This is a genomic window from Micromonospora sp. NPDC048040 (assembly GCF_055587185.1).
On record NZ_JBVJGT010000010.1, the window covers coordinates 113540 to 167352 of the forward strand.

A 53813-nucleotide genomic window follows, 5' to 3' on the forward strand; every position below is an offset into this window, starting at 1 on the left:
CCAGCTCCCCGACGAGTTCGTCGAGCGACCGGCTGGCGGAGGCGGCCTCCTCGGTCCGGCCGGCGGCGGCCCGTGCCCCGGCGAAGTACCGGACGGTGAGCGGCGGTCCGGCCTCAGCCGGCGGTCCAGCGTGGGCTGGCGGTCCGGCGTGGGCCGGCCGCGTCGGTTCCGTCATGCTCAACCCCCGATCGCGGACATCGGCCGGGCCGGCTGGAGGAAGGCCGGGTCGTCGATGTCGTGCCCGGCCCGCTTGCCCCACATCGCCGTGCGCCAGCGCCGGGCCAGCTCGTCGTCGTCCGCCCCGGCCCGCAGCGCGCCGCGCAGGTCGGCCTCCTCGGTGGCGAAGAGGCAGGTGCGGACCTGCCCGTCGGCGGTGAGCCGGGTGCGGTCGCAGTCGCCGCAGAACGGCCGGGTGACGCTGGCGATCACGCCGACCCGCGCGGGGCCGCCGTCGACCAGCCAGGTCTCGGCCGGCGCCGCGCCGCGTTCCGTGGGGTCGGGGGCCAGGGCGAACTCCCGGCGCAGCGAGGTGAGGATCTCGTCGGCGGTGACCATGGTGGCGCGGTCCCAGCCGTGCTGGGCGTCCAGCGGCATCTGCTCGATGAACCGCAGCTCGTAGCCGTGGGCCAGGGCGAAGCGGAGCAGCGCGGGCGCCTCGTCGTCGTTGACGCCGCGCATCAGCACCGTGTTGATCTTGACCGGGGCGAGCCCGGCGGCGGTGGCTCCGGCGAGCCCGGCCAGCACGTCGGGGAGGCGCGGGCGCCGGGTGAGCCGGGCGAACCGTTCCGGGTCCAGGGTGTCCAGCGACACGTTCACCCGGTCCAGCCCGGCGGCGCGCAGCGCGGGGGCGCGCCGGTCCAGGCCGATGCCGTTGGTGGTCAGGGAGATCCGGGGACGCGGCTCCAGCGCCGCCACGGCGGCCACGATGCCGAGCAGGCCGGGCCGGATCAGCGGCTCCCCGCCGGTGAACCGCACCTCGGTCACGCCGAGCTGCCGCACCGCGACCCCGACCAGCCGGACGATCTCGTCGTCGTCGAGCAGTTGCGGGCCCGCCAGCCAGGGCAGCCCGTCGGCCGGCATGCAGTAGGTGCAGCGCAGGTTGCACTTGTCGGTCAGGGACACGCGCAGGTCCCGGGCGACACGGCCGTACCGGTCGACGAGGACGCCGTCGGTCGGCGGGGCGGCGTTCACCCGTCGACGGTAGCGCGCACCAGCCCGGCCAGCGCCGACCGGGCGGTGCGGACGACCGCATCGCGGTACGCCCCGCCGAACAGGGCGGTGTGCACCAGCATCAGGTGGAGCTGGTGCAGCGGCACCCGCTCCCGCCACCCGTCGGCCGGCGGCCACGCCTCCGCGTACGCGGCGAGGATCCGGTCCAGGTGGGGCGCGCCGCCGAAGAGCGCCAACTGCGCCAGGTCCGTCTCCCGGTGCCCGCCGTGCGCCGCCGGGTCCACCAGCCAGGCCCGGTCGTCGGCCCCCCAGAGCACGTTGCCCGGCCAGAGGTCGCCGTGGACGCGGGCCGGCGGCTCGTCCCCGCCGAACTCGCCGACCCGGTCGACGACCTCCTCGACCAGCCCGGCGTCCGCGCCGGTCAGCGCGCCGCCGTCCACCGAGCGGCGCAGGTAGGGGACCAGCCGGCGCTCGGCGAACCAGCGCGACCACGGGCCCTCGTCCGGCGTGTTGTCCTGCGGGAGGGCTCCGATGAACCCGGCCCACTCGGCCCCGAAGGCCGGCGCGCCGGCCCGGTGCAGCCCCGCCAGCTCCCGGCCGAACCGTTCGGCCGCCTCGGGCGTCGGCTCGCCGGGCTCGACCCAGTCGAGTGCCAGCAGCTCCGGCAGCGCCACGACCACCTCCGGCACCGCGACCGCGCCCGCCTCGCGCAGCCAGCGCAGGCCGGCCGCCTCGGCGGCGAAGAAGCCCTCCGGCAGTGACCGGCCGGACCCCTCCGGCCAGGTCTTGGCGAAGACGGAGTGGCCGTCGTCCAGGGTCAGCCGGGAGGCGGCGCAGATGCTGCCGCCGGAGACGGGCGTCTCCCGGATCCGCTGGTGGGTCAGGAAGGTCGGCAGGTGCTCCGGGTGCGCCCGCAGGTACGCCAGATCCATGACGGCAACGTAGCCGCTTCACCCCCACCGCGCGTCGTCCGTGCCGCAGGTTCCCCGGTGAGCTGCGGCGATACTCTCCGTGTCTGTGGATAACCCGTGTGTCGTCCACAGGGTCAGCCGGCCGGCGCGCCCGCGCCGCAGGCTGCGGGCATGACCTCGACCGACCGCCCCCGGCTCGCCGTCCGTTCCCCCGCCGACCTCATCGCCGCCGTGCCGTACCTACTCGGCTTCCACCCGGCCGACAGCGTGGTCGTGGTCGCCATGCGGGGCCGCCGGATCACCTTCGCCGCCCGCGCCGACCTGCCCGACCTGGCAGACCCGCACGAGCCCGCCCGGCACCTCGCCGACGTCATCGCCCGGCAGGGCGTCGAGACCGCCACGGTCCTGGGTTACGGCCCGGCCGCCCGGGTCACGCCGGCCGTCGACGCCGTGCGCGCCGCGCTGGCCGTGGCCGGGCTGCCCGTGCTCGACGCCCTCCGCGTCACCGAGGGCCGCTACTGGTCGTACGTCTGCGCGGAGCCGGAGTGCTGCCCGCCGGAGGGCACCCGCTTCGACGCCGGGGCCAGCGAGGTCAGCGCGGCGGCCGTCTTCGCCGGCCAGGTCGCCCTGCCCGACCGGGCCGCCCTCGTCGCGCAGGTCGCGCCGGTCGACGGCCCGGGCCGGGTGGCGATGCGCCGGGCCGCCGTCCGCGCCCAGCGGCGTCTGGCGGCCCTGCTCGACAAGACGCCCCCGGCGGAGCTGCGCGACGGGCGGGCGGTCCGGGCCGCCGGGGTGGCGGCGGTACGCGGCGCGTTGCGCCGGCACCGGCGGGGGCAGCGGCTCGGCGACGACGAGGTGGCCTGGCTGAGCCTGCTGCTGACCCACGTCACCGTCCGGGACCACGCGTGGGAGCGCACGGACGGGCGGGACGAGGACATCGCGCTCTGGACCGACGTGCTGCGCCGGGCCGAGCCGGAGCTGATCGCCGCGCCGGCGGCGCTGCTGGCGTTCGCGGCCTGGCGGGCGGGGCAGGGGGCACTGGCGGCGGTGGCCCTGGAGCGGGCTCTGGCCGAGCACCCCGACCACTCGCTGGCGCTGCTCCTCGACGACCTGCTCCGCCGGGGCGTGCCGCCGTCCGCGTTGGACGGCTGGCCGGCGGTCGCAGTGCCCGGAGTGCTACGCCGAAGGCGCACCCGTCGGGGCCCCCGCTGATCCGCCGGTGCCGCGCCGACGCATGCCGGCCCGGGTCATCCCCCGGCGGGGAAGCCGCCGGTCCAGCCAGGAGAGCAGGACCTGCTCGTACTGCGGGCTGACTCCGGCCACGTCGTCAGCCTCGTCCACGGTGGGCGCGTGGTCGCAGCCGGTCAGCCGGGCGACGGTCAGCTCGGCGGCGCGGGCGGCCCGACGCCACACCGCCAGACTCTCCTCGATCGGCGTCCAGGCGTCGGTCTCGCCGTAGCAGAGCAGCACCGGGCAGGACAGCGCCGCGAAGACCGGCTCCGGGTCGAAGTCCATGTCGGCCCAGGCACCCGGCTCCGGCACTTCACGCGGCAGGAACGCCAGCGAGAACCAGGGCCGCTCGACGGCGGCGTCCAGCTCCGTCTGGGCGACCTCCCGGGACAGCCCGCCGCGCAGGTACGCCTCGGCGACCCCACGCAGCCGGTCCAGCTCGGCGAGTTCCGTGTCGCCGTACCCGTGGCGGCGAAGTTGCTCGGCCGTGCCGTAGCGCATCTGCCGGGCCGGGCTGACCCCGCTGCACCCGACGAGCACGAGGAAGTCGACCCGGTGCCGGCTGGCGGTCAACGCGGCTGCCCAGGCCCCCTGGCTGAATCCCCACAGCCCGACGGGGACGCCGCCGACCTGCCGGCGCAGCACGTCGAGGGCTGCCGCCGCGTCGTCGGCCTGGGCGGTCAGCGGCACGTCGTGACCGTCGACCCGGGGGCGCCGGTCGTAGCGCAGCACCGCGATGCCAGCCGGCGGCAGCAGCCGGCCCAGGTGCTCGTAGAGGAAGTACGACCGCGTGTCGGCGTGGGAGCCGTGCAGCACGGCGAGGGCTCCCCGGGCCGGCCCGGCCGGAAGGTCCAGGACGGCGGGAAGGTGCTGCTCGCCGACGCCCAGCTCCATGCCGGGCAGTCAACCACGGACCGGCCGCGTCCGTCTCGCCCGTCGTGCCGCTGTTCCGGGCGGGGTGGACGGCGGCGGCGGGCCCCGGAGCGGCAGCATGCCGGCAGGACGTCGTGCGGCCCGCCGGCACACCGTTTCGTCCCGGCGACGACGGTCTCGGTTCCCGCCGTGCGGAGACGTTGCGTGCCGGGGGCGGTCAGGCCCGTTCGGCGACCCGAGCGACGAATGCGCGCCACGCCGCTGGCCCGAAGGTAAGAGCCGGGCCGGCAGGGTCCTTGGAGTCGCGTACGGCGACGACGCCAGGAAGGTTGTCGGCGACCTCGACGCACGCGCCACCATTCGAACTGCTGCGGGTGCTCTTGCGCCACTGCGCGCCGGTCAGGTCATCCATGATCGCGCTCTCAGGAGGTCGACGGTTTGGTCTCGCGGCAGCGCGACCGATCTCACGGTATCCCAGACGGCCCAGAGCGGAGCAACGTCATTCGTGATGCGACCGGATGCTTGATCGTCCAGGTAGCCGACCTCGCCGTCAGGCGTGCTGGCAATGATGAACGGTCCGGCCTGGCCCGGGTGCAGCCCAGCGCGAAGGGGGAGCACATGGACCATGACGTTTGGGCGCCGGGCAAGTTCGATCAGGTGGTCTAGCTGCGGTTGCATGACCTCGGGTTCTCCTCGCCGGAGCGCAGCCTCGTCGATGACGAAGACCAGGAGGGGAGGACGCGGGCGATCGAGCACGGCGGCCTGCCGGCGTAGCCGGGCGTCGACGTACGCTTCCGCGTCGGCGTTCAGGGGGCCGCTGGTGAGAACGGCACGGGCATAGTCCTCGGTTTGCAGCAGGCCCGGGAGAACGGCCGACTCGAACCATCGCAGCCCTGACGCTTCGCGCTCAATCTCTGTCCACGGCCTGAACCAGGCCGGTTCGCGGCGCTTCAGTGCGTCCGGCCACAGCTCCTCTATGTCCTTGTTCAGGATTTCGGCGACCCGGGCACGGTGACGGGTCTGCGGAATTCGTCCCTGGCTCACCCACCGCGCCGCCGTCTTCGGATCGACGCCGACTTGAGCGGCAAGGCTCTCCGCAGTCTCACCGGCCTTCGCCATCGCTACCTGTACCGCCCGGTTCATCCCCATCCCTCACGCGAACGTCCCGAATGATTCCGGTACAGACTGCTACGCGGTGTCACTGTCTGGCAACCCTGGGCAAGGTGCCTTGTAGACGGCGCGAGCCGGTGGAGGCATCCGAAGCCCGCCGGTCGTGCCGGCGAGGGGGCCGCCGCCGGGCGAGCATCCGTGGCGGCCCCCTCCTCCAGCCGACGGACGAAGGGAAAGACGGTGAGCCCGCGAGAGATCACCTCCGGCGACGTCCTGTGCCTGACCCGATCCGCGAGCCCGCAGTTCGTCCGCCCGGTCACCGTGCGTGTGATCCGTGTCCTGACCGACTGGCACACGTACCACGGATGGTGCTGGATCGAGGTCTACGAGCTGAACGCGCGCGGCGATGCCGTGGACCGGCGCTCGCTGTACGTGCGGTGCGAGGGGGTGCGTTGGCGTACGACGCCGCCGGCCGCTGCCCCGGCCCGCCGCCCGATCTCCCGCGTGCAGGTGACGGCGTGAGTCGGCGGCGCCCCGAGCACCTGCCCACCCGGCCCACCTGGCGCTGCGCGGCCTGTGGGATCGCCTGGCCGTGTTCCGCCGCGAAGTTGCGGCTGCTCGCCGAGTACCGGACGGACCGGGCGGCCCTGCTGGTTCACCTGGCGACCCTTCAGGCGGAGGCGGGCGAACAGCTCGCGGCGTCGGAGCGCGCCCCGGCACCGGGCGACCTGACCGAGCGCTTCACCGGGTGGGCGCGGGCCCGTGGTTAGCCGGTATGCGGGTGGTCTCATGGACGGGGCAGCTCGACAGCGTTCCACCACCCACCCCGACACGGGCATCCGTCGAAGGATGTAGCGGACGTTCGTCCCGCGGGGCGACTCGACCGGCCCCGGGCCGCCCGAGAATCGATCACATGCCGCTACCCCTCGACCGTCCGGTATGAGCGTCGGACTGCTGCTCTCGCTCGCCGGCCTGGCCCTGGTCGACAGCACCAGCATCGGCACGCTCTTCATCCCGGTGTGGCTGCTGCTCGCCTCCGGCAAGGTCAGCGTGCGGCGGATCCTGACCTACCTCGGCACGATCGCCACCTTCTACTTCGCGGTCGGGCTGCTGCTGGTCTGGGGCGGCAGCCGGCTGGCCGACGCGCTCGGTGGCGCGCTGGACAACCGGCCCGTGCTCTGGGCGCAGCTCGCCCTCGGGATCGGCCTGTTCGCGCTCAGCTTCCGCTACGACGGCAAGCGGCCCCGGCGCAGCGGCGGGGTGCTGCGCTGGCGGGACCGGGCCACGGCCGGCGACGCCTCGCCGCGCTGGCTGGTCGGCCTGGCGCTGCTCGCGGCGCTCGCCGAGGTGGCGACGATGCTGCCGTACCTCGGCGCGGTCGGCCTGCTGACCACCTCGGGGCTCGGCGCGGGGGCCGTGGTGGGGCTGCTCGCCGCCTACTGCCTGGTGATGGTGCTGCCGGCGGTGCTGCTGCTGGCGTCCCGGGTGGCCTGGCCGAGGCTGGTCGAGCCGCTGCTGGCCCGCCTCAACGCCTGGATCGTGCGGACCTCCGGCAGCGTGCTGGGCTGGGTCCTCGGCATCGCCGGCTTCCTGCTGGCCCGGGACGCCGCCGCCCGGTTGGAGCTGCTCGGCACGTGGATCAGGCGGTGACCCGGCGGGGGTGGGCGTAGACGTTCATGGTCCGGTCGCGCAGGAAGCCCACCAGGGTCAGCCCCGCCTCCTCGGCCAGGTCCGCCGCCAGGCTGCTCGGCGCGGAGACCGCCGCGAGCAGCGGCACGCCGGCCATCCACGCCTTCTGGGTCAGCTCGAAGCTCGCCCGCCCGGAGACCAGCAGCACGTGCCCGGCCAGCGGCAGCCGCCGTTCGCGGACCGCCCAACCGATCACCTTGTCGACCGCGTTGTGCCGGCCGACGTCCTCGCGCAGCACGACCAGCTCGCCGTCCGCCGTGAACAGCGCCGCCGCGTGCAGCCCGCCGGTGCGGTCGAACCCGCGCTGCGCCGCCCGCAGCCGGTCCGGCAGCTCGGCCAGGACCGCCGCCGGCACGGTCAGCGGGTCGTCACCCACCGCGAAGACGGATCGGGTACGCACGGCGTCGATGCTCGCCTTGCCGCACACCCCGCAGGAGCTGGTGGTGTAGAAGTTCCGGGCCGGGTCGGTGGCGGGCTCGGGCACGCCCGGCGCGAGCACCACGTCCACCACGTTGTACGTGTTGGGCGTCTCCGCGCCGGCGCAGAGCTGCGCGGTGTGCACGTCGTCGGCGGCACGGATCAGCCCCTCGGTGAGCAGGAAGCCGATCGCCAGGTCCAGATCCTCGCCGGGCGTACGCATCGTCACCGCGAGCGGCCGTCGCCGGCCGGGGCCCGCCGCACCGACCCGGATCTCCAGCGGCTCCTCCACGGCGAGGGCGTCCTGCCGGCGTACCGAGGTGCGGCCGGTGTCCGCCGCGTCGAGGTCGACGCGGAGCACGCCGCGTCGGTCAGTCGCCCGTCCCATCCCGCCATCCTGCACCCCGTGCCCGCGTCGCCGCGCGGCTACCGTGGCGGGGTGGACGCGTACGCGGCGGTGGTGCTGGCCGGCGGGGCTGCCCGCCGGATGGGCGGCGTGGACAAGCCCGCCCGGGTGGTCGGCGGCCGGTCCATGCGGGACAGGGTGCTGGCCGCCGTCGCCGACGCCGCCCCGTGCATCGTGGTCGGCCCGCCCGGGCCGGTGCCCGCCGGGGTGCGGGTGACCCGGGAGGAGCCGCCGGGCGGGGGCCCCGTCGCCGCCGCGGCAGCCGGGCTGGCCCTGCTCGACCCCGGTACGCCAGTGGTCGCCCTGCTCGCCGCCGACCTGCCCCTGCTCACCCGTGCCGCCGTCGGGGGGCTGCTCGACCGGCTCGACGCCGATCACGACGGCGCCTGCTACGTCGACCAGGACGGGCGGCGGCAGACGCTCTGCGGGGTGTGGCGGGTGGCCCCGCTGCGCGCCGCCCTGGACCGCCTCGCCGCCGAGCGGGCCGCCCCTGAGCCGGCCTCCGCCCCTGAGCCGGCCACCGCCACCGAGCCGGCCACCGCCCCCGAGCCGGCCACCCGTGGCGGGCGGGGCGGTGCCGCGCCGCTGGTCGGGGCGCCGATCCGGGCCCTGCTGGCCGGGCTGCGGGTCCGCGAGGTGCCGTGGACCGGTGCCGGCCCGCCGCCCTGGTTCGACTGCGACACTGACGAGGACGTACGCCGGGCGGAGGAGTGGGCGCGATGACGGTGATGGACGACTGGGTGACCGCGGCCTGTGCCGAGCTGGGTCTCGACCCCGCCCAGGTGCCGGTGCCGGCCGTGCTCGACCTGGCCAAGGACGTGGCGCACCAGGTGCTGCGGCCGGGCGCGCCCGTCACCGCGTACCTCCTCGGGCTGGCGGTCGGCCGGGGCGCGGACCCGGCGGGCGCCGCGGCCCGGCTCAGCGCGCTGGCCGCCTCGTGGCCGGTCGAGCTGGGCGCCGAACGCGCCGGCGAGGGCCCCGCCTGAGGTCGTTGTCCGATCGCTGTCGGGCTGATTCGTCCCCCAGGATCCGTGGGTAGGGTGACCTGGACGGACGGAGGCGATCATGACGGCAGACCACCCCTCGGTGCCGAACGGTGACGCGCCCGGCACCCTGCCGGCACACCACGAGCCGATCCTGCTCGACGAGCCCACCACGGCCGACCTGCGGGCGAAGGTGACCCAGGCGTGGCGGGAGTTCGCGCGGGCGTTGGCCGAGCGGCTGGCGGCGCTGCCGACGGGCACGCACGTCGAGCTGACGCTCGACCCCACCGCCTCCGGCACCGGCGACGCGGTCTACTCCGTCAGCGTCGACGTCGGCGAGGAGGGCCGGCTGGCGGCCCGCGCGGTCGGCAACGCCACCCTGCCGCAGGGCTACCGGCTGGACCGGGCCGCGGTGGCGGACATGATCGCCCTCGGCTGGTCGCCGCCCGGCGTGGTGGCGGGCTCCGGCGAGCACTTCGGGCTGGACGGCAGCACCACCGACGCCACCCGGCTGGCGGCCCTGATCACCCGGACGCTGCGCGACGTCTACGGCGCCCCGCACCCCGCCTTCCTCGTCTACCTGATCCACGACGCCGAGGGGGAGCCGCTGCCGGTGGAGCCGCTGGGCACCGCGCGCAGCGAGTTCGGCCCGGACCGCGACGTGGAGGCCGACCTGGACGAGGCGCTCGCCGCGGCGACCGCCGCCCAGGCCCCGGAGGGCGACGTGGCCGCGCTCGCCGAGCGGGTCCGCACGGTCGTCTCGACCATGCTCAAGTCGGACTCGGACCGGTTGCAGGTCGACTCCGACGGCGACATCAACATCCGCGCCGGCTCGGCGATGGTCTTCGTCCGGGTCCGCGACAACCCGCCGCTGGTGGACGTCTTCTCCCCGGTGCTCACCGAGGTCGAGCCCACCGAGCGGCTCTACGTGAAGCTCTCCGAGCTGACCAACCGGATGCCCATCGGTCGGCTCTACTGCGCCGACGACACGGTGTGGGCGTCCATCCCGGTCTTCGGCCGCAACTTCCAGGCCACCCACCTGATGCTCGCCGTGCAGGTGATGACGGGGCTCGCGGACGAGCTGGACGACCGGCTGCACGGCGAGTTCGGCGGCAAGCGCTTCTTCGGCGAGGGCGACAAGGCGGTCAGGCGCGACCAGGGTGAGCACCGCACCGGCATGTACCTCTGACCGGAGCATCTCTCGGCTGAGACGGGTGGGGCCCGGAAACCCCGAGAAACCGGGCCCCACCCGCCGGGGAGGGAGAATCAGGTCACAGGGAGCCAGTCGAGGCTCCGGGCGGTGGTCGGATCGGTGGCCCGCAGGCCCCTGTCGGAGACGGTCCAGAGCACGTCACCCACCAGCAACGACCGGGTCACCGCGCCCGCCCCGCCGGGGTGGGACACCGTGCCGACCTCGCCGATGTCGCTCCCGGAGACCCGCAGCAGGCGTACGTCGTCGCCGACCGGGAGGGCGACCAGGCCGGTCTCCGGGCGGTGCAGGAAGGCGTGCGAGTCGTACTCCAGCGCGGAGTACTGCCCGGGCACGTGCCACTGGTCGAGCCGGGCCGGCCGGGCCGGGTCGCGGACGTCGAACAGGGAGACCTGGAGCCCCTGCGTCCGCCCCCGTCGGTCGGCCTCCTGGCCCACGCCGAGCAGCCGCCCGTCCGGCAGCGGGTGCAGGTACGCCGAGTACCCGGTGATCTTCAACTCGCCGGTGACCCGGGGCGCGGCCGGGTCGGTCAGGTCGACCGCGTAGAGCGGGTCGGTCCGCCGGAACGTGACCACGTACGCGGAGCCGCCGAGGAAGCGCACGGACCAGATCCGCTCGCCCGGGCCGAGGCCGGTGACCGCGCCGACCCGGGTCAGCGCGTCGCCGTCCCGGCGCAGCACGTGCACGCCGGACTCGGAGGTCGGGCGAGCGCCCCAGGGATGGCCGGTGGTGGTGGCGACCCGCAGGTGCCCCTGCCACTCCGAGAGGGCGTACTGGTTGACGAGCGACCCCGGCACGGTGCCGGCGGCGAGGTAGCGGGGACGCCCCGGCGCGCCGGTGTCGAACTGGTAGATCTCGGTGACCTGTGCGCCCGCCGGCCGGTCCCGGCGCGGCCCGCCGGGCCGACCTGTGACCGGGCGTTCGCCCGCGAGGTAGAGGTTCGGGCCGGTGCCATAGACCGTGGTCGCGTCGGCGGCGACGGTGACCGGGTCGCCGTCGCCGAGCCGGTCGGCGGCCAGGTCGAAGCTCAGCACCGTCAACATCGACGTGCCGGACCAGGTCGGCGGGCGGCTCAGCCGGTCGCAGCCGACCCGGCCGGTGTGCCGCTGCGTGCCGGCCGTCCACTCGTACGCCGGCAGCCACGCCTCCACCCCGGCCCGGTCGATGACCGCCCGGTTCGCCGCCGTCCGCGTCGCGTCGGTGCCGCGCTTCGCGTGCGGGAACTCCAGCCGGGGCCGGGTGCGGACGACGACCCGCGCGGTGGACCCGGTCTGCCGGGCGTCGACCAGGCTCCCGTCCATGCGGTAGGTGCCGAGCACCCGCGGCGGGCCCGCGAGGTCGACCAGGATCAGCCGCGGTACGCCGGCGATCCGCGACCCGGCGAACTCCCTGGCCCCGCCGGCGCCCACCTGGGCCAGCACCAGTGCCCGGTCGCCGTGCAGCAGCAGGCTCTGCTGCCCCCATCCCAGCTCCGGCAGCGCCCCGGTGAGGTCGACCCGCCCGGTCTCCCGCCGGGCGGCCGGGTCCACTACCCGCAGCAGCCCCCGGCTGACCGTGACGATCCGCCGGCCGTCGGTCTTGACCAGGTCGGGCTCGTCCGCGCCGGCCTCGTGGTTGTTGGTGGTGGAGTGCTCGGGGGCGGCTGCCGTCTTCGCCCGCGCGGTGTCCGGGATGGCGCTGAGCACGGTCCCCGTGCGCCAGCCGCCGCCGAAGCCCCACGGGCCGACGGACGCGCGGGCGGCGGCCCGCAGCCCGGCCAGCGCGTCGGCGCAGGAGTCGAAGGAGACCAGCACCGGCGCGGCCGGCAGGCGCTGCGGCGGCGGGTCGCCGGGCAGCGGCGGCGGAATCGCGCTCCCGCCGAGCAGAGTGAGGGCGGCCAGCGTGCCGGCCGCCAGGATGTGTGCTCCCCGTCTCATGGCCGGTTCGACGCGGCCGCGCGGCGCGTGGTTCCGACCCGCCCGGACCTTCCGCGCCGTTTTCCGCCGCGCCCCGGGCCCGGTCGGCGCGCTCAGCCGCCGGAGGGCCCGACGCCGGGCGACTCGACCAGTCGGGAGAGCACGATCGTGCTGCGGGTGGAGGTCACGAAGGGCTCGGCCCGCAGCCGCTCCAGCGCCGCCTCTAGGTGCGCGATGTCGGCGGCCCGCAGGTGGACGAGCGCGTCGGCCTCGCCCGAGACCGTGTACGCGCCGACCACCTCCGGGTGCCGGCGGGTGGCGACCCCGATCTGGGCCGGGGTGGTCCGGCCCGCGCAGAACAGCTCGACGAAGGCCTCGGTGGTCCAGCCGACGGCGGCCGGGTCGACGACCGCCGTGAAGCCCCGGATCACCCCGGCGGCCCGCAGCCGGTCCACCCGTCTCTTGACCGCCGGGGCGGAGAGTGACACCCGTTGTCCGATGTCCGCGTACGAGGCGCGGGCGTCGGCGACGAGCAACGCAATGATCCGCTGGTCTACGGCGTCTATCTGCAACGTTCCGCCTCTGGGAAGCAATGGTTGTGGCTGTTACCAAAGTTCAACGGTACCTACCCTTGGTCACCGTGAACCAGCAGCGAGTCCCGCGAAAGCGGACATATCTCATGTGCTCGCCCGAGCACTTCACGGTCGAGTACGCGATCAACCCGTGGATGGACGTCAGCACCCCGGTCGACCCGGAGCTGGCGGTCAAGCAGTGGGACCGGCTGCGGGAGACCCTGGTCGGCCTCGGCCACGAGGTGCACCTGCTCACGCCCGAGCGGGGCCTGCCCGACATGGTCTTCGCCGCCAACGGCGCGTTCGTGGTCGACGGCATCGTCTACGGCGCGCAGTTCAAGCACGAGCAGCGGGCCGCCGAGGCCGCCGCGCACCGGGCGTTCTACGAGTCGCAGGGCTGGCGGTTCATCGCGCCGAGCGAGACGAACGAGGGCGAGGGCGACTTCGCGTACCTGCCCGAGGCGCACGGCGGGCTGGTCCTCGCCGGGCACGGCTTCCGTACCGAGCTGCCGGCCCACGCCGAGGCGCAGGAGGCGCTCGGCCGCCCGGTGGTGTCGCTGCGCCTGGTCGACCCGCGCTTCTACCACCTCGACGTGGCACTGGCGTCGATCGACGACGAGAACATCGTCTACTACCCGGGCGCCTTCTCGGCGGCCAGCCAGAAGGTGCTCGCCCAGCTCTTCCCCGACGCGGTGGTCGCGGACGACGAGGACGCGCTGGCCTTCGGCCTGAACCTGGTCAGCGACGGGCTCAACGTGGTGCTCAACAGCGCGGCGACCCGGCTGGCCGGGAAGCTGAAGGCGGCCGGCTACCACCCGGTCCCCGTCGAACTGGCCGAGCTGAAGAAGGGCGGCGGCAGCGTGAAGTGCTGCATCGCCGAGCTGCGCCACTGAGCCGAGCCGCGCGAGCTGGGCGAGGCGTACGACAAGGGGCCGGCCTCACGGGCGGGGAGGCCGGCCCCTTTCGCGCGTCCTACGGGCCGTCAGCCGAGCGTGGCCAGCTCCGTGACCAGCACGTTCGACAGCACCTGGCCGTCGAGCTGCACCTCGCGCAGGTACCACTTCTGCTGCGGCGTGCGCGGCTGGTTGAACTGCCACACCCCGCGCGGGCTGTCGATCTGGCCGATCTTGCCGAGCGCCAGGTTGACCTGCTGCGGGTTGGGCGTCGCGCCGGCGATCCGGATGGCCTGGTCGAGCACCTGTGCCGCGTCGTACGAGGCCATGGCGTAGGTGGTGGGCGAGGTGCCGTGCTTCTTGCGGTACGCGGAGGCGAACCGCCGGTTGGCGTTGTTGTTCAGGTCGGCCGAGTAGTTGAGGGCGGTCTGGATGCCCGTCGCGTCCTCGGCCTTGACGGCCTCCAGCACGGTGCCCTCGGTGAGGAAGCCCGGGGCGTAGATCTTGCCGGTGAATCCCTCGATGCGGAGCTGCTTGATGAACTCGACCGCCGCCGGCCCGGCGTAGAAGCAGAACACGGCGTCGGGCTTGCGGCTCAGCGCCGTGCGGATGTCGGCCCGGTACGCGGACTTCGACGGGTTGGTGAAGACGCCCGTCCAGGTCACCGGGTCCTTGATGCGCGGGTCGGACTCGCCGAACTCCTGCTTGAAGCCCCGCACCACGTCCTGGCTGCCGGCGTTCTCGGGTGCGATGATCGCGAGCCGCGCCGAGGATCCCAACTGCTCCCGCAGGTAGCGCCCCAGCGCCCGACCCGCCTCGTCCAGCACGTACGACGTCCGCCAGATGTAGACGACGCTCTGCAGGCTGGTCGGCGAGGCGTTGGAGCCGATCAGCGGCACCCGGGCCTGCTCGACGGTGTCCCGGATGCCGAACATGACGTTCGAGTCGACCACGCCGGTGAGGGCGAGCACGCCCTGCTTCAGCAGCCCCTCGACGGCGGCCTTGCCGGTCTTCACGCTGTCGCCCTCGTCGGCGGTGAGCAGGGTGACCGGGTGCCCGCCCAGGCCGTTTCCGTTGAGGTCGAGGAAGAGCTGGAAGCCGTTGGTGATCTCGTCGCCGATCGCCTTGAGGCCTCCACTGGTGGGCGCGATGAGGCCGATCTTGATCGGGCTTCCGTCGCCGGCCGCTTCGCCCTCGGCGGCATCGGTGCCACAGCCGGCGGCGAGACCCGCCGTGCCGAGCGCGGCCAGCAGTTGGAGTGCCCGCCTGCGGTTCATCTGCGACACCGGGTTCCTTCCAGGGAGCGTTGCAGGGCGGATCGCGCCCCTTCGGCGTTCTACCGGGTCAGCGACGCTGCGTCAATCCTTAGCGATCTTCCAGTAGAGATCGAAGAGCAGCCGTGACCTCCGGCCATGCCGTCGACTCCGGATCGATGAGCCCGAAATGTTCGCATTCTGGCAGCTCAACGAGGTGGATGCCGCCACCTGCCGCCCGGTCGGCCGCGACGAACTCGCGGCTCATCGCCACCGGCACCTGCTCGTCCAGCGCGCCGTGCATGACTACTGTCCGTGTCGGAATGGGCACCAGTGACCGTGGATCGGCGGCGGCGTACCGGTCGGGGAGGTCGGCCGGGCCGCCGCCCAGCAGCGCGGCCACCGCCCCGGAGTCCAGATCCAGCCGGTACGCCTCGGCGAGGTCCGACACCGGGGCCAGGGCCAGTACGCCCCCGACGGCGGCCGGGGCGGTCGCCGCCACGTACAACGCCAGGTGCCCGCCGGCGGAGTGCCCCACCAGGACCGGCGGCCCGGCGGCGACCCGCCCGGGCAGCGCCTCGGCCGCCAGCCGGGGCAGCTCCGTCACGCCGGTCAGCACGTCGGTCAGCGTCCCGGGCCAGCCGCCGCCCGGCTGCCCCGTCCTGCGGTACTCCACCTGGGCCACCGGGTGGCCGAGCGCGGCCAGCGCGGCGGCCAGCGGGTCGGTGTGCCGCCGGTCGTACTCGGCCCACCAGAAGCCGCCGTGCACCACCACGACCAGCGGCCGGGCCGGACCGGACCCGGCGGGTCGGCGCAGGTCGGCGACATGGTCCGGGTGGTCGCCGTAGGAGACGGTGGCGTCCGGGGCCGGGGCGGGGCGGCTGAGCACGGCGCGCGGGTCGGCGGGCATGGCGCGACCGTAGCGCGGATCACCCGCCGATCCGGCGTCGGGGATCGGTCCCCGGGCGCGGTGTGCCGAGGGGCTGGGTAAAGATGGATCCCATGACCGAAACGCACTCCGCTGGACAGAACGACGAGCCGGGCCAGGACGGCACCGGTCACTCCGGAACGGTGGTGGTGGTCGGCCCGGACGGGCGGCCGGTCGGCACCGTGCAGACCGACGAGGCCGCCGGCGAGGACCCCACCCGACTGGTCGAGCAGCCGGCCAAGGTGATGCGGATCGGCAGCATGATCAAGCAGCTGCTGGAGGAGGTCAAGGCCGCCCCGCTCGACGACGCCAGCCGGCACCGGATGCGGGAGATCCACGAGCGGTCGATCGTCGAGCTCAAGGAGGGGCTCGCCCCCGAGCTGCGGGACGAGCTGGAGCGGATCTCCCTGCCCTTCACCGAGGAGAAGGCGCCCAGCGAGAGCGAGCTGCGCATCGCGCACGCCCAGCTCGTCGGCTGGCTGGAGGGCCTCTTCCACGGCATCCAGGCGGCCCTGGTCGCCCAGCAGATGGCCGCCCGGGTCCAGCTCGAACAGATGCGTTCGGGCCGGCAGGCGCTGCCCAGCGGCCCCGGCGGCGTGATGCCGGGCATGCCGGGCATGGGCCAGCCGCAGGGCGGCGAGGGGCACGGCACCGGCCAGTACCTCTGAGCGTGACGGCCGGCCGGGCCCCCCGGCCGGCCGTCAGCCCACCCCGAAGACCTTCTCCAGGTACGCCGCCACGCCGTCCGCCGAGTTCGCCGAGGTCACCTCGTCGGCGACCGCCAGGACGGCGCGGTGCGCGTTCGCCACCGCCACCCCCCGCCCGGCCCAGGTCAGCATCGGCACGTCGTTGGGCATGTCGCCGAAGGCGAGCACGTCCCGGGCGTCGATCCCGAGCCGGGCGCAGTACCACGCCAGCCCGGCCGCCTTGGTCACACCCGCGGCGGAGATCTCCACCAGCCCCGAGTACGACGAGTGGGTCGCCTCGGCCAGCCCCTCCAGCGCCCCGGCGACCAGCGCGACGAAGGCGTCCGGGTCCTGGTCGGCGGCCCGGGCCAGCAGCTTCACCGCCGGCGCCGACAGCAGCTCCTCCGGGGTCTCGACCGCCCGGATCGCCTCGTGGTCGGCGTCCCAGCGCAGCGGGTAGTGCGCCTCGTGCCGCATCTGCCGGCTGTCGACGATCTCCACCGCGAAGCTGATGTCGGGCACCTCGGCGCGCAGCCGCCGGGCCACCTCGGCGAGCAGTTCCGGCGCGAGCGGGTCGGCCCGGAGCACCTCGTCGGCGGCCGGGTCGTAGACCACCGCGCCGTTGGCGCAGATCGCCGGCAGCGGCTCGGCGAGCTGGTCGTACACGAGCTTCAGCCAGCGGATCGGACGGCCGGTGACCAGCACGACCGGCGTGCCCCGCGCGGCGATCCGCGCCAGCACGTCGGCGGTGTGCGGGCTGAGCGTGCGGTCGTCCCGTAGCAGGGTGCCGTCGATGTCGGTGGCGATCAGCCGAGGTGCTTCTCCCATCAGCGGGACAGTAGCCGATCGAGGTACACCGCCACCCCGTCGTCGTCGTTCCGCAGCGTCACCTCGTCGGCGGCGGCGCGGACCGTCGGGTGGGCGTTGGAGACCGCCACCCGGGCCCAGCCGGCCCACGCGAACATCGGCAGGTCGTTGGGCATGTCGCCGAAGACCAGCACCTCGGCCGGGTCGACGCCGAGCCGCTGCGCCACGACGGCCAGCCCGGTGGACTTGTCCACCCCCGGCGGGCAGATCTCCACGAAGCCCAGCCCCGCCTGGGTGAGCGTGGCGACCTCCGGCGGGACGACCTCCCGGGCGACGGCGAGCAACTCGTCGACGTGGTGGTCGGCGGTCCGGACGAACGCCTTGATCACGTCGCAGGAGAGGCACTCGGCGCGGCTGCGCGCCTCGAACGCGTCCTGGTAGGGCCAGCTCGGGTGGTAGTCGCCCCAGAGCGGCGCGTCGTGCTCGTCCGACGCCTCGACCATCACCGTCAGCGGCCCGACCGCCACCTCCAGGTCGGCGAGCAGCGTGGCCAGCACCTCGGCGGGGAGGCGCTCGTCGCGCAGCACCACCGGCCCGGCCGGGTCGCTCTGGTCGACCACGCGACCGCCGCCCGCCATCACCAGGAAGTCGGCGGCGCGGATGTCGTTGCGGGTGAGCTCGGCCAGTCGGGGACCGCGGCCGGTCGCGCCGACCACCGGGATCCCGGCGGCGCGCACCCGGTCCAGCACCCCGTGGGTGTACGCGGAGACGGTCTCGTCGCTGCGGACGAGCGTCCCGTCGAGATCGGTGGCGATCAGCTTGGGCAGGCCCGGGCGGGTCATCGTTCCTCCTTTGCCCGCCGCCGCCGCAACCAGCCGTTTCGGTCGTCGGTGCCTCGACCCTGAGTGACGGCGGGCAGCAACCGTACCTCGCGCGGCAGGTACCGACCATTGCCTTTGGGCGAAGTCGGTGCCAACGGACGACGGCCCGTCGGTGTCCCCGTCCCGGTCCGGGCGGGGCGGCCGTACGGTGGGCGGATGGGAGAGCGGGACTGGCCGGTGGCGGAGATCATCGGCACGGAGCGGCTGCTGCTGGAGCCCCTCCGTGTCGACCACGCCGAGGAACTCGCCCCGCTCCTCGACGACCCGGCCCTGCACGAGTACACGGGCGGCGGCCCGGCGGCCCCCGAGCAGCTACGGGAGCGCTACCGCCGGCAGGCGGTCGGGCGGTCCCCGGACGGCGGGGAGGGCTGGCTCAACTGGGTCGTGCGGCACCGGGACACCGGCGACGCGGTCGGGACCGTGCAGGCCACCGTGCGGCTCGACGGCGACCGGCCGGTCGCCGAGCTGGCCTGGGTGGTCGTGGCACCGCAGCAGGGCCGCGGCTACGCCGGCGAGGCCGCGGCCGGCATGGTCGGCTGGCTGGCGGAGCAGGGCATCGCGGCGCTCGTCGCGCACGTGCACCCCGACCACCGGGCCTCCGCCCGGGTGGCCGAGCGGCTCGGCCTGCGCGCCACCGACGAACTGGTCGACGGCGAGGTGCGCTGGGCCGCCCCCTGAGCGGGCCGGGTGCCGGAGCGGGCCGGGTGCGGCCGCGGGCCGGGTGGGACCGGCACGGCCCGTCCGACCGGTTCCGTGGCGGCCGGCGACGGGAGCGGGTCGGGCCCGGCGAGGGCGCGGCGGACGGCCGGGTCAGTCCCGGGGCTCGGGGCGGGCGAAGGGGATGGCCGGCCCGACCGTGAGGTCGGCCGGTGGGGGCAGCGCGTCGTCCTCCAGGTCGCGGGCCCTGAGACTCCGGCGGCGCCGGTCGACCGGCTCCCCCTCGTCGGCGCCCGCTGCCTCGTCGGCGGCCTCCTCGCCCGGCGTGGCCGCCCCGACCGGGGCCAGCTTCAGCGCCGCCGCGAAGAGCGCGCACGCGACGAACGCCGCCACCAGGCCCCGGCCGTACTCGACCCGGAACCCGTCGTCCGTCGAGTAGAAGAAGACGCGCTGGCCCGCCTCGTCCAGCGAGGCGGCGGTCGCGGCCAGCAGCGCCAGCAGCGCCACGGCCAGGGTCAGGCCGGCGAGCCGGACGTTGCGCCGCAGCGCAGTGGTGCCGCGCAGCGCGAGCGCCACCGCGCAGACCAGCGCCAGCATCCCGACCAGGTAGCCGACCCCGAAACCGCCGATGTCGGACACCCCGCCCGGCACCCGCACCGGCGTGTTGCCCTGCGGGCCGGCGTTGGGGATCGTCATCACCTGCCACTCGCCGAGCAGCGAGGCGACGGCGGCCACCGCGCCCAGCGCCGCCAGCAGCGGCGGCAGCCGGCGGTCCCGGCCCAGGCCGGAGAGCGTACGCCCGAGCCGGCCCGGCGGGGCCGCCTCCGCCCCGCCCCACTCCACGACGGCGGTGCCGTCGGACCGGTGGTCCTGGCGGGGAATGGGGAGATCCTGGGACATCGGCCACCCTTCCGCGTTCGCGGGCCTGAGCCGAATCATGACACAGTACGCACCCGAGGACGCGGAGCGTGAACGGTCGCCGGTGGGTGCCCTTTCCGATAGCGTCGGGGGCATGCCTATCCGTACCGCTTCCGCACGTTGGCAGGGCAACCTCACCGAGGGGTCCGGCACGGTCCGCACCGGCAAGGGCGGGCTGGAGGGGAACTACTCCTTCAAGTCGCGTTTCGAGGAGGGTGAGGGCACCAACCCGGAGGAGCTGGTCGGCGCCGCGCACGCCGGCTGCTTCTCCATGGCGTTCTCCAAGGCCCTCGCCGAGGCCGGCTCGCCGCCCTCCTCGGTGGAGACCACCGCCAAGGTCCACCTGGACAAGACCGACGCCGGGTTCACCGTCACCCGGATCGAGCTCGACACGGTCGGCGACGTGCCGGGCATCGACGAGGCGCAGTTCACCAAGCTCGCCGAGACCGCCAAGGAGAACTGCCCGATCTCCCGGCTGCTCTCCCCGGGCGCGCAGATCACCCTGACCGCCCGCCTCGCCTCCTGAGCGCCTCCGCCGTCGGCGTACGCCTCCACGGGGAGCCACCCTTCCGGTGGAGGCGCGCCGATCTTGGCCGGGCCGCGCGGGCCACGCCGTCGGGCAGAATGGGCGCGTGCCGGTGGAGATGAGCCGCGAGCGCTTCGAGGAGCTGGTCGGCGACGCGCTCGACGAGGTGCCCGAGGAACTGCTCGCCCTGATGAGCAACGTCGTGATCCTGGTGGAGGACGACCCGCCCCCCGGCGAGGACCTGCTCGGCCTCTACGAGGGCCACGCCCTCACCGAGCGGGGCTGGGACTACTCCGGCGTGCTGCCGGACCGCATCCTCATCTACCGCAACCCGATCCTGCGCCTCTGCGACGACGACGAGGACGTGGTGGACGAGGTCGCGGTGACGGTGGTGCACGAGATCGCCCACCACTTCGGCATCGACGACGAGCGCCTGCACGAGCTGGGCTGGGGCTAGCGGGCGCGCGACCGGTGCCGCCACCGGCGGGCGGGCCGGGGGCCGCGCCGACCGGCGGGTGGGCCGGGCCGGTCGGCCGGTGGTCGACGGTTGCGGCGTACGCCTACCGTCGGTCCAGGCATCGCGAAATCAGGAGGCACTTCCATGCGCAGCGAGCTCTTCTCCGCGGAGAACCTGGAGAAGGAGTCCGCGCAGCCCGGCATGCGGCTGCAGAACTCCAAGATGTTGAAGATCGAACTCAACGGCGAGGCGATGGCCCGCGTCGGGTCGATGGTCGCCTACCAGGGGCAGGTGCAGTTCCAGGCGCTCGGCTCCGGGGGGCTCGGCAAGTTCCTCAAGCAGAAGCTGACCGGCGAGGGCGTCCCGCTGATGAAGGTCACCGGCCGGGGTGACGTCTTCCTCGCCGACTTCGCCAAGGACGTGCACGTCATCGACCTGGAGCCGGGCGACGCGCTCTCCATCAACGGCTCCAGCGTGCTGGCGTTCGACTCCACGCTCCAGTACGACATCCGGATGGTCGGCGGGGCCGGCATGGCCTCCTCGTCGGGCCTGTTCAACTGCGTCTTCACCGGCCACGGCCGGATCGCCATCACCACCAAGGGCACGCCGGTCGTGCTCAACGTCGACGCTCCCACCTACGTCGACCCGCAGGCGGCGGTCTGCTGGTCGGCCAACCTCCAGACCGGCTACCACCGGGCGGAGCAGCTCGGCCTCGGCACGCTGCTCGGCCGGCGCACCGGCGAGGCGTTCACGATGAGCTTCGCCGGCCAGGGCTTCGTCGTCGTGCAGCCCTCCGAGGAACCGCCGATCATGGGCAGCGGCGCCCAGGAGCAGCAGGGCGGCCTGCTCGGCGGCCTGCTGAGCTGACCCGCGCACCGCCCCCGCCCGCGTCCCGCCCGGCCCCGCCGGGTCCGCCGTGATCGGGGGCGGTGTCGTCAGGTGAGGTCGCCGGCGCGCAGGCGGGCCAGCCAGGCGGCGGCGTCGGCGTAGTCGGCGTCCGAGAGGCCGGGCGGCGCGGGGACCGGCCGGTCGCCCGCCGCCGCGGTCCAGCGGTGCCGGGGGTACGAGCCCAGGAAACGTACGTCGGCGCAGACCCGGCGCAGCCCCTGCAACGCCTCGCCGAGCCGGACGTCCGCCACGTGCCCGCTGCAGTCGAGGAAGAAGACGTACCGGCCGAGCGCCTCGCCGGTCGGGCGGGACTCGATCCGGGTCATGTTGATGCCCCGGACCGCCAGCTCCATCAGCACCGCCAGCAGCGCGCCCACCCGGTCGTGGGCGATGTAGACCGCCAGTGAGGTCACGTCGTCGCCGGTGGGCGGCGGGGGCGGGCCGGGGCGGGACACCAGCGCGAAGCGGGTCACCGCGTCCGGATGGTCGGCGATCTTGTCGGCGAGCACGTCGAGCCGGTGCCGGGTGGCCCCGATCGGGGCGCAGATCGCCGCGTCGTACTCGCCGGCGGCGGCGCCGGCCGCGGCCGCGCCGTTGGAGAGCACGTCGACCACGACCGCGTCCGGCAGGTGGGCGCGCAGCCAGCCCCGGCACTGGGTGGACGCCTGCGGATGGGCGGCGACGCTGCGGACGTCCGCGAGCGCCGTGCCGGGCCGGGCGGCGACCACGAACTCGACCGGCAGGATCACCTCACGGGTGATCACCAGAGGTTCCCCCTCGGCCAGCTCGTCCAGGGTCACCCCGACCGCGCCGCCGATCGAGTTCTCCAGCGGCACCAGGGCGGCGTCCGCCTCCCCGGCCCGTACGCCGTCCAGCGCCTCCGGCACGCTGCGAGCCGGTGCGCGGCTGCCCCGTTCGGCGGCGGGGATGGTGTTCAGCGCCTGCTCGGCGAAGGTGCCCTCGGGTCCGAGGTAGACGAAGCGCGTCGGCGGTGTTCCCGGCATGGCGACAGCCTACGCACCCGGCACGCCGCCCGACCCGCCGTCGCAGACCAGGGTTCGGATGCCGGGCGGCCCGGCGGCCCGGACCTCGACCGTGCAGACGTCGGTCCCGGCGGTGACCAGCCGCGGAGCGCTCGCCCGGCCCTCGGTGACCACCTGGAGGTTTTCGTGCCCGGTCACGTCGAGCACCGTGTAGTGCCACCCGCCGGCGCAGAGCGGGCCGGTCCGCACCCGCACCCGGGCGCCGCCCGGGAGCACCCCGCTCCGGCCGCGCACCAGGTCGACGACCCGCTTCCCGGAGGGGCCGTCGGTGCACGGCACCGCGACCAGGCCGGAGTCGGCGGTCGGGGTGGCCGCCCCGGGCAGGCCGGTGGCGGGGGGCGTGGTCGGTGCGAAGGTGGGGGTGCCGGCCGGGCTCGATGCGGCGCGGGTCGGGGCGGCGGTGGGGGCGGTGTTCCGCAGCTCGGGCGGCGTGCCGCAGCCGGCCAGCGGCACCGCGGCCAGCAGCACGGCGGCCAGGAGCCGGCCGCGCCGGGCGGGGTGGCCGGTCGGGTGGTCGGGGGCGGCGGGGCGCGAGGGGGTGGGCGGCACGGGCCGATCCTCGGGACATCGGGGAGCGTCGCTGCGGCCGGGAGGCCGAGCCCATCCTAGGAGGAACCGGCGGCCGGGTGAAGGTCAGGCGAGGACCCGGTGGCCGGCCCGCTCCAGCGCGGCGGTCGCCTCGCCGAGGCGTACCGAGGGAACCAGCAGGTAGTCGGTGTCGTACGTCGAGAAGGCGACCACGCTGACCCGGGCGGCGGCGAGCGGGTCCACCAGCGCGGCGAGGGTGCCGCTCACGGCCAGGTCGAGCGGCCCGGTGACCCGCAGGCAGCGCCAGGCCGTCTCCGTGGCGGCCTGCTCCGGCACCCGGTCGGCGGGGCAGATCAGCGAGATCCCGTCGGCGGTCCAGCTCACCGTGACGACGTCGCCGCCGCTCAGCCCGCCCGTCAGCTCGGGCGGCAGGGCGGAGCCGGCGGCCATCCGGCACACGGCGTACTCCCCCGGCAGCAGAGCGATATCGAGCATGAGGGCACCTTACGGCCTCGGAGAGCGCCCGCCCCAGATTCGCCGCGTGCGGCGAACACCACATCCCGCCGCAGGTCAGACCTCGGAGAAGAACGTGAGGGAACCGGCGACCAAACCGTCGGTGAGCACCGGGGTGGAGATCGCGTCCACGGTCGAGTCCGGCCGGTCGGCCGACGCGGCCTGGACCCGGAGCAGCCCTCGGGCCAGGCGCCCGGAGGACAGGGCCAGCAGCGGCGGGATCTTGTCGATCTCGGGCTCGGTCAGCTCGCCCCGGTTGGCGGTGAAGTCGAGCAGCCGGAGCCCGCCGTCGAGCAGCGGCAGCCCGATCACGTCCTCCGGGGTGCCCAGGCAGAGCAGCTCGCAGCCCGAGGCGGAGACGGCGATCACCCTCGTCTCGGCGTCGATCAGCAGGCACGGCTCGTCGGCGTGGGAGACGGTCGACGACCACTGCCCGAAGTTGTCGGACCCCAGCTCTGTCGATGTCCCCGCCGCCGGCACGAACACTTCAGAGAGCGAGAGTTCGACGTGGGCCACCGCGCCTCCTATGTCACCGACGGTCTGTCCACGCTAGCCGGTCGCTGCGGATGTCGCCGACCGCGCTGCGGTCGCCGGGGCGCCGGTGGTGACGGGGCGCCCCGGGTGGCCGGCGACGGCGCGACCGACGGGTGCCGACCGGCACCCGGGCCGCGTGGCGTCGCCGGTGACGTTACCGCCGGCCGGCCGGCTTGTCAGCGGCCGTTCGGCCGTCCTCGTACCACCGGTAGTCGGCGGCCGGCCGGTAGGCGCCGTTCATCCAGGTGCCCGGGTGCTGGGCGACCCGGGACAGCTTCTCGGCGGTGGCCGGGCTGATCCGGCTGCCCCCGGCGACGAGCAGGCGGTCCAGCTCGCGGTGGGTGGCCATGAGGCAGTCCTTCGGCAGGCCGTAGACGCTGATGACGCCGGAGCCGACGAATGTCAGCACCGGCGTCACCGGGATCGGCAGACCCACCGCGTCGGAGAGCGCCTTGCTGGCGCGCTTGGCGTCGCGGCGGGCCTCCGCCACGTAGGGAGGTCGCTTGCCGTTGATCTGCACCACGTCGCCGGCGACGAGCACCCGGGCCCGGCCGTGGTCGGCGATGGTGACCGCGAAGAGCCCGCTCGGCCCGATGGCGAGGAAGCCGGCGCGTTCGTCGCGCTCGTGGTCGAGCAGCAGGTCGGCGGCGTCCGTGCGGGGCCACTCGATGACGTGCCAGGCGGGCCCGAGGTGGTCGAGCTGGCCGAGCGCCCGCGCGCCGGCCGCCTCCAGCCGGCGGGCGCCCCGCTCCGCCCGCCGGCGGCGGGCCCACTCCAACGGGGACGGTCGGACCGGCGTGAGCACGCCCGGCGACTCCACGCGGGGATGTGGCACCGCCGCGGGCGGCAGTGCCCGGGCGGGCGGTACGGCTCGACGAGCGGGAAAGACAGTCATCGCGACCTCCGGCAAAAGGTCCCTCGAAGTTATGACCTCACTACCCTACGTTGCCAGTCCCCCGTGTCGGCAAGTTGGAACGCCGGAGTGAGTGCGGATGAATGCCATATTCATCCACCACTGTTTTATCGGATGCCGCCAAACCCTGCCCTACGCTGCGATGGTGACCCACTACGTGGACAGCGAAGTCGGCCGGCTCGGCACCGTGCTGCTGCACCGGCCCGGCCCGGAACTCGCCCGGCTCACCCCACGCAACAACGACTCGCTGCTCTTCGACGGCATCCCCTGGGTGGGGCGCGCCCAGGAGGAACACGACGCCTTCGCCGCCGCCCTGCGCGAGCGCGGGGTCGAGGTGCTCTACCTCGCCACCCTGCTGGCCGAGACGCTCGCCGTGGCCGACGCGCGGGCCGAGCTGACCGAGGAGGTGCTGCGCTCGCCCCGGCTCGGCGACTCGCTGCGCGCCCGGGTCGCCGACCACCTCGCGTACCTCGACCCGGCCGCGCTCGCCGACGTGCTCATCGCCGGGCTGGCCCACGAGGAACTGCGGGTCAGCCCGGAACGGCCGGGCGGCCTGGTCTACACCCTGATGGACCGGCACGACTTCGTCATCGACCCGCTGCCCAACCTGCTCTTCACCCGGGACTCCTCGCTCTGGATCGGCGACCGGGTCGGGGTGACCAGCCTGGCGATGCCGGCCCGGCGGCGGGAGACCACGCTGACCGATGCGATCTACCGGCACCACCCGCGCTTCGCCGGCACCGAGTTCGTTTACCACCCGGAACTGGAGCACCTGGAGGGCGGCGACGTGCTGCTGCTCGCGCCCGGGGTGCTGGCCGTCGGCGTGGGCGAGCGGACCACCCCGGCCGGCGCGGAACGCCTCGCCCGGCAGGTCTTCGCCGCCGGGCTGGCGCACACCATCCTCGTCGTGCCGATCGCCCAGGAGCGGGCGACCATGCACCTGGACACCGTCTGCACGATGGTGGACGTCGACGCCGTGCTGATGTATCCGAACATCGCCCACACCCTGTCGGCGTACACGGTGATCGCCGGGGCGGACGGGGAGGACCCGCGGGTGGACGGTCCGGCGCCGTTCCTGCGGGCCGCCGCCGACGCGATGGACCTGGCCCAGCTCCGGGTGATCGACACCGGCCTGGACCCGGTCACCGCGGAACGCGAGCAGTGGGACGACGGCAACAACACCCTCGCCCTCGCGCCCCGGCTCTGCGTGGGCTACGAGCGCAACACCGAGACCAACGCGCAACTGGAGCGGGCCGGCATCGAGGTCATCCCGATAGCCGGCTCCGAACTCGGCTCCGGCCGGGGCGGGCCGCGCTGCATGTCCTGCCCCCTGGTCCGCGAGCCGCTCGGCGGTGAAGGAAGGGCCCTTCCGCACGTTTCCGGTAGCGGAAGGCACCCTTCCTGACCCTCGGGCGTCGGCGGGCGGCCGCCGCCGTGCCGACGCCTAGGACGAGCCGGGCGGCCGGACGCCCCGCCGACGCCGGAAAGCGGGGCGGGGCGGGGCTCAGCGCAGGGTGAGCTGGCGGCCGAGCAGGCCGTGCCGGGCGCGCCGGCCGGCGGCGTCCAGCGGGGCGGAATCGGCGAGCGCCTCGGCGTACCGCTTGGCGAACTCGGTGACCGGCTGCTCCCAGTCGGCAGCCGGGACGTCCTCGGGCAGGTCCCAGACCGGCACCAGCCGACCGTGTGCCCGGAACATGCCGGCGAACCGGGTGTTCTCGCCGAGCGTCAGCGTGCCGGCCACGCTCAGCCGGGCCAGCGCGTCCAGCGCGGCGTCCTCGTCGTCGGGCAGCACCCAGCGCACGTGCGCCTTCTCCGGCACCTGGCACCAGTACGCGGCCGGGGCGGCGGCGAGCCGGACGGTCGGGTAGATCGCGGCGTTCGCGCGTTCCAGGGACGCCTGCACGGTCGGGTCGTCGCCGGCCCCCGGGTCGAGCCAGAACTCGAACCCGTCGTGCATCGTGATCTCCAGCGGACCGTCGACCAGGACGTCCTGCAGGCGGGGGCCCGGTCCGGGCAGCGGCGGCACGGCCACCGGGCTGCCCGGCTCGGCCCGCAGCGCGCAGAGCAGCGCCTCGGCCAGGTCCCGGGAGACGTCGCCGGACTGCTGGTGGCGCTGGAGCCCGACGAGGACCCGGCCGTCCGGTTTCGTCACGGCCGGGGCGGCCATCGGCAGCACGGTGGCGAGGACGACCTCGCGGTCACCGAACTCCTCGACCAGGGCGGGGGCGAGCCGCAGCGGCGCGGAGGCGGCCGGCACCAGCTCGCGCAGGGCGATCCACTCCGGCTCGTCGGTCAGCCCCTCGAACGGTCGGGGCACGAAGATGTCGCGCACCTTCTCCCGCTTGGGGGTGGCTTCGGCGGCCCGCTGGCTCTTTCGACGCTTGCTCACGGCGACACAGCCTAGAGGCCGCAGCCGGCCGGCGTGGGCAGGACCCGCCTGTCGGGGACGGTCAGCCGGCGACGGCCAGGTCCGACCGGGTGACGTCGGCCGGGTCGAACTCGGCCCACACGCTCTGGCCCAGGCCGTCGCGCTCGACGCCCCAGCGGTCGGCCAGCCCCGCGACGATGTGCAGGCCGCGGCCGTCGACGGCGTCCGTGTCGGCCACCCGCATCCGCGGGCCCGCGGCGGCGCCGCCGTCGGTGACCCGGAGCTGCACCTGCTGGCCGGCGGCGGAGGTGCGCAGTCGCCAGGCCACCCGGACCACCCCGCCGGGCAGCGGGTCGGCGTGCCGGACCGCGTTGCCGACCAGCTCGGCCAGGACCGCGACCAGGTCGGCCAGGAGTGGCGGGGGTACGACGCCGGTCAGCTCGTCGGCGAGCCGGTGCCGCGCCTGCCGCGCCCCCGTGGCGTGGTGGGGCACCACCACGCACCATGCCCGTTCGGCAGCTCCCGTCGACACCCTCGCCCCTTCACGCCCCGCCGCCCGTCGCCGGTCCCCCGCGCGGCAGCCGCACCTCTGCGACCGTACCGCCACCGGCCCTCGGCCGGAGGAATACCCATCCATTCTGCTGTTCAACGATCCGGCGGACGAGATAGAGACCGAGACCGGCCCCGGGATAGCGGCGGCGGTCGCCCGACTCCCCCTGCCAGAACCGGTCGAACGCGCGCTCCACGTGCTCCGGCCGGATGCCGATGCCGCGGTCGCTGACCCGGAAGGACACGGTCGCCCCGTCCGCGTCCGCGCTGATCTCGACGGGGGAGTCGGGCGGGGAGTACTTGCCGGCGTTCGTGCACAGCTCCGTCAGCACGGTGGCCAGGCTGGGCCGGTGGCCGAGCGCCTTCGGCAGGTTGACCGGGAGGCGGAGGACGAGCCGGTGCCGCAGCTCCGCCGGCAGGTCGGTCACCGTCGCGCGCAGCGCGTCGCCGAGGTCGTACGGGGCGGGCGGCTCGTCGCCCGGGCCCGGCTCGGCGGCGGCGGAGAGCAGCCGGTCGACCAGCCGGGCCAGCTCGTTGGCGCGCTGCCCGATGACCCGGGCGGCCTGCCGCCGGTCGGTCTCGGTCAGCGACTCCCAGTGGTCGGTGAGCGTGTCGGCGTAGCCCTTGATCACGGTCACCGGCGTACGCAGCTCGTGGCTGGTCACGGCGACGAAGAGATCCCGGTCGTGGTCGCGCCGCTGCTGGTCGGTGACGTCGCGGAAGGTCACCACGTGCAGGGTGCCGGGGCCGGGCAGCTCCCCGGAGGTGATCTTGAGCCAGCGGCCGTCCGGCAGCCGGTGGTCGAGCACCTGCCCGGACGGCGGCAGCGGGAAGGGCAGCGGCCGGTTGAGCGCCTCGGCCGCGGAACGGCCGGTGACCTGGGCGGCGGCCGGGTTCCAGAGCCGCACGTGCCCGTCCTGGTCGACCACGGCCAGCCCGTCCGCCAGCGCCGCGACCACCGGGCCGTCGCCGTGCACCGGCAGCCCGGTCTGGTCGCCGTACATGTGGGCGATGCAGGAGGCGATGTAGCCCATCGCGTCGTGCCGGCCGGCGTCCCGCGCCCCGTCCTCGCCCGGGTAGAGCGCGTGCAGGCTGCCGACGGTCAGCCCGCCGATCTCCGCGCGGGCGACCACCATCCGGAGCAGGCCGCGCGCGGCCAGCTCACCGGCGAGCCTGCCGGTGAGCCGGTCCGTCCGGACCTGGCGTACCCGGGTGCCGGAGAGCAGGCAGGCGACGGCCGGGTCATCGGGCGGGACGGGGCGGCCGATGATCCACTCGACGGCGCCGGCGGCGGCGATCACCCGGCCACCCGTCGGCGCGAACTCGACGAAGGCCATGCCCGCCGCGTCGAGCGTGGGCCGGACCACCCGGAGCAGTTGGGTGAGGACGGGGACGCCGGCGCCGCCGGAGTTGATCGAGTCGATCACCGCGGTGTGGCCGGCGATGAGAGCGGAGAGGTCGGTGCGCTCCGGCATGCCCCGAGTGTGCCCCGACGGTCGGTTTCCGGACACCCCTGCCCGGCCGGATCCCGCCCATCGGTCCGGGCCGCCCGCGTCGGGCCGGGCGGGCCGGGGACGCGGTCCGGGCGCGCGGTCAGCGGCCCAGGTGGGCCAGCGCGTGCGCCGGCCGGTCGGTGATGATGCCGTCCACCCCGGCGGACAGGACGAGGTCCAGGTCGGCCGGCTCGTTGACGGTCCACACGTAGACCTGGTTGCCCGCTGCCCGCAACGCGGGCACGAGCTGCGGGCGGGCCCGCACCAGCGCCACGCCGGGCCCGGCGATCCGGGCGCCGAAGGGCAGCCGCCCTGCCCGCAGCCAGGGCGGCAGCACCTCCAGCAGCAGCACCGTGGGCAGCGCGGGGGCCAGCTCCCGCGCCCGGCGTACGGCCAGCGCGGAGAACGACATGACGGTGACGCGTACCGGATCGTCCGGTTTCGGCTCGGCCAGGCCGTACCGGCGCAGCAGCGCGACGAGCCGGCGCTCGACGTCGCCGCCGTAGCGGGAGGGGTGCTTGGTCTCCACGAGCAGCCGGACCGGCCGCCCGGCGGCGAGCACCGCGTCCAGCAGCCGCTCCAGGGTGAGCAGCCGGGTGTGCGACTCGTCCAGCACCTCGTCCCCGTCGGCGGGCACGCAGCGGGGGTGCCAGGAGCCGAAGTCCAGCGCCTCCAGCTCGGCGAGGGTACGCGTGCTCACCAGGCCCTGGCCGTTGCTGGTGCGGTCGAGCCGGCGGTCGTGCACGCAGACCAGGTGCCCGTCCCGGGTCAGCCGGACGTCGCACTCCAGCCCGTCCGCACCCTCGTCGAGGGCGCGCAGGTAGGCGGCGAGGGTGTGCTCGGGCAGGTCGTACGAGGAGCCGCGGTGCGCGAAGACCAGGGGTGCGCCCATCCCGCCCGCCTAGAGGACGTGGCCCGGCTGCCCGTTCCCGCCGACGACGGGTCTCCCGGCGGCGGCCCACTCGTCCATCCCGCCCGCGACGTTGCGCACCTGGTCCCAGCCGTTGCGCATCAGGTAGGCGACGACCTGGGCGGAGCGCCCGCCGGAGCGGCAGATGACGGCGACGTCGCGGTCGGCGGGCACCTCCGCGATCCGGGCCGGCAGCTCCATCATCGGCAGGTGGTGCGCGCCGGGAGCGTGGCCGGCGGCCCACTCGTCGTCCTCCCGGACGTCGAGCAGGTAGGTGTCGTCGGCGATCTCGGGCACGGTCACGGTGGGAACCTGGGGTCCGAACACGCGCCAAGCCTAGAACCTCGCCCGGCCGACCGTCGGCGGGCGGTCGGTGCGGCCGGGTCCGGCGAGGTGGGGCGTCCCGAATGTCACAGTCGGGTGACCCACCGGGGGTTGGCCCGGGCCCACTCCGGAACCTGGGTGCCGCGGACCGCCTCGAACAGCCCGTTCCCGCCGTTGTCGAGGACCACGTACGACACCTGGTCGATGGTCTGCGGGTGGGAGGGGACCTGCACGCCGCGCAGCGCGTCGGCCGGCAGGTCGCGCAGCGCGAGGACCAGGTCCTCCAGCGGTACGCCGTTGGTGTCCACGGTCAGTGAGCTGCCCACCGCCCGGATCACCTGGTCGAGCTTGACGGGATTGGTCCGCAGTGACGTCTCGTTCGTGCGCTCCAGCAGGGCCCGGAGCAGTTGCTGCTGGTGCGTCTGCCGGTCGTAGTCGCCGCCGGGCAGGTCGTAGCGTTGGCGGACGTAGTCCAGCGCCTCGCCGCCGTCCATCTGCTGGCAGCCGGGGTGGAAGACCCGGTCGGTGTGGATCGAGCGGACCTCGGTGTCCACGCACATGCGTACCCCGCCGAGCAGGTCGATGACCTTGCGGAAGCCGGAGAAGTCGATCAGTGCGGCGCCGTCGAAGCGGATCCCGGTCAGCCGGGCCAGGGTGGCCGAGAGCAGCCGGGTGCCGGGCTCGCCGCCCCCGCCGTGCTCGTACGCCGCGTTGATCTTGTCCTGTCCGCCGCCGAAGCCGTTGCCGGGCGGGATGGCGACCAGCAGGTCCCGGGGGACGGAGACGAGGTACGCCTCGCGCCCACCGGCGGGCACGTGCACGATGAGGATGCTGTCCGACCGGCGGTCCGCCGCGCTGCCGCTCTGCCACCGGTCGGTCCCCACGAGCAGGTAGTTCAGCGGCCCGTGGGGGTCGGTCCGCGCCCGCCGGGCGGTCGGGTCGAGCAACTGCTCCCGCACCACGGTGCGCTCGTACCGGTCGCCGAGCACCCGGAGGCCGACCACAGCGAGCCCGGCCAGCAGCACCACGGCCACACCGAGGCCGAGCAGGACACGGGGCCAGCGGGCGCGGCGCGGCCGGGCGGCCCGGGCGTCGGCCCCGGTCCGTGCCCGACCGTCGCGCGCCGATCTGGACGTGACTCCTCCCCGCGGCCGTACGTGAATCTCTCTCACGTCAGGCTACGGGTGGCTCCGTGGTCCCGGGCCGCTTCACCGAGTTTGCCCGGCCGCCGCGCTCGGGCGGCCGGGCAGAGCCGGCGCTATTTGCGGCTGGATATCACCTGAGGGTTGGCGAAGACGAACTCGGCCAGCTTGTCCTGCTTGACCGCGTGGAACATGTCCAGCGTCTCCTGGCTCAGCGTCTCCCGGCTGCCGTCGCCGTGGAAGGTGCCGCCGTTGGTCTTCAGCATGACCAGGTCGTTGCCGGTGACGCCGCGCATCGTGAAGACGAAGTCGGCGACGGGCACCCCGCCGGCGTCGAGGATGAACGCCTTGCCGGCCGCCTTGATCAGCTCGTTGAGCTTGAGCGGGTTGGTCAGCGTGCCGTTCTCCGTGGCCTTCTTCGCCATCGCCTTGATCAGCTGCTGCTGGTTCTGCTGGCGGTCGTAGTCGCCGTTCTTCAGGGACTTGCGCTGGCGGGAGTAGTCCAGCGCCGCCCAGCCCTCCATCTCCCGGCAGCCCTTCTTGTGCACCACCGGGGTCATCCGCTTGCCGGTCTTCTTGGCGTCCGCGTTCCACATCGGCTTGCCGTCGACGTACGACATGTGGATCGACTGGACCTCCTGGCTGACGCAGATGCGCACCGAGCCGAGGGTTTCGATGATGTTCTTGAAGCCGCCGAAGTTGATGATCGCGGCGCCGTCGAAGCTGATCCCGGTCATCTTCTTGATCGTCTGTGCCATCAACTGCGCGCCGCCCTCCCAGCCGCCGCCGTTGCGGGCGCCGGCCTGGAACGCGGCGTTGATCTTGTCGACCCCGCCGGAGTAGCCGCTCTTCTTGAAGGCCGGGATCTGGGCCTCCGTGTCGCGCGGGATCGAGATCAGGTACGCCTGGTCGTGCGTCGCGGGAATGTGCAGCACGATGATGCTGTCCGCCCGGACGTCGTCGGCGGCCCACCGCTCCCGGGCGTCCACGCCGAGGAGCAGCATGTCGATCGGGCCGTCCAGGTTGGCACCGCCCTCGGCGTCCGACTTGCCCGCGTCGCCCAGCAGGTTGCGCTGGGCGATGTTGCCGGTGGCCTTGCTGATCAGGGCCTTGCTGCCGACGATCGCGACGCCGCTGGTCATCATCAGCACGGCACCGAGGATCAGGGTGAGTCGGGCCCAGAGCGGGTCCTTGCGGCGCGACCGCTTCTTCGCGGGCCCGCCGCCTGTCTTTCCGCCCTTCCCGGGCTTGGTGGGGGTGGTCGTGGCGGCCCGCGCCGGGCCGCCGGGGGACTCCAGCGCCGGAGGGCGACGGCTGGTCTGAACCGGCATGCGTGCTCCAGCTCGCGTGATCAGGGGGCGGGATCACTGTACGGACGCTTTCCCGTCCTGGGTAGTTCGTCGGGGCGTCAATTGGCGTTGTCCCGGCCGTCATTCGGGAAAACTGTCCAAACGTCCAGATCGATACGACCGGTCGGCCGTTGGCTCACAGGAAACGCGAAGCCGGCCCCCGACCCGCGATGACGTCCGTCGATCACGGGTGGGGGCCGGCGTCGATGCGGAGCGGGTCAGTTCCCGGTGCCGTCGGCCTTCTGGTTGGCCTTCACCCACGCGGCCAGGGTGTCGGCGGACATCGCCTTGTACATGGCCAGCGCCTTCTCCCTGTCCGAGACCACCACGGATTCCCCGTTGATGGTCTGGCTGCCGACGTGCGGGCTGGTCACGAAGGTGAGGTTCTCGCCCCGCAGGTTGCGGAACTGCACCGCCATGTCGACCAGCGAGAAGCCCTCGTCGACGGTGACCGCGGCGGTCACCGACTTGAGGAAGTCGTTCAGCTTCTTCGGATTGGTCAGCGTGCCCGTGCTCGCCGCCTTGTCCATCAGCGCGCGGAGGAACTCCTGCTGGTGGCGCATCCGGGCGAAGTCGCCGTCCGGGAACTGCTTGCGCTGCCGGATCCAGTCCAGCGCCTCGGCGCCGTCCATGTGGTTGGTGCCCTTGGTGAAGGTCCGGTACGGCTTGTGGATCGAGGTGATGGTCCGTTCGACCTTCAGGTCGACGCCGCCCAGGGCGTCGGTGACCTGCTTGAAGCCGGCGAAGTCGATCGCCATCACGTGGTCGAGCCGCACGTCGGTGAAGCACTCCACCGTCCGGACGGCCAGCGGCAGCCCGCCGAACGCGAACGCCGCGTTGATCTTCCCGCGCTGGCCGGAGCCGCACTCCGCGTTGGCGCCCTCGGGGATCGGCACGTAGAGGTCGCGGGGGATGGAGACCAGGTAGGCCTGCTGGTGGTCGGACGGAATGTGCATCACGATGATCGTGTCGGCCCGCCACTTGCTGGACTGGTCCACCGGGGCGTCCGGGTCCCGCGAGTCGCTGCCGACCAGCAGGATGTTCAGCGCGCCGTCCACCGCCTTGGCCGGCCGGCCGCCGGTGATCTCGGAGAACGGGTCGGTGCGGGCCAGGTCGTCGTTCAGGCTCCGGGCGTAGAACCAGGCGCCGGCCCCGCCCAGGAGCGCGAGCACCAGCACGGCCACGCCGGCCACCAGGCCGATCCGGCCCCACCGGGGACGCACGCCGCGCCGCCCCGGGCGGTCGGGGCCGCCGGGGCCACCCGGTCGGCCAGGGCCAACCGGACCCGACGGGCCACCCGGGCCGCCGGCCCGCGGCTCGTCGGGCGACGGGTACCAGCGGGCCTCGGCCGGCCGGGCACGGCCGGCGTCCCGGCCGGAGCCGGGCACCGACGCGCGCCCGGCGCTGCGGTGCAGGTGTGGGAGCGGGACACCGGCGGGGGTGGTCGCTGACATGTAACTCAGGGTACGTACGTCCGGCCACAGTCGCCTTCAGGCGAAGCCGGCGTTTGCCGGCGTCGCCCGGGCGGTCGGTTACCCTAGCCGCTCGCGGAAGTACTCGATCGTGCGCCGGAGGCCGTCTTCGGGCGCCACGGTCGGCTCGTAGCCGAGCAGTTCACGGGCGAGGGTCAGGTCGGGGCGACGCATCTCCGGGTCGTCGGCGCTGCGCGTGATGTAGGTCACCTCGGAGCTGCTGCCGCAGAGTGACACGATCGTCTCGGCGAGTTGCCGCATGCTCATCTCGTGCTCGGTGCCGCAGTTGATCGGCCCCGTCTCGCGGGAGTCGAGCAGCAGCAGGATCCCGCGGACCAGGTCCGCCACGTAGCAGATCGAGCGGGTCTGGTTGCCGGTGCCGTGCACGGTGATCGGCTCCCCGCGCAGCGCCTGGGAGATGAACGTCGGAATGGCGCGGCCGTCGTCCGGCCGCATCCGGGGGCCGTACGTGTTGAAGATCCGGACGATCGCGGCGTCCAACCCACGGCTGCGGTGGTAGGCCATGGTGGCCGCCTCGGAGAAGCGCTTCGCCTCGTCGTAGACGCTGCGGATGCCGATCGGGTTGACGTTGCCCCAGTACGTCTCGCGCTGCGGGTGCTCCTTCGGGTCCCCGTACGCCTCGGAGGTGGAGGCCATCAGGAACCGGGCGCCGTCGGCGACCGCGCGGTCCAGCAGGTGCAGGGTGCCCACCGAGCCGACCCGGAGGATCTCCACCGGCAGCTTCTCGAAATCCGTCGGGCTCGCCGGGGATGCCATGTGCAGGATGGCGTCGAACCGCTCGGCCATGGCCGGGTGGTGGGTCGGCAGTCCGTCGGAGATGTCGGCCTCGACCAGCGTGAACCTCGGCTCGTCCGCCAGGTGGGCGACGTTCTCCTTGGACCCGGTGACGAAGTTGTCCAGGGCGACCACCGTGCAGCCGCGGGCGATCAGCGCGTCGACCAGGTGCGACGGTACGAAACCGGCGCCGCCGGTGACGAGGACACGGTGACCACTTCCGAAGCGCGCAGCAACGTTCATGCCGGTCAGCCTACCCATCGTCCCGGTCCCGCACCGGGCGTGGCGGGAGGGGTCCCCGGCGCCGGGGACCCCTCCGTCGGGTGGGGTCAGTGGGCACCGGCGCCGGTGAGTGCGCGCACCTCCAGCTCGGCGTACTTCTCCTCGTCGTGTTCCGTCGAGATCATGGTCCCGAACCAGCCGCACAGGAAGCCGAACGGGATGGAGAGGATGCCCGGGTTGGACAGCGGGAACCACTGCCAGTCATGGTTCGGGAACATCGACGTGGGCGCCCCCGAGACCACCGGCGAGAAGAACACCAGCAGGACGGCGGAGAGCAGGCCGCCGTAGATGGCCCAGACCGCGCCCGAGGTGTTGAACCGCTTCCAGAACAGGCTGTAGAGGATCGCCGGCAGGTTGCCCGAGGCGGCCACCGCGAAGGCGAGCGCCACCAGGAACGCCACGTTCAGGTTCTGCGCGTAGATCGACAGGACGATCGAGATCGCGCCGATCACCAGGGCGGAGACGCGGGCGACCCGCACCTCCTGCCGCTCCGACGCCGACCCGTTCTTGATCACGTTGGCGTAGAAGTCGTGCGCCAGGCTCGACGAGGAGGCCAGGGTCAGGCCGGCCACCACGGCCAGGATGGTGGCGAAGGCGACCGCCGCGATGATCGCCAGGAGGGTCGCCCCGCCCAGGTCGCCGCCGAGGAAGTCGATGCCGAGCGCCTCGGCGAGCTGCGGCGCGGCCGTGTTGCCCGCCTTGTCCTGTGCCGTGATCGCCTCGCCGCCCACCAGCGCCGCGGCGCCGAAGCCGAGCGCCAGGGTCAGCAGGTAGAAGGTGCCGATGATGCCGATCGCCCAGAGCACGCTCTTGCGGGCCGCCTTGGCGGTCGGGACGGTGTAGAACCGGATCAGGATGTGCGGCAGGCCGGCCGTGCCGAGCACCAGCGCGATGCCGAGCGAGAGCAGGTCCATCTTGCTGTAGAAGGTCTTCAGCGCGTCGCCGGGCGTGTCGACGCCGTACCGCAGCCCGGGTTCCAGGAAGGCGCTCCCCTTGCCGGAGGCGGCGGCGGCATCGCCGAGCAGCGCCGACAGGTTGAACTTGTAGTGCGCCAGCACCAGCACGGTCATCACCAGCGCGCCGCCCATGAGCAGGAACGCCTTGACGATCTGCACGTAGGTGGTGCCCTTCATGCCGCCCACCGTGACGTAGATGATCATCAGGGCGCCGACCATGATGATGGTGGCGACCTTGGCGGTGTCCGCGTCCATGCCGAGGAACGTGGTGCCCGGCTTGATGCCGAGCAGCAACGCGACCAGCGCGCCCGCGCCCACCATCTGGGCCAGCAGGTAGAAGATCGACACGGTGATGGTGGAGACCGCCGCAGCGGTACGCACCGGGCGCTGACGCATCCGGAAGGCCAGCACGTCGGCCATCGTGTAGCGGCCGGAGTTCCGCAGCAGCTCCGCGACCAGCAGCAGGGCCACCAGCCAGGCGACCAGGAAGCCGATCGAGTAGAGGAAGCCGTCGTAGCCGTAGAGGGCGATGATGCCGGCGATGCCGAGGAACGAGGCGGCCGACATGTAGTCGCCGCCGATCGCCATGCCGTTCTGGAAGCCGGAGAAGGACCGCCCGCCGGCGTAGAAGTCGGTGGCGGTCTTGGTCTGCCGGCTGGCCCAGATGGTGATGGCCAGGGTCACCGCCACGAAGACCAGGAACAGGGTGATGGTGAGGTTGCGGGCCGTGGTGCTGCCCGCCTCAGCCGCGAGGACCGTGTTCATGCGTCACCTCCCCGATCTCGGCGCGGATCCGGTCGGCGACCGGATCGATCCTCCGGTCGGCGAACCGGGAGTAGAGCCAGGCGATCACGAAGGTGGAGACGAACTGGAGCAGGCCGAAGACGAGGGCGACGTTGATGTTGCTGCCGAACAGCTTCGTGCCCATGAAGTCCCGCGCGTACGCGGACAGGATCACGTAGAGCGCGTACCACAGGAAGAAGGCGACAGTCATCGGGAAGACGAAGCCGCGCAGCGCGCGACGCAACCCGGCGAACTCGTCCGACCGTTGTACGGCGAGGTACCGGTCCGCCGCTGACGCGGAGGGCGCGGACGCGGGTGTGTCCGTGGACATTTGTGGATCACCACCTTCACAGGCGTCGGGGTTTTCGCGCACGGTAGAAAGCGCGCTCCCCGCCGGGGAAGGCTGAGATCGACGCCGGTCGGCGGCTGCGCCGAACGGCACGGTGGCTGCGCCGAGTGACGCAACTCACTCCGCTGAACGGTCGTCGGGGTCGAACCGCCGGCCCGGCGCCGGTCCCGTCTCCGGACCGGTGGTCGCCGGTCACGACGGGCCACGAACCGGTGGTCGCCGGTCACGACGAGCCACGGGCCGGTGGCCCGGGCCGGGTGCTCCGCGGCCAGTCGTCCGGGACGTGCCGGTCCTCGTCAGGTCAGCTCGCGGTACCGGCCCCGGTAGTGCAGCAGCGGATCCGTCTCCCCGGTCAGCTCGACGGCCTCGACGGTGGCCTCCACCAGCAGGCCCCAGCCGTACTCGCGGGCGGCGTCGAGCCGGCATCCCGCCCAGCCCCCGGCGTCGGTCGGCACCGGACCGTAGGGCGTGTCGGTCCACGCCCCGGTGGCGAAGAGACCGCCCGGCGACGGGAAGAGGCCGGCGAACCGGTCGGCGAGCTGCCGGTGCGACGGGTTCAGCGGGGCCACCGCGAAGCGGCCGGCGGACTCGACCGCCGCCCACAGGTCCGACTCCGGGTCGACCAGGCCGAGCAGCCGGTCCGGCTCGCCCTCCGCCACCAGCGTCGACGACACCGTCAGGCCCGCCGGCCCGGGCGCCGTCCAGAGGGTCACCGGCGAGGCCAGCCGGCCCCGCAACCGGCGTACGGGGGAGCGCTGCCCGGCGGGCACGGCGAACGGGTCGGTGTGGTGGATCTCGGCGCCCGGCTCATGATTCACGTGAAACATTGTGCCGCCCCCTGCTCACCCCGATGATCAATTGATGGAAAACCGCTGCCCAGTGCCGTCTGCGCCTGGTTTCCGTCAACTGATCATGACGGCTCGGGCAGGCCGGTCGGGCATGCCTGATTCGGGCCGAGGCGTACCCCTGCTGCTCAGTCGTCGGTGAGGGCGCGGCGGGCGGCGGCCAGCACCTCGGGATCCGTGCAGCCGGCGGCGTAACCGGCGATCCGGCGACGGATGTCCCGGCGGAGCAGCCAGACCCCGATCCGGTCGGCGACCGGACGCAGGAATGCCGGACGGCAGCGGAAGCTGTACCGCCAGGTGGCGACCGTCCACCCCGGCTCGGACGCGGGCGCGAAGCGCCAGCCGCCGGCGAACATCTCGAAGAACCACGGGCCACTCACCATCTTCATGCCGACGTGGCTCGGTGGCGCCCAGGAGACGTACTCGCTGACCATGGCCAGTCCGTGTCGGGAGCGGGTGAAGGTGCGCACGCCCTTTCCGGGGCGGGTCGCCCCGCCGGTGAAGTGCTGCTCCCTGACGAACGGGTCCCAGCGGTAGCGGACCGGCGCGGTGGTCTGCGAGACCGCGAAGGCCAACTCGGGTGGCACCGGCACGGTCGCCACCGCCTCGACGACGGGCATCCGGCCATTGTGTCGCCGCCCGGCAACCCGCTTGGCGCGGGTTGCCGGGCGGTCCGGCCGGGTGCGACTCATTCGGTCACGATCAGGCTGCCGGTCACGAGGCTGTTCTTGTGGGTGCCGCTCGGCTCCGGATAGGTGGCCCCCTCACTCCCACTCCAGAACACCGTCGCCCGGTACTCGCCGGCCTTGCCGGCACCCAGCCCGGGGCGTCGGACCGAGACGGACAGGTCGAGCGCCACGGTCTCCGTGACCGCCAGCGCAGCCAGGCGACAGGTGAGGGTGATGGTGTGGTCGGTGGAGACGAACCTGCTGCAACCCCTGGGGAGCGGGGTGACGTCGAACCCTGCCGGGAGGTACACCCTCACCTGCGGTTCCGTGGCTGGCTGCGGTCCTTGGTTACCGACGGTCAGGCGGAGGACGCCCTCTGCCTGATCATCGTCCACCCGGGCGAGTCGCAGCTCGCCGCCGCTGATCGCCAGGTCGGTGATCCGCGGGTTGGCCGGGAAGGCGGTGGGCCCGCCCGACTGGACGAAACGCTCGCCCGACCAGGAGTAGGCCCGCCATTGGCGCTGCGCGAGGCTGTCCGGGATGCCGTCGCTCGAGAAGTCGACCACCTCCGCCTCCACGGCGGAACCGGCCGGCCGGATCCGGCGGATGCCCGCGATGTCGCCGGTCTCGGCGACCACCAGGCCCGTCGTCACGATGGCGCCGGACCGGTCCCGGTCGAACGCGAGCACCCGTGACTCGCTCATCTCCAGCCCGCTGCAGTTGATGAGCGCGGCCGTCTCCTGCGCCCCGTCGCGGTCCAGGTCGGCGTGGACGACCTGGAGAATCCTGACCTGGAGTTCCGCGTCGGGCGAGAGCCGGGCGCGGCCGTCGGAGAACCGGACCCGTCCCGCCGGGCAGTGCTCCCGCAGGTACGCCGGCCAGGCCGGCAGGTCGAGGGTGCTGTTTCCGAGTTCTCGCTCACCGACGCGCCCATCCGGCGGCGGCGCGGCGGGACTCGACGTCGCCGACGGGCTCTCGCAGCGAATGGCGAACGCGCTGTCGCAGATCGACGGGGTGGGTGCCGTGGTGGCGGGCGAGGTGGGCGTGGGGGTCCCGGCCGGCGGCGCCGGAGGCTCCCGGTCGAGCCAGGTGCCGGCGAACGCCGGAGTGGCCACCAGCACCGCCGCCAGCACGCCGGAGGCGACGACCCGGGTCGTACGGCGCCGGCGGGCGACCTGGCGTGCTGCCGCGACGCCGGGCGGTACCACCAGCGGGCCGCCGGAGGTGTAGGCGGCGAAGCGGTCGTCCAGGTTCGGTGAAGTGTCGTGCTCAGACATGGGGCTCCTCCGTCCGCGAGTCGGAGAGGGCGGTGGCGAGCGCGGTGCGGCCCCGGTGCAGCCAGGACTTCACCGTCCCGGGGGCGACCCCCTCCTGGTCGGCGATGTCGGCGATGCTGAGGTCGGCCACGTGGAAGAGCACGACGGCTCGCCGCTGGGTCTCGGGCAGGGTCGCGAGGGCGCGGGCGAGCGCGACCCGTTCCGGACCGGGCCCCTCGACCACTTCTTCGCGATGGAACCTCGCGTGGGCGCGGGCGGCCCGCAGCCGGCGCCACCGGTTGCGCACCACGTTCATGGCGACGGTGCGGACCCAGGCCGCCGGGCGGTCGTACCGGACCAACCGGTCCCACCGGGTCCAGGCGCGGCTGAACGCCTCCTGCACGGCGTCCTGCGCCTGGCCGATGTCGGCTGTGTACGCGTACAGCTGGAGCATCAGCGGTTGGAAGTTCGCCGCGTAGAACTCCTCGAAGCTGTCGCCCACGCCCCCCGTGGCCGTGGGTGACCGCTTTTCCCGGACGTCGCCGGGGTCGTGCTCCCGCACCATCACGATGGCGCCTCCCCTGCTGCTCGGCCGCTGGTCGCGGCTCTGCCCAGCACACCCCGGGTGGACGGTGCAGGTTGCAGCCGATCGAGTGTCGCCTTCGCGTCAGCGGCGGGGAGTGACCGTGGCGAGCAGTTCGGGCATGCGGCGGTCCAGCACGTCGCCGGCCAGGTACGCGCCGAGCAGCGCGGCGCCCAGGCCGTACGCCGCGCCGACCGGCAGGGCCAGCCAGAGCCAGACGTCGCCGAGCAGCCCGGCGGCCACCACCATCGGCACCGCGGCGACCGCCGAGGCGAGCATGGACAGCAGGGTGAGGAAGCTCTTCGCCACCCCGGCGCCGCTGTTCAGCGCGAACGGGTTGCTCGTCTCCGGCAGCGAGTACGCCCCGAGCACCGAGACGAAGGTGTTGACGGCGAGCCCCGCGCCGTAGGTGGCGATCAGGGTGCCCGCCATCAGCCCGATCCAGCCGGGCTCGCCGAGGACCACCGCCACGACCACGGAGATCACCGCCAGCATCGGCAGCAGGTAGATCGAGAACGCGGCCATCCGGGCGCGCAGCTCCATCTGCCCCGGCACGCCCGCCACCACGTTTGCGGCGTACGCGCTGCCGTCGAAGCCGAACTGGTTGGCCAGGGTGACCGCGGCGAGCAGGCCCACGAAGAGCATCGACAGGCTGACCAGCACCGGCGACGCCGCGTCGGGGACGGTGAACCCCTGCTCCGCCCCCACGCTGAAGCCCGAGCCGCCGAGGTTGACCATGACCGGCACGAAGAGGCCGACGACCGCGACGGTGATCAGGTTGGCCCGCCGCCGGGCGTCCCGCCACCAGTAGCGGGCCTCCCGGGCGACCAGCGCGCCGAACCGGTCCCGGCGGGCCCAGCCGACCGCGCGCGGGAAGAGTTGGGCGACCGCCCCGCCTGCCACGCCGCGTCGGTCCCGGGCCGGGCCGGCGCTGGCCGCACCCACCATGGCCGACTCGAGCGAGCGGGACCACCAGGCCAGCAGCGCGACGATCGCCGCCGCCGTGATCAGCAGCTTCACCGGCGCGGCCCAGGCGCGGCCCTCGGCCACGTCGATGCCGGCCGTCCAGGGGGCGCCGAACGGCGTCCAGCCGATCACCTCGGCCACGCCGTCGAGCCGGTCCCAGTTCGCGTCCCCGAGGGCGGCGACGCCCGCGAGTTGCAACGGGCCGAGCAGTGCGGCGAGCACGGCGAGCAGCACGGCGGCCAGGTCACGGACCCGGCGGGACCGCAGCGCCGTGGCGAACGCGCTGGTGACCGCCCGGGCCCCCGCGACGCAGAGCAGTAGCCCGGCGACCACCCCGACCGACATCACCGCGGCGGCGGACCAGCCGCCGAGCGCCCCGGCGGTGACCACCAGCCCGGAGAGGGCCAGCAGCACCGCGAGCGTGGGGACGCTGACGAAGGCGGCGGCGAACAGGCCGGTGACCAGCGTGCGGCGGGGCAGCGGCAGCAACGCGAACCGGGCCGGGTCCAGCGTCTCGTCCACCCCGAAGAAGACCAGCGGCAGCAGCAGCCAGCCGAGCACGGCCAAGCCGCCGCCGAGGGAGGCGACCATCAGCGCGTAGCGGCCCCCGTCGGCCAGGCCCGGCGCGGCGAAGAGGAAGAAGCCGGTGCCGCCGAGCCAGAGGCCGGCCAGCACGCCGGCCACGAAGAGGCCGACCCGCCAGCTCTGGCCCCGGAAGTTGTTGCCCATCACCCGCAGCTTGAGCCGGACGAAGTGCCGGGCGGAGACCCGTCGGACCGCTGTCGCCGGGCTGGTCGGGTGCGTCACCGCGACAGCCACGCCAGCTCCTCACCGGTCGCCGTGCGGCCGCCGACCACCTCGACGAAGACCTGCTCCAGCGGCCGGCCACCGCGCACCTCGTCGATGGTGCCGACCCGCTTGATGGTGCCCGCCGCCAGGATCGCCACGTGCGAGCAGAGCCGCTCGACGACCTCCATGACGTGGCTGGAGAAGACGACCGTCCCGCCCCCGGTCACGTACCGGTGCAGGATGTCCCGGATCAGCGCGGCCGACACCGGGTCGACCGCTTCGAAGGGCTCGTCCAGCACGAGCAGCCGGGGCCCGTGCAGCAGCGCGCAGGCCAGGCCGATCTTCTTCTTCATGCCGGCGGAGTAGTCGACCACCAGGGTCCGCCCGGCGTCGCCGAGCGCGAGCACGTCCAGCAGCTCCGCCGCCCGCTGGTCGACCACCGCCGGGTCCATGCCCCGCAGCAGGCCGTGGTACGCGAGCAGCTCCGCGCCGCTGAGCCGGTCGAAGAGGCGTACGCCGTCCGGCATCACGCCGAGCAGCTGCTTCGCGGCCACCGGGTCGGCCCAGACGTCGTGCCCCAGCACCCACGCCCCACCGGCGTCGGGCCGGAGCAGGCCGACCGCCATGGACAGGGTGGTCGTCTTGCCGGCGCCGTTCGGGCCGAGCAGGCCGTAGAAGGAGCCGGCCGGGACGTCCAGGTCGACACCGGCCACCGCGACCTTGCCGTCGAACTGTTTGGCCAGGCCACGGAGGGAGAGAGCCGGGTGCTCAGCAGTCATGGGTCCGACCGTATCCGGCGTCGGCCGGCCACCGGTCCGGCCGCAGGATGATCCCCCGGTCATCCCCGAGGCGTACCCGGGGCGTGACGGCGGTCGCTCACAGCCGCAGCGCCTCCGGCGCGTGCAGCCGGAGCATGGTGGCCCCGACGTCGGCCGGAGCCCGGCGGCGGGTCGCCACGGACACCGCCACCATCACGGTGAAGGCCAGCGGCACCGTCCACGCGGCCGGCTGCGCGGTGAGCGTGGCCGGCCAGCCGGACAGCGGCGGGCCGAGCACGGTGACCAGCACCGCCCCGACCGCAGCCCCGCCGCCGACCAGGATCCCGGCGGCGGCGCCGAGGTCGGTCAGCCCGCGCCACCAGATGCCGAGCACCAGCAGCGGGCAGAAGCTGGACGCGGCGACCGCGAACGCCAGCCCGACCACCTGGGACACGTCCAGCCCGGCGAGGTTGAGCGCGAGCACCGCCGGCACGCCGCCGGCGATCACCGTGGCCAGCCGGAACCCGCGGACCGAGCCCCGGCCGAGCACGTCGGTCGAGATCACCCCGGCGACGCTGGTGAGCAGCCCGGACGAGGTGGACAGGAAGGCCGCGAACGCGCCGGCCGCGACCAGCGCGGCGAGCAGCCGCCCGGTGGCCCCGTCGCCCAGCGCGGCGCCGGGCAGCAGCACCACCACCGCGTCCGTCTGGCCGGTGACCAGCAGTTGCGGGGTGTAGATCCGGCCGAGCACCCCGTAGATGGTGGGCAGCAGGTAGAACGCGCCGACCAGGGCCAGCACCACCAGCGTGGTGCGCCGGGCGGCCGCGCCGTCCGGGTTGGTGTAGAAGCGCACCAGCACGTGCGGCAGCCCCATGGTGCCGAGGAAGGTGGCCAGGATCAGCGAGTAGGTCGCGAACAGGCCCCGGTCGTCGTCCCCGGCGGTGCTCGGCAGCAGCCAGTCGGCCGCGTCGGTGGCCACCCCGGAGACCTCCGGCACCGGGTCACCGGCGGCGAACGACAGCTCGTCGCCGGGGCGTACCTCCCGGATCTGGCCGTCGGGAAGGGTGAGGGTCGCGCGGTGCTCGACCACGACGGTGGTCGCGGTCCGGAACGCCGGCCCGTCGGGCGGGGTCACCGCCGGCCGGGCGTCGGCCTGCCACTGCAACGCCAGGAAGATCGCCGGTACGGCGAGCGCGGTCAGCTTCAGCCAGTACTGGAAGGCCTGGACGAAGGTGATCGCGCGCATGCCGCCGAGCGCCACGTTCGCGGTGACCACCACGGCCACCAGCAGGGCCCCCAGGGGGTACGGCGAGCCGGTCACCGTGGCCAGCGTCAGCCCCGCCCCCTGGAGCTGCGGCACGAGGTAGAGCCAGCCGATGAAGATCACGAAGGCGGTGGCGAGGGTGCGCAGCCGGCGCGAGCCGAGCCGCAGCTCGCAGAAGTCCGGCAGGGTGAACGCCCCGGAGCGGCGCAGCGGCGCGGCCACGAAGAGCAGCAGCGCGAGGTAGCCGGCGGCGAAGCCCACCGGATACCAGAGCACGTCGACGCCGTACTTGAGGATCAGCCCGGCGACGCCGAGGAAGCTCGCCGCCGAGAGGTACTCCCCGCCGATCGCCGCCGCGTTCCAGGTCGGGCTGATCGCCCGCGAGGCGACCAGGAAGTCGGAGGTGGTGCGCGCCAGCCGCAGCCCGTAGAAGCCGATGCCGACGGTGACCAGGGTGACCGCCACGATCGCCGGGACGACGAGATCGTTGCCCACGTCAGCGCTCCGGCCGCTGGACGAGGTCGGTGAAGTCCTGCTCGTTCCGTTCGGCGAGCCGCACGTACGCCCAGCCGACCGCGATCAGGAACGGGAACGAGACCACGCCGAGCAGCAGCCAGGGCAGGTTGACGCCGAGCACGGTGATCCGGCCGACGTCGGGCGCGATGGCGAACAGCCACGGCAACCCGCCGAGCCCGATCGCCACCACCAGGGAGAGCCGCAGGGCCAGCGCGAACTGGGCCCGGACCAACCCCCGGACGAGCGCCTCGCCGACCCGGGTCTGCTGGGCCAACTCAGCGCGGGTGAGCTGCGCCCGGTCCTCCCGGCGGGACACCTCGGCCAGCACGATCCGGGCCCGGGGCTGGGCGGTCGGAGTCTGCCGCGGCACCCCCGTCCGCCCCGGTGTTTCGGGCCGGCCCGACCGGGGCGCCGGGACGGGATCGTCGGCAGCGGCCACCCCGGCAGTCTGGCCCGATCACCGCGATTGTCAAGGGCAGCGGTCGCCCCTGCCACACCCGCCGCGAGCGTCCCAGCCGTGACGCGGTCGCGGCCGTCGCGCCCGCCGCAGCCGGTGTGATGGTGGTCCACACCGGGCTGTGCACAACCTGTGGAGAACGCGTCACCCCTGTGGATAACTCCGTGAGAATGTCTCGATCGGCCGGGGAACCTGCCGCCGCGCTCGTGGGTGGGATAGGTGGAGAAGGGAGGTGACGGTGTCCGACGGCGATCTGATCTCGGAGCTCTACGCCGGGTGTTTCCGCCGGCTCGTGGTGCAGCTCTACGCGGTGACCGGCGACCTGAGCGAGGCGCAGGAGGCGGTCCAGGAGGCGTTCACCAGGGCGCTGGCCGCGCCCCGGCGCTTCGCCCGGCTGGAGAACCCGGAGTCGTGGCTGCGGCGGGTCGCGGTGAACGTGGCCCGCAGCCGGTACCGGCGACGGCGGGTGCTCGACGGGCTGCTGCGCCGGATCGGCCCGCCGCCCGCCGTCGCCGACCGCGCGCCGGAGCACCTCGCGTTGCTGGCCGCGCTGCGCGGGCTGCCCGACGGGCAGCGGCACGCGCTCGCCCTGCACTACCTGGTCGACCTGCCGGTCGACGAGGTGGCGGCGACGCTCGGCGTCTCCGCCGGCACGGTCAAGTCCCGCCTGTCCCGCGGCCGGCAGGCGCTGGCGGCGCTGCTCACCGACGACCGCGACCACGAGTCTCGGCGCGACCGCGACCAGGAGCACGCCGACACCACCGAGACCACGCAGACCGGGAGGGCCGATGTCCGATCGTGAGTTCACCGGGTTCGACGTCGAGACCGTCGCAGACGCCGTCCGTCAGCCGCCGCTCGGCGACCTCCGGCGCGCGGCGCGACTGCGTCGTCGACGCCGGGCGGCCGGCGTCGGGTCGGCGGTCGCGCTGGCGCTCGGCGGTACGGCGGTCGCCCCGTTCACCGGGCACGGGGGCGGGGTGGACTGGGCCGGTCCGGACCCCACCGACCCGCCGGCCGACCCTCGCGTGAGCCATCTGGTCGTGCTCTCCGAGCGGTCGGCGGTGGCGGTGGAGGAAACCGACAACGATTGTCGGCTGAGCTTCACGGCCACCACCGACGCCGGGCGTACCTGGTCGGGCTGGCGCACCAACTACCTCGACGGCCCGTGCAGGTCGGACGCGGAGGGACGCCGCACCTCGGACGTCTGGTTCACCGTGCTCGACGAGCGGCGGTACCTGGTCAGCATCGACGGCAGCCAGGTCGTCTCGCTGGACGCCGGCCTCACCTGGCGGAGTCTCGCGTCGGTGGCGACCGAGGTCCGCGCCTTCCCCGAGAACGCCCGTCCGGCGCGCTGCGCGGGATCCTGCGGGGCGATGCCGCGCCCGCTGGCGGTCGATTCGAGCACCTGGCGGGTGTACCGGCTCACGGACGCGCCCGGGGAGGCCGTGCCGCAGACGGTGGACCAGGCCGATGACGGCGCTCTCTGGCTCATGTCGCCCGCGCCCGACCACGGTGCGCCCCCCTCGGTCGCCCTCAGCGTCGACCGGGGAGCGACCTGGCGCACGTCGACGGTGCCCGAGGGCGTGTGGGCGAGCTCGTTGGTCGCCGTGAGCGCGCAGGAGGCGTACGTGCTGGGCGGGACCATGTCCGCCGACCCGCACGGGGAGCGACCCGCCGGTCCGGCCCGGCTGCTGCACACCACGGACGGCGGCCGGTCCTGGGCGGATGTCGGCACCGACCTCCCCTCGACGGACCTGGTCCGGGGGATCACCCGGGGCGCGAACGGGGCTCTGCTCGTCGGCGACGTGACGCAGGACGGCGCCACGTCGTTCGTGTGGATCAGCCGGGACGGCGGGCGGCACTTCAGCCGGAGCACGCGGACCGGCAACGAGGGCACGTCGTTCGGCACGTCCCGGGGACTGGTCTGGCTGGCCGATCGGGAGGACCCCACCGACGCCAACTCGGTCGTCGTCCACATCAGTGCCGACGGTGAGAACTGGAGCCGGCTGACGTTGCCCCGGTGAGTGGAGGCGGGACGGCCGGGATACCCACCCGGCCGTCCCGCGACCGTCAGCCCAGCCCGACGCGCTCCGGGCGGGCGGTGGCGGAGCCGAGCCAGGTGTGCGGGTTGCCGTACCAGCACCAGCCGAGCTTCGGCGCGCCCTGGCTGATCCAGATCGCCGGCACCCGCCTGTCGCCGCAGCGGGAGCCGACCAGCGAGAAGCACTTGTTCTTGGCCAGCGCCTCCGGGTGCAGCGTGACGAAGGCGAGCCCCTCGTCGATGGAGAGCGGCAGCCGGCCCTGGCCGGTGATCACCTCCATCGCGGCGGCGGGGGCCAGGTTCAGCGTCTCCTCGCCCCGGTCGACGTCGAAGAGCAGGTACGCCGGTCCGTCCGGCACCTCCAGCTCCTTGATCGGGTCGAACTTCGGCAGGTCGCCGTCGGCGTAGTGCCGGTCGACGACGCCCGGCTTCCGCTTGCCGGCCAGCGTGGTCAGCGCGACGCGCGCCTCCACCGGCACCAGGTCGCGGGTGATCACCAGCAGGAACGGCACGCGCCCCTCGGTCGGCGCGGGCAGGCCCGCCGCCCCGGCGACGGCCGCCGCCCGCAGCGGGGCGACGAGGGCACGGAAGGCGTCCTCGGTCAGTTCGGCCAGGGCCGGGTAGCCCAGCTCCACCAGCCGGTCGAGCTGGCGGTCGAATTCGGTCGCGGCGTCGAACAAGGCGGCCTCCATTTTCGTACGGAGTACCGTACAGCGTACGACAGAGGATCCTTATTCCCGCTCGGCAGCAACTTTCCGACCCGGCCGGCCGGCCGCGTTCAGCGGTTCCAGTCCTGCTTCGCCGCGCGGACCAGCTTGTCCTTCAGCTCGCGGGTGTGCCGTCGGCTCACCGGCAGCTCGGCCGAGTCGACCACCACGACATAGCCGGAGTTGGCCAGCCGCAGCTCGGCGATCAGCTTGAGCTGCACCAGGTACGACCGGTGGATCCGGACGAACCCGGCATCCGCCCAGCGCTCGGCCAGGGTCGCCAGCGACACCCGGACCAGGTGCGAGCCCTCGGCCGTGTGCAGCCGCGCGTAGTCGCCCTGCGCCTCCACCCAGCGCACCGCCGAGCGGGGCAGCATCCGGGTGGTGCCGGCCAGCTCGATCGGGATGGTCGGATCCTCCTCCGCCCGCGCGAGGGCCGCCGGGTGCGACGGCACCACCCGCGCGCCGATCACCCGGCGCAGCGACTCGGCGAGGCGCTCGGCGCGTACCGGCTTGCGGACGTAGTCGGTGGCACCCAGGTCGAACGCGTCCACCGCCCCGTCGTCGTACGCGGTGACGAAGACGATCGCCGGTGGGCGGGCGAACCGGCGCAGCACCCGGGCCAGCTCCATACCGTCCAGCCCGGGCATCCGGATGTCGAGGAAGACCACGTCCACGTCAACGTCGCGGAGCACCCGCAGCGCCTCGGTGGCGTCCCCCGCCGTGTGCAGCCGGGCCACCCGGGGGTCGGCCCGCAGGTGGTACGCCAGCTCGTCCAGCGCCGGCGGCTCGTCGTCGACCGCCAGCACCCGGAGGAAACCGGACGGGTTCACCCCGCCACTCACGGCGCCACCTCGGTTCGTGACTGCGGGGCTCGCAAACCCGGCTCACTCCTCGCGCTCACGGCGCCACCTCGGTTCGTGGCTGCGGGGCTCGCAAACCCGGCTCACTCCTCGCGCTCACGAGCCCGCCCGTACGCCGGGGTGGAACTTCGGCACCCGCATGCTCACCTTCGTCCCCGAACCGAGGCCCGTCTCGACGACGAGGCCGAAGCCGTCCCCGAAGACCGAGCGGAGCCGCTCGTCGACGTTGGAGAGGCCGACGTGCTGGCCCGGGTCGTCGCCCGGGTCCCCGGTGGCGCCGGCCAGCTCGGCGATGCCGGCGGTCAGCGCGGTCGGATCCATCCCCACTCCGTCGTCCTCCACCGTTATGTGACACTCCGTGCCCGCGTCCCGGGCCTCGATGCTCACCATGCCCGTGCCCGGCTTGCGGGACAACCCGTGCCGGACGGCGTTCTCGACCAGCGGTTGCAGGCAGAGGAACGGCAGGGTCACGGGCAGCACCTCGGGGGCGATCTGGAGGCGCACCTGGAGCCGGTCGCCGAACCGGGCCCGCTCGATGGTCAGGTAGCGGTCGATCGACCGCAGCTCCTCGGCCAGCGTGGTGAACTCGCCGTGCGCCCGGAACGAGTACCGGGTGAACTCGGCGAACTCCAGGATCAGCTCCCGGGCCCGGTCGGGGTCGGTGCGCACGAACGAGCCGATCGCGGTCAGCGCGTTGTAGATGAAGTGCGGGCTGATCTGGGCGCGCAGGGCGCGCACCTCGGCGCGGGCCAGCCGCTCCCGGGAGGAGTCCAGCTCGGCCAGGGCGAGCTGGTTGCCGGCCCAGTGCGCCGTCTCCAGGGTGGCCTGCACCAGGCCGGGCTCCGGCTGGCCGTCGGCGACCGCGACCAGCGCGCCGACCGTACGCCCGTCGGCGCCGGTCAGCGGGGCGACCACCGCGCCGCGCACCGGGCAGTCCACCCGGTCGCAATGCAGCTCCGAGTCGCCGAGCACGGTCGAGCGGCCCGTCGCCACGGCCCGCCGGGCCGCCGCGACCAGTTGGTCGTCGTGGTGCCCGCCCCGCCCGTCCAGGGCGAGCAGCGTGTCCCGGTCCGTCAGCGCCAGCCCGGCCGCCCCCACCAGGGCCCGCAGGTGGCGTACGGCCTTCGCCGCGTTGGCCGCCCCCAGGCCGGCGCGCAGCGGCTCGGCGGCCAGCCCTGCGGTGTGCAACACCTCGTAGGTGGCCCGCTGGGTGGCCGTGGCGATGCCCCGCCGCCCGCGCAGCCGGACCACCGCGAACAGGGCCGCGGCCAGCGCGGTGACCAGCGAGACGACGCCGAAGACGGCCGAGAGGTTGCCACCCACGCAGCGATCCTGGCCCCTGGCGGCCCGCTCGCCAAGGGGTCAGTACGCGCCCTTGCGGGCGAGCACCACCCCGACCGTGCGCCACAGGATGCTCAGGTCGTACGCCAGCGACCAGTTGTCGACGTAGTAGAGGTCGAGCCGGACCGCCTCGTCCCAGGACAGGTCGGAGCGGCCGGAGACCTGCCACAGCCCGGTCATGCCCGGCCGGACCAGCAGGCGCCGACGCACGTCGCCGAGGAAGTCGCCGTCGTCGGCGGGCAGCGGGCGCGGCCCGACCAGCGACATCTCGCCCTTGAGCACGTTGATCAGCTGGGGCAGCTCGTCCAGCGACGAGGCCCGCAGGAAGCGGCCCACCGGGAAGACCCGCGGGTCCTGCTTCATCTTGAACAGCATGCCGTCGGTCTCGTTCTGGTCGACCAGGCTGGCCAGCCGGTCCTCCGCGTCCACGTACATGGTGCGGAACTTCCAGACCCGGAAGGTGCGGCCCTCGTGGCCGACCCGGGGCTGGCGGAAGAACACCGGGCCGGGGTCGGAGAGGCGGATCGCGATCCCGATGGCCAGGAAGACCGGGACCAGCAGCAGCAGGCCCAGCCCGGCGGCCACCCGGTCCATCAGGTTCTTGGCGAGCAGCGCCGGCCCCGACAGGGTGGGCTCCTCGACGTGCAGCAGCGGCAGGCCCTCGATCGGCCGGATGTGCACCCGGGGGCCGGCGATGTCGGTGAGCTGCGGGGCGACGACCAGGTCGACGCCGGAGCCCTCCAGTTGCCAGGCCAGCCGGCGCAGCTCGCCCGGTTCGGCGCTGGCCGAGCCGCAGACCGCGATCGTGTCGCCGCCCACCTCGCGGACGAGGGCAAGGACGTCCCGGCCCGCGTACACCGGGACCGGGGTCTCGATGCCCTTGGCGGCCGCGTAGCCGTCGGTGACATGGATGGCGACCGGCACCAGCCCGGCGGCCGGGTTGCGGGTGACCGCGGTGTAGACCTCCAGGCACTCCGGCAGGGTGCCGACCAGCACCATCCGGTGGCCGGCCTGGCCGATGTTGCGCCGGACCACGTGCAGCACGAAGCGGCAGAGCATCCGGTTCAGCAGGATCAGCAGCAGCGCGGCGAGCAGGGCGGTGCCGACCGTGTAACGGGACAGGTCGGTCTTGGTGGCGAAGGCGAGGAAGGACACCGTCGCCGTGACGGCCACGCCGGCCCGGATGACCCGCTTGTACTCGTCCGGCCCGAGGCCCAGGTAGCGCCGGTCGTAGGCCCGGTTGGCCCAGAGGCTGACCACCCAGCCGAGCGGCAGCAGCACGAACGCCACCGTGTGGAACCACGTCGGATCCTGCTCGGCGTTGTAGAAGCCCGCCCGCGACTGGTCGAACGTCTCGATGGCGATCAGGCTGGCGACCGCGGCGGCCGCGAAGTCGAGCAGCAGCAGGAGGGTGATGTAGGGGCGGTGCCAGCGCGACACCCGGCGGCGGGCCCGGGCCCACGCCGACCGGGGCACGCCGTTGGGGGACGGCGACGCCGGCGGCTGGATCTCGAAGCTGTCGACGTGCCGCACGAGTTTGCTCCGGCCTGTGTTGGTTACCGGGCGCTGGAGGCTTGTCGTCACCTCACCCATGTCCTCCCGCATGACACGTGCCGCTCACTCGCCGTGAGGGCCCGGGTCGCCCACCGTCCCAGTCTCCCACGCGGTGCCGACCCGTACGCCGACCCGAGGGACATTGCGCCGGTGTGGTGCCGCCTGGCGTCTGGCCGGCTCCGCGCCATTTCAGAAGCCGGGGACCGAGCCACTATACCGATGGATTGCGGCCCCGGTAGAGCTCCGACTCCGACCTTCGGAGCGAGAGGGTCGATTCCTCTCCGTAGTGGGCAAGTGTCGTCACTCACCGTACGAGCCGGGACAACCGACGGTCAGCGAGGGGCTTGCCGCCGGTCTGACAGGTGGCGCAGTACTGGAGGCTGGAGTCGGCGAACGAGACCTCGCGGACGGTGTCGCCGCAGACCGGACAGGGCTGCCCGGTCCGGGCGTGCACCTTCAGTCCCGAGCGCTTCTCGCCCTTCAGCTCGGCCGCCTTCTGCCCGACCGACCGGCGCACCGCGTCGCCGAGCACCTCCCGGGTGGCCGCGTGCAGGGCCGCGAGCTGGTCGTCGGTCAGCCGGTTGGTCAGCGCGAACGGCGACAGCTTCGCCGCGTGCAGGATCTCGTCGGAGTACGCGTTGCCGACGCCGGCCAGCACCGTCTGGTCGGTGAGCACCCCCTTGACCTGGCCCTTGCGGCTGCGCATCCGCTCGGCGAAGGTGGCCGGGTCGGCGGTGAGGGCGTCGGGGCCGAGCCGGGCCACCCCGGGCACCGTCGCCGGGTCCGTGACCAGGTAGACGGCGAGGCTCTTCTGGGTGCCGGCCTCGGTCAGGTCGAAGCCGGAGCCGTCGTCGAGGCGTACCCGCAGGGCGACCGGGCCCTTGCCGGGGCGCAGCGGGGCGGCGGACGGGAACGCCTCCCGGTAGTGCAGCCAGCCCGCCCGCGCCAGGTGCACCACCACGTGCAGGTCGCCGTCGAGCACCACGTCGAGGAACTTGCCGTGCCGGCGGGCGTCCACCACGGCCCGCCCGGCCGCAGCGGTCGGTGCCGGGTCGTACGTCTTCAGGGCGCTGATCGCGGCGACCTCGACCCGGTCGACGCGCCGCCCCACCGCGCGCTCGCGCAGGTAACCCGCGAGCGCCTCAACCTCCGGTAGTTCGGGCACCAGCCAACGGTAGCCTTCTTTCCCGTGAGAATCGTGGTGGCGCACAACCGGTACCGGGAAGCCCAGCCGTCCGGTGAGAACACGATCGTCGACGTGGAGATCGCCCAGCTGACGGCGGCCGGCGTCGAGGTGCTGCCGTTCATCCGCAGCTCGGACGAGATCCCGACGATGCCGAAGTCGGCCAAGGCGCTGCTGCCGATCTCCCCCATCTGGGCGCCCCGCGCGCAGGAGGACCTGAGCCGGCTGATCACCGAGCACCGGCCGGACGTGCTGCACCTGCACAACCCGTACCCCCTGATCTCGCCCTGGGTGGTGCGGACCGCGCACCGGCACGGCGTGCCGGTGGTGCAGACGGTGCACAACTACCGGCAGGTCTG

General features: G+C 74.0%; 59 protein-coding genes and 1 pseudogene (2 of these 60 running past the window's edge). 17 read left to right on the forward strand and 43 right to left on the reverse strand.

From position 1 onward, the window contains the following. The 3 genes in view from ACZ6O2_RS13505 to ACZ6O2_RS13515 are tightly spaced (at most 2 nt apart) and all read right to left on the reverse strand, a layout consistent with a single transcriptional unit that may run on beyond the window. Positions 1-175, reverse strand: the 5' portion of a protein-coding gene (locus ACZ6O2_RS13505; protein ID WP_466023022.1) for a MoaD/ThiS family protein. The gene continues 140 nt to the left of window position 1, outside the view; the window shows 175 of its 315 coding nt (coding positions 1-175); the start codon lies at positions 173-175; the stop codon falls past the left edge of the window. A 2-nt stretch (positions 176-177) separates the two neighbouring features. Next, positions 178-1191: a GTP 3',8-cyclase MoaA gene (gene moaA / locus ACZ6O2_RS13510; protein WP_466023023.1), complete on the reverse strand. Its 1014-nt coding sequence runs from the start codon at positions 1189-1191 to the stop codon at positions 178-180. Next, positions 1188-2102: a fructosamine kinase family protein gene (locus tag ACZ6O2_RS13515; RefSeq protein ID WP_466023024.1), complete on the reverse strand. Its 915-nt coding sequence runs from the start codon at positions 2100-2102 to the stop codon at positions 1188-1190. The genes moaA and ACZ6O2_RS13515 overlap by 4 nt, the downstream gene beginning before the upstream one ends. Before the next feature lie 150 nt (positions 2103-2252). Between ACZ6O2_RS13515 and ACZ6O2_RS13520 the strand changes: the two genes are divergently transcribed. Continuing rightward, the gene (locus tag ACZ6O2_RS13520) at positions 2253-3293 is read left to right on the forward strand and encodes a DUF4192 domain-containing protein (RefSeq protein ID WP_466023025.1); all 1041 of its coding nucleotides are present in this window, start codon (positions 2253-2255) and stop codon (positions 3291-3293) included. Here the strand turns inward: ACZ6O2_RS13520 and ACZ6O2_RS13525 are convergent. The 3 genes from ACZ6O2_RS13525 to ACZ6O2_RS13535 all read right to left on the reverse strand — a co-directional run bounded on the left by ACZ6O2_RS13525 (position 3258) and on the right by ACZ6O2_RS13535 (position 5327). Next, positions 3258-4205, reverse strand: a complete 948-nt coding sequence (locus ACZ6O2_RS13525; RefSeq protein ID WP_466023026.1) for an alpha/beta hydrolase — start codon at positions 4203-4205, stop codon at positions 3258-3260. The two genes, ACZ6O2_RS13520 and ACZ6O2_RS13525, sit on opposite strands and share 36 nt — an antisense overlap. Before the next feature lie 196 nt (positions 4206-4401). Continuing rightward, positions 4402-4596 (reverse strand): DUF397 domain-containing protein, encoded by a 195-nt coding sequence (locus tag ACZ6O2_RS13530; protein ID WP_466023027.1) that lies wholly within the window; start codon positions 4594-4596, stop codon positions 4402-4404. Next, positions 4584-5327, reverse strand: a complete 744-nt coding sequence (locus ACZ6O2_RS13535) for a Scr1 family TA system antitoxin-like transcriptional regulator (RefSeq protein ID WP_466023028.1) — start codon at positions 5325-5327, stop codon at positions 4584-4586. The genes ACZ6O2_RS13530 and ACZ6O2_RS13535 overlap by 13 nt, the downstream gene beginning before the upstream one ends. 207 nt (positions 5328-5534) lie before the next feature. On the opposite strand from ACZ6O2_RS13535, the gene ACZ6O2_RS13540 reads away from it, so the two are divergent. The 3 genes from ACZ6O2_RS13540 to ACZ6O2_RS13550 all read left to right on the forward strand — a co-directional run bounded on the left by ACZ6O2_RS13540 (position 5535) and on the right by ACZ6O2_RS13550 (position 6944). After that, positions 5535-5816, forward strand: a complete 282-nt coding sequence (locus ACZ6O2_RS13540) for a hypothetical protein (protein WP_466023029.1) — start codon at positions 5535-5537, stop codon at positions 5814-5816. Continuing rightward, a complete protein-coding gene (locus tag ACZ6O2_RS13545; protein ID WP_350702541.1) occupies positions 5813-6064 on the forward strand; it encodes a flavin reductase in 252 nt (83 codons plus the stop codon). The genes ACZ6O2_RS13540 and ACZ6O2_RS13545 overlap by 4 nt, the downstream gene beginning before the upstream one ends. Positions 6065-6233: 169 nt before the next feature. Then, a complete protein-coding gene (locus tag ACZ6O2_RS13550) occupies positions 6234-6944 on the forward strand; it encodes a GAP family protein (protein WP_466023030.1) in 711 nt (236 codons plus the stop codon). Here ACZ6O2_RS13550 and fdhD read toward each other — a convergent pair. Continuing rightward, complete coding sequence (gene fdhD / locus ACZ6O2_RS13555; RefSeq protein ID WP_466023031.1) at positions 6934-7788, reverse strand: formate dehydrogenase accessory sulfurtransferase FdhD; 855 nt, start codon at positions 7786-7788, stop codon at positions 6934-6936. The two genes, ACZ6O2_RS13550 and fdhD, sit on opposite strands and share 11 nt — an antisense overlap. Positions 7789-7806: 18 nt before the next feature. Here fdhD and mobA point away from each other — a divergent pair, with 18 nt between their 5' ends. From mobA to ACZ6O2_RS13570, 3 genes are all read left to right on the forward strand, one after another. Continuing rightward, positions 7807-8529: a molybdenum cofactor guanylyltransferase gene (mobA, locus tag ACZ6O2_RS13560; protein WP_466023032.1), complete on the forward strand. Its 723-nt coding sequence runs from the start codon at positions 7807-7809 to the stop codon at positions 8527-8529. Continuing rightward, positions 8526-8792 carry a DUF6457 domain-containing protein gene (locus ACZ6O2_RS13565; RefSeq protein WP_350702548.1) on the forward strand — a complete coding sequence of 89 codons (267 nt, stop codon included), beginning with the start codon at positions 8526-8528 and terminating at the stop codon, positions 8790-8792. Before mobA ends, ACZ6O2_RS13565 begins: the two co-directional genes overlap by 4 nt. A gap of 79 nt (positions 8793-8871) precedes the next feature. Next, positions 8872-9978 (forward strand): T3SS (YopN, CesT) and YbjN peptide-binding chaperone 1, encoded by a 1107-nt coding sequence (locus tag ACZ6O2_RS13570; protein WP_466023033.1) that lies wholly within the window; start codon positions 8872-8874, stop codon positions 9976-9978. A 77-nt stretch (positions 9979-10055) separates the two neighbouring features. Here the strand turns inward: ACZ6O2_RS13570 and ACZ6O2_RS13575 are convergent, their stop codons facing one another. Together ACZ6O2_RS13575 and ACZ6O2_RS13580 are read right to left on the reverse strand one after the other, a co-directional pair. Beyond that, a complete protein-coding gene (locus ACZ6O2_RS13575) occupies positions 10056-11915 on the reverse strand; it encodes a beta-propeller domain-containing protein (protein WP_466023034.1) in 1860 nt (619 codons plus the stop codon). A gap of 92 nt (positions 11916-12007) precedes the next feature. Further along, positions 12008-12466 carry an Lrp/AsnC family transcriptional regulator gene (locus ACZ6O2_RS13580; RefSeq protein WP_350702553.1) on the reverse strand — a complete coding sequence of 153 codons (459 nt, stop codon included), beginning with the start codon at positions 12464-12466 and terminating at the stop codon, positions 12008-12010. A 59-nt stretch (positions 12467-12525) separates the two neighbouring features. Here ACZ6O2_RS13580 and ddaH point away from each other — a divergent pair, with 59 nt between their 5' ends. Continuing rightward, positions 12526-13359: a dimethylargininase gene (ddaH, locus tag ACZ6O2_RS13585; protein ID WP_466023035.1), complete on the forward strand. Its 834-nt coding sequence runs from the start codon at positions 12526-12528 to the stop codon at positions 13357-13359. Between the two features lie 89 nt (positions 13360-13448). On the opposite strand, the gene ACZ6O2_RS13590 is transcribed toward ddaH, so the two are convergent. Next, positions 13449-14645, reverse strand: a complete 1197-nt coding sequence (locus ACZ6O2_RS13590; protein ID WP_350702557.1) for an ABC transporter substrate-binding protein — start codon at positions 14643-14645, stop codon at positions 13449-13451. A 79-nt stretch (positions 14646-14724) separates the two neighbouring features. Beyond that, entirely contained in the window at positions 14725-15522 is a 798-nt protein-coding gene (locus ACZ6O2_RS13595) for an alpha/beta hydrolase family protein (protein ID WP_466023036.1), read from the reverse strand. An 83-nt stretch (positions 15523-15605) separates the two neighbouring features. On the opposite strand from ACZ6O2_RS13595, the gene ACZ6O2_RS13600 reads away from it, so the two are divergent. Next, positions 15606-16208 carry a bacterial proteasome activator family protein gene (locus tag ACZ6O2_RS13600; protein WP_466023037.1) on the forward strand — a complete coding sequence of 201 codons (603 nt, stop codon included), beginning with the start codon at positions 15606-15608 and terminating at the stop codon, positions 16206-16208. A gap of 33 nt (positions 16209-16241) precedes the next feature. Here the strand turns inward: ACZ6O2_RS13600 and ACZ6O2_RS13605 are convergent, their stop codons facing one another. Together ACZ6O2_RS13605 and ACZ6O2_RS13610 are read right to left on the reverse strand one after the other, a co-directional pair. Further along, positions 16242-17054 carry an HAD family hydrolase gene (locus ACZ6O2_RS13605; protein WP_350702563.1) on the reverse strand — a complete coding sequence of 271 codons (813 nt, stop codon included), beginning with the start codon at positions 17052-17054 and terminating at the stop codon, positions 16242-16244. Beyond that, positions 17054-17875: an HAD family hydrolase gene (locus ACZ6O2_RS13610; protein ID WP_350678411.1), complete on the reverse strand. Its 822-nt coding sequence runs from the start codon at positions 17873-17875 to the stop codon at positions 17054-17056. Before ACZ6O2_RS13610 ends, ACZ6O2_RS13605 begins: the two co-directional genes overlap by 1 nt. 195 nt (positions 17876-18070) lie before the next feature. On the opposite strand from ACZ6O2_RS13610, the gene ACZ6O2_RS13615 reads away from it, so the two are divergent. After that, positions 18071-18592, forward strand: coding sequence for a GNAT family N-acetyltransferase (locus ACZ6O2_RS13615; protein WP_466023038.1), 522 nt, complete (start codon positions 18071-18073; stop codon positions 18590-18592). A 132-nt stretch (positions 18593-18724) separates the two neighbouring features. On the opposite strand, the gene ACZ6O2_RS13620 is transcribed toward ACZ6O2_RS13615, so the two are convergent. Next, complete coding sequence (locus ACZ6O2_RS13620; protein ID WP_466023039.1) at positions 18725-19471, reverse strand: hypothetical protein; 747 nt, start codon at positions 19469-19471, stop codon at positions 18725-18727. A 112-nt stretch (positions 19472-19583) separates the two neighbouring features. Between ACZ6O2_RS13620 and ACZ6O2_RS13625 the strand changes: the two genes are divergently transcribed. From ACZ6O2_RS13625 to ACZ6O2_RS13635, 3 genes are all read left to right on the forward strand, one after another. Further along, positions 19584-20015: an OsmC family protein gene (locus ACZ6O2_RS13625; RefSeq protein ID WP_350702569.1), complete on the forward strand. Its 432-nt coding sequence runs from the start codon at positions 19584-19586 to the stop codon at positions 20013-20015. Between the two features lie 112 nt (positions 20016-20127). Then, complete coding sequence (locus ACZ6O2_RS13630; protein ID WP_350702725.1) at positions 20128-20472, forward strand: metallopeptidase family protein; 345 nt, start codon at positions 20128-20130, stop codon at positions 20470-20472. 144 nt (positions 20473-20616) lie between these two features. Beyond that, the gene (locus ACZ6O2_RS13635; protein WP_350678421.1) at positions 20617-21339 is read left to right on the forward strand and encodes an AIM24 family protein; all 723 of its coding nucleotides are present in this window, start codon (positions 20617-20619) and stop codon (positions 21337-21339) included. A 68-nt stretch (positions 21340-21407) separates the two neighbouring features. On the opposite strand, the gene pheA is transcribed toward ACZ6O2_RS13635, so the two are convergent. The 5 genes from pheA to ACZ6O2_RS13660 form a co-directional block, all read right to left on the reverse strand. Then, positions 21408-22364 carry a prephenate dehydratase gene (pheA, locus tag ACZ6O2_RS13640; RefSeq protein ID WP_350702570.1) on the reverse strand — a complete coding sequence of 319 codons (957 nt, stop codon included), beginning with the start codon at positions 22362-22364 and terminating at the stop codon, positions 21408-21410. A 9-nt stretch (positions 22365-22373) separates the two neighbouring features. Continuing rightward, on the reverse strand, positions 22374-22880 hold the full coding sequence (locus ACZ6O2_RS13645) for a hypothetical protein (RefSeq protein ID WP_466023073.1): 507 nt from the start codon (positions 22878-22880) through the stop codon (positions 22374-22376). 156 nt (positions 22881-23036) lie between these two features. Beyond that, positions 23037-23426: an ACT domain-containing protein gene (locus ACZ6O2_RS13650; protein WP_350702572.1), complete on the reverse strand. Its 390-nt coding sequence runs from the start codon at positions 23424-23426 to the stop codon at positions 23037-23039. 75 nt (positions 23427-23501) lie between these two features. Next, positions 23502-23960 (reverse strand): hypothetical protein, encoded by a 459-nt coding sequence (locus tag ACZ6O2_RS13655; protein WP_350702574.1) that lies wholly within the window; start codon positions 23958-23960, stop codon positions 23502-23504. Between the two features lie 172 nt (positions 23961-24132). After that, positions 24133-24873 (reverse strand): hypothetical protein, encoded by a 741-nt coding sequence (locus ACZ6O2_RS13660; protein ID WP_350702576.1) that lies wholly within the window; start codon positions 24871-24873, stop codon positions 24133-24135. Positions 24874-25033: 160 nt separating this feature from the next. Here ACZ6O2_RS13660 and ACZ6O2_RS13665 point away from each other — a divergent pair, with 160 nt between their 5' ends. Continuing rightward, positions 25034-26296 (forward strand): arginine deiminase, encoded by a 1263-nt coding sequence (locus ACZ6O2_RS13665; protein WP_466023040.1) that lies wholly within the window; start codon positions 25034-25036, stop codon positions 26294-26296. 99 nt (positions 26297-26395) lie between these two features. Here the strand turns inward: ACZ6O2_RS13665 and ACZ6O2_RS13670 are convergent, their stop codons facing one another. The 19 genes and pseudogenes from ACZ6O2_RS13670 to ACZ6O2_RS13760 all read right to left on the reverse strand — a co-directional run bounded on the left by ACZ6O2_RS13670 (position 26396) and on the right by ACZ6O2_RS13760 (position 45747). Next, positions 26396-27280 (reverse strand): DUF5926 family protein, encoded by an 885-nt coding sequence (locus tag ACZ6O2_RS13670; RefSeq protein ID WP_466023041.1) that lies wholly within the window; start codon positions 27278-27280, stop codon positions 26396-26398. A gap of 61 nt (positions 27281-27341) precedes the next feature. Beyond that, the gene (locus tag ACZ6O2_RS13675; protein ID WP_350702728.1) at positions 27342-27758 is read right to left on the reverse strand and encodes an ATP-binding protein; all 417 of its coding nucleotides are present in this window, start codon (positions 27756-27758) and stop codon (positions 27342-27344) included. Between the two features lie 43 nt (positions 27759-27801). Next, positions 27802-29283 (reverse strand): PAS domain-containing sensor histidine kinase, encoded by a 1482-nt coding sequence (locus ACZ6O2_RS13680; protein ID WP_350702582.1) that lies wholly within the window; start codon positions 29281-29283, stop codon positions 27802-27804. A gap of 118 nt (positions 29284-29401) precedes the next feature. Beyond that, entirely contained in the window at positions 29402-30193 is a 792-nt protein-coding gene (locus ACZ6O2_RS13685) for a glycerophosphodiester phosphodiesterase (protein WP_350702584.1), read from the reverse strand. A 9-nt stretch (positions 30194-30202) separates the two neighbouring features. Beyond that, entirely contained in the window at positions 30203-30538 is a 336-nt protein-coding gene (locus tag ACZ6O2_RS13690; RefSeq protein ID WP_350702586.1) for a rhodanese-like domain-containing protein, read from the reverse strand. Between the two features lie 83 nt (positions 30539-30621). Beyond that, entirely contained in the window at positions 30622-31707 is a 1086-nt protein-coding gene (locus tag ACZ6O2_RS13695) for an LCP family protein (protein ID WP_466023042.1), read from the reverse strand. A gap of 86 nt (positions 31708-31793) precedes the next feature. Further along, positions 31794-33008: an LCP family protein gene (locus tag ACZ6O2_RS13700; protein WP_350702588.1), complete on the reverse strand. Its 1215-nt coding sequence runs from the start codon at positions 33006-33008 to the stop codon at positions 31794-31796. A gap of 236 nt (positions 33009-33244) precedes the next feature. Then, positions 33245-34480 carry an LCP family protein gene (locus ACZ6O2_RS13705; protein WP_466023043.1) on the reverse strand — a complete coding sequence of 412 codons (1236 nt, stop codon included), beginning with the start codon at positions 34478-34480 and terminating at the stop codon, positions 33245-33247. A gap of 78 nt (positions 34481-34558) precedes the next feature. Further along, the gene (locus tag ACZ6O2_RS13710; RefSeq protein WP_357450479.1) at positions 34559-35536 is read right to left on the reverse strand and encodes a UDP-glucuronic acid decarboxylase family protein; all 978 of its coding nucleotides are present in this window, start codon (positions 35534-35536) and stop codon (positions 34559-34561) included. 86 nt (positions 35537-35622) lie between these two features. Then, entirely contained in the window at positions 35623-37296 is a 1674-nt protein-coding gene (locus ACZ6O2_RS13715; protein WP_466023044.1) for a solute symporter family protein, read from the reverse strand. Continuing rightward, positions 37274-37645 carry a DUF485 domain-containing protein gene (locus tag ACZ6O2_RS13720; RefSeq protein ID WP_350702596.1) on the reverse strand — a complete coding sequence of 124 codons (372 nt, stop codon included), beginning with the start codon at positions 37643-37645 and terminating at the stop codon, positions 37274-37276. Before ACZ6O2_RS13720 ends, ACZ6O2_RS13715 begins: the two co-directional genes overlap by 23 nt. 314 nt (positions 37646-37959) lie before the next feature. After that, positions 37960-38505: pseudogene (locus tag ACZ6O2_RS13725) on the reverse strand (flavin reductase family protein); the annotation flags it as partial. A 131-nt stretch (positions 38506-38636) separates the two neighbouring features. Continuing rightward, positions 38637-39128 (reverse strand): SRPBCC family protein, encoded by a 492-nt coding sequence (locus ACZ6O2_RS13730; RefSeq protein WP_466023045.1) that lies wholly within the window; start codon positions 39126-39128, stop codon positions 38637-38639. Positions 39129-39196: 68 nt separating this feature from the next. Beyond that, positions 39197-40453, reverse strand: a complete 1257-nt coding sequence (locus tag ACZ6O2_RS13735) for a hypothetical protein (protein ID WP_466023046.1) — start codon at positions 40451-40453, stop codon at positions 39197-39199. After that, complete coding sequence (locus ACZ6O2_RS13740) at positions 40446-41000, reverse strand: sigma-70 family RNA polymerase sigma factor (protein WP_466023047.1); 555 nt, start codon at positions 40998-41000, stop codon at positions 40446-40448. The genes ACZ6O2_RS13735 and ACZ6O2_RS13740 overlap by 8 nt, the downstream gene beginning before the upstream one ends. 99 nt (positions 41001-41099) lie before the next feature. Beyond that, positions 41100-42800 carry an ABC transporter permease gene (locus ACZ6O2_RS13745; protein ID WP_466023048.1) on the reverse strand — a complete coding sequence of 567 codons (1701 nt, stop codon included), beginning with the start codon at positions 42798-42800 and terminating at the stop codon, positions 41100-41102. Beyond that, positions 42785-43549, reverse strand: a complete 765-nt coding sequence (locus ACZ6O2_RS13750) for an ABC transporter ATP-binding protein (protein ID WP_350702602.1) — start codon at positions 43547-43549, stop codon at positions 42785-42787. The genes ACZ6O2_RS13745 and ACZ6O2_RS13750 overlap by 16 nt, the downstream gene beginning before the upstream one ends. Before the next feature lie 97 nt (positions 43550-43646). Next, positions 43647-45287, reverse strand: a complete 1641-nt coding sequence (locus ACZ6O2_RS13755; RefSeq protein ID WP_350702604.1) for a sodium/solute symporter — start codon at positions 45285-45287, stop codon at positions 43647-43649. A 1-nt stretch (position 45288) separates the two neighbouring features. Continuing rightward, positions 45289-45747: a DUF485 domain-containing protein gene (locus ACZ6O2_RS13760; RefSeq protein WP_466023049.1), complete on the reverse strand. Its 459-nt coding sequence runs from the start codon at positions 45745-45747 to the stop codon at positions 45289-45291. Between the two features lie 256 nt (positions 45748-46003). Here ACZ6O2_RS13760 and ACZ6O2_RS13765 point away from each other — a divergent pair, with 256 nt between their 5' ends. Continuing rightward, positions 46004-46567 carry an RNA polymerase sigma factor gene (locus ACZ6O2_RS13765; protein ID WP_466023050.1) on the forward strand — a complete coding sequence of 188 codons (564 nt, stop codon included), beginning with the start codon at positions 46004-46006 and terminating at the stop codon, positions 46565-46567. Continuing rightward, complete coding sequence (locus ACZ6O2_RS13770) at positions 46554-47789, forward strand: WD40/YVTN/BNR-like repeat-containing protein (RefSeq protein WP_466023051.1); 1236 nt, start codon at positions 46554-46556, stop codon at positions 47787-47789. The genes ACZ6O2_RS13765 and ACZ6O2_RS13770 overlap by 14 nt, the downstream gene beginning before the upstream one ends. A gap of 46 nt (positions 47790-47835) precedes the next feature. Here ACZ6O2_RS13770 and ACZ6O2_RS13775 read toward each other — a convergent pair whose 3' ends face one another. The 5 genes from ACZ6O2_RS13775 to ACZ6O2_RS13795 form a co-directional block, all read right to left on the reverse strand. Further along, a complete protein-coding gene (locus ACZ6O2_RS13775) occupies positions 47836-48498 on the reverse strand; it encodes a DUF5701 family protein (RefSeq protein WP_466023052.1) in 663 nt (220 codons plus the stop codon). Positions 48499-48584: 86 nt separating this feature from the next. Next, positions 48585-49346: a LytR/AlgR family response regulator transcription factor gene (locus ACZ6O2_RS13780; RefSeq protein WP_350702732.1), complete on the reverse strand. Its 762-nt coding sequence runs from the start codon at positions 49344-49346 to the stop codon at positions 48585-48587. A gap of 126 nt (positions 49347-49472) precedes the next feature. Then, on the reverse strand, positions 49473-50699 hold the full coding sequence (locus ACZ6O2_RS13785; protein WP_350702613.1) for a sensor histidine kinase: 1227 nt from the start codon (positions 50697-50699) through the stop codon (positions 49473-49475). Positions 50700-50738: 39 nt separating this feature from the next. Continuing rightward, positions 50739-52310 carry a sugar transferase gene (locus tag ACZ6O2_RS13790; RefSeq protein ID WP_350702733.1) on the reverse strand — a complete coding sequence of 524 codons (1572 nt, stop codon included), beginning with the start codon at positions 52308-52310 and terminating at the stop codon, positions 50739-50741. 265 nt (positions 52311-52575) lie between these two features. Beyond that, the gene (locus ACZ6O2_RS13795) at positions 52576-53436 is read right to left on the reverse strand and encodes an Fpg/Nei family DNA glycosylase (protein WP_466023053.1); all 861 of its coding nucleotides are present in this window, start codon (positions 53434-53436) and stop codon (positions 52576-52578) included. Between the two features lie 24 nt (positions 53437-53460). On the opposite strand from ACZ6O2_RS13795, the gene ACZ6O2_RS13800 reads away from it, so the two are divergent. Next, on the forward strand, positions 53461-53813 hold the 5' portion of the coding sequence (locus tag ACZ6O2_RS13800) for a glycosyltransferase (RefSeq protein WP_350702617.1). The gene runs 934 nt beyond the window's last position; only the first 353 of its 1287 coding nucleotides appear in the window; the start codon lies at positions 53461-53463; the stop codon falls past the right edge of the window.

What these genes read in the sequence shown, in the direction of transcription:
- ACZ6O2_RS13565 (WP_350702548.1), top strand. Translation starts at nt 8,526, where the DNA reads ATGACGGTGATGGACGACTGGGTGACCGCGGCCTGTGCCGAGCTGGGT.
- ACZ6O2_RS13605 (WP_350702563.1), bottom strand. Translation starts at nt 17,054, where the DNA reads ATGGGAGAAGCACCTCGGCTGATCGCCACCGACATCGACGGCACCCTG.
- ACZ6O2_RS13635 (WP_350678421.1), top strand. Translation starts at nt 20,617, where the DNA reads ATGCGCAGCGAGCTCTTCTCCGCGGAGAACCTGGAGAAGGAGTCCGCG.
- ACZ6O2_RS13620 (WP_466023039.1), bottom strand. Translation starts at nt 19,471, where the DNA reads ATGTCCCAGGATCTCCCCATTCCCCGCCAGGACCACCGGTCCGACGGC.
- ACZ6O2_RS13600 (WP_466023037.1), top strand. Translation starts at nt 15,606, where the DNA reads ATGGATCCCATGACCGAAACGCACTCCGCTGGACAGAACGACGAGCCG.
- ACZ6O2_RS13790 (WP_350702733.1), bottom strand. Translation starts at nt 52,310, where the DNA reads ATGGGTGAGGTGACGACAAGCCTCCAGCGCCCGGTAACCAACACAGGC.
- ACZ6O2_RS13750 (WP_350702602.1), bottom strand. Translation starts at nt 43,549, where the DNA reads ATGACTGCTGAGCACCCGGCTCTCTCCCTCCGTGGCCTGGCCAAACAG.
- ACZ6O2_RS13685 (WP_350702584.1), bottom strand. Translation starts at nt 30,193, where the DNA reads ATGGGCGCACCCCTGGTCTTCGCGCACCGCGGCTCCTCGTACGACCTG.
- ACZ6O2_RS13550 (WP_466023030.1), top strand. Translation starts at nt 6,234, where the DNA reads ATGAGCGTCGGACTGCTGCTCTCGCTCGCCGGCCTGGCCCTGGTCGAC.
- ACZ6O2_RS13710 (WP_357450479.1), bottom strand. Translation starts at nt 35,536, where the DNA reads ATGAACGTTGCTGCGCGCTTCGGAAGTGGTCACCGTGTCCTCGTCACC.
- ACZ6O2_RS13520 (WP_466023025.1), top strand. Translation starts at nt 2,253, where the DNA reads ATGACCTCGACCGACCGCCCCCGGCTCGCCGTCCGTTCCCCCGCCGAC.
- ACZ6O2_RS13525 (WP_466023026.1), bottom strand. Translation starts at nt 4,205, where the DNA reads ATGGAGCTGGGCGTCGGCGAGCAGCACCTTCCCGCCGTCCTGGACCTT.
- ACZ6O2_RS13775 (WP_466023052.1), bottom strand. Translation starts at nt 48,498, where the DNA reads ATGGAGGCCGCCTTGTTCGACGCCGCGACCGAATTCGACCGCCAGCTC.
- ACZ6O2_RS13700 (WP_350702588.1), bottom strand. Translation starts at nt 33,008, where the DNA reads ATGCCGGTTCAGACCAGCCGTCGCCCTCCGGCGCTGGAGTCCCCCGGC.
- ACZ6O2_RS13680 (WP_350702582.1), bottom strand. Translation starts at nt 29,283, where the DNA reads ATGCCGGAGCGCACCGACCTCTCCGCTCTCATCGCCGGCCACACCGCG.
- ACZ6O2_RS13735 (WP_466023046.1), bottom strand. Translation starts at nt 40,453, where the DNA reads ATGTCTGAGCACGACACTTCACCGAACCTGGACGACCGCTTCGCCGCC.
- ACZ6O2_RS13660 (WP_350702576.1), bottom strand. Translation starts at nt 24,873, where the DNA reads ATGACTGTCTTTCCCGCTCGTCGAGCCGTACCGCCCGCCCGGGCACTG.
- ACZ6O2_RS13665 (WP_466023040.1), top strand. Translation starts at nt 25,034, where the DNA reads ATGGTGACCCACTACGTGGACAGCGAAGTCGGCCGGCTCGGCACCGTG.
- ACZ6O2_RS13715 (WP_466023044.1), bottom strand. Translation starts at nt 37,296, where the DNA reads ATGAACACGGTCCTCGCGGCTGAGGCGGGCAGCACCACGGCCCGCAAC.
- ACZ6O2_RS13705 (WP_466023043.1), bottom strand. Translation starts at nt 34,480, where the DNA reads ATGTCAGCGACCACCCCCGCCGGTGTCCCGCTCCCACACCTGCACCGC.
- ACZ6O2_RS13530 (WP_466023027.1), bottom strand. Translation starts at nt 4,596, where the DNA reads ATGGATGACCTGACCGGCGCGCAGTGGCGCAAGAGCACCCGCAGCAGT.
- ACZ6O2_RS13770 (WP_466023051.1), top strand. Translation starts at nt 46,554, where the DNA reads ATGTCCGATCGTGAGTTCACCGGGTTCGACGTCGAGACCGTCGCAGAC.
- ACZ6O2_RS13515 (WP_466023024.1), bottom strand. Translation starts at nt 2,102, where the DNA reads ATGGATCTGGCGTACCTGCGGGCGCACCCGGAGCACCTGCCGACCTTC.
- ACZ6O2_RS13730 (WP_466023045.1), bottom strand. Translation starts at nt 39,128, where the DNA reads ATGCCCGTCGTCGAGGCGGTGGCGACCGTGCCGGTGCCACCCGAGTTG.
- fdhD (WP_466023031.1), bottom strand. Translation starts at nt 7,788, where the DNA reads ATGGGACGGGCGACTGACCGACGCGGCGTGCTCCGCGTCGACCTCGAC.
- pheA (WP_350702570.1), bottom strand. Translation starts at nt 22,364, where the DNA reads ATGCCGGGAACACCGCCGACGCGCTTCGTCTACCTCGGACCCGAGGGC.
- ACZ6O2_RS13625 (WP_350702569.1), top strand. Translation starts at nt 19,584, where the DNA reads ATGCCTATCCGTACCGCTTCCGCACGTTGGCAGGGCAACCTCACCGAG.
- ACZ6O2_RS13610 (WP_350678411.1), bottom strand. Translation starts at nt 17,875, where the DNA reads ATGACCCGCCCGGGCCTGCCCAAGCTGATCGCCACCGATCTCGACGGG.
- ACZ6O2_RS13575 (WP_466023034.1), bottom strand. Translation starts at nt 11,915, where the DNA reads ATGAGACGGGGAGCACACATCCTGGCGGCCGGCACGCTGGCCGCCCTC.
- ACZ6O2_RS13595 (WP_466023036.1), bottom strand. Translation starts at nt 15,522, where the DNA reads ATGCCCGCCGACCCGCGCGCCGTGCTCAGCCGCCCCGCCCCGGCCCCG.
- ACZ6O2_RS13535 (WP_466023028.1), bottom strand. Translation starts at nt 5,327, where the DNA reads ATGAACCGGGCGGTACAGGTAGCGATGGCGAAGGCCGGTGAGACTGCG.
- ACZ6O2_RS13615 (WP_466023038.1), top strand. Translation starts at nt 18,071, where the DNA reads ATGGGAGAGCGGGACTGGCCGGTGGCGGAGATCATCGGCACGGAGCGG.
- ACZ6O2_RS13720 (WP_350702596.1), bottom strand. Translation starts at nt 37,645, where the DNA reads ATGTCCACGGACACACCCGCGTCCGCGCCCTCCGCGTCAGCGGCGGAC.
- ACZ6O2_RS13650 (WP_350702572.1), bottom strand. Translation starts at nt 23,426, where the DNA reads ATGCTCGATATCGCTCTGCTGCCGGGGGAGTACGCCGTGTGCCGGATG.
- ACZ6O2_RS13570 (WP_466023033.1), top strand. Translation starts at nt 8,872, where the DNA reads ATGACGGCAGACCACCCCTCGGTGCCGAACGGTGACGCGCCCGGCACC.